The sequence below is a fragment of the Streptosporangium sp. NPDC000396 genome, from assembly GCF_042898655.1.
Lineage (GTDB): Bacteria > Actinomycetota > Actinomycetes > Streptosporangiales > Streptosporangiaceae > Streptosporangium.
In genome coordinates, this window is the sequence record NZ_JBIAZA010000001.1 from 514,711 (window position 1) to 557,115 (window position 42,405).

The window sequence follows — 42,405 nt, forward strand, 5'->3', positions numbered from 1 at the left end:
ATCAATTTCCTCAAGCACATTTCCCCGGAGCCCCCCAATGTCTGACATGAACGACATCGACGAGCGTTTCGAAGCGCTCACGGCGCAGATCAGCCACGTCGAGCGCCGGGAGATGGTCAGGGCCGCCACACGGCAGTCGGCGCGCCTGCCGCGTTCCAGGCGCCGCCGGAGGCTGTGGATCGCCGCGCTCGTCGCCGCGGTCATGGTGGCGGGCGCCGGGGTGCTCGTGACCTACCGCCCCGAGCTCGTCGACCAGATCCGCGTCGCCTTTTCCGGATGACCCCGCGGCCCGGGCTGCGGGGCGGGCCTCCGGGACGGTCTCCGGGGAGGTCACGGCGGTGAAGATCGCCCCGGCGGAGGCCTCCGCCGGGGGCGGGCACCCGGCGTCCGGGACGTGAAACTCCGGTAAAGGACCGGCTTTCCTGTATGGCTCCGCCGTGCAAGGGGACTAGCGTGAGGGCCAACTTCCCCTTAACACGAGTGAAACAAACGAGACACGGGGCGGTAACGGCACAGTCCTACGTTCGGATCTGATAGCCCGTGCCCCTTGGGAGGTTCGCGTGTTCAACTCCGCCGACGACGTCCTTAAGTTCATCAAGGACGAAGGCGTGCAGTTCGTTGACGTCAGGTTCACCGACCTGCCGGGGACGACTCACCACTTCACGTTTCCCACGGAGAATTTCGGTGCCGGAGTCTTCACCGAAGGCCTGATGTTCGACGGCTCGTCGATCCGGGGCTTCCAGGCCATCCACGAGTCGGACATGCTTCTGCTGCCCGACCCGACCACCGCCGTGCTGGACCCCTTCCGGCACCACAAGACGCTCAACATCAACTTCTTCGTCCACGACCCGCTGACGGGTGAGGCCTACAGCCGCGACCCGCGCAACGTCGCCCGCAAGGCCGAGGAATACCTCAAGGGCACCGGCATCGCCGACACGGTCTACTTCGGCCCCGAGGCCGAGTTCTACATCTTCGACGACGTGCGGTTCGAGACCAGCGCGCATTCCAGCTACTACCACATCGACTCGATCGAGGGCGCCTGGAATACCGGCAAGGCTCAGGAGGGCGGCAACCTCGGTTACAAGCCGCGCTACAAGGGCGGCTACTTCCCGGTCCCGCCGATGGACCACTTCACCGACCTGCGTTCGGAGATGGTGCGCAAGCTCATCGACGCGGGCATCGACGTGGAGATGCAGCACCACGAGGTGGGCACGGCCGGTCAGGCCGAGATCGACTTCCGGTTCAACACGCTGCTCAAGGCCGCCGACACCCTGATGCTGTACAAGTACATCGTCAAGAGCACGGCCCTGGAGTACGGCCACACCGTCACCTTCATGCCCAAGCCGATCTTCGGTGACAACGGTTCCGGCATGCACTGCCACCAGTCGCTCTGGAAGGACGGCGCGCCGCTCTTCTACGACGAGGTCGGCTACGCCGGTCTGTCCGACACCGCCCGCTACTACATCGGCGGCCTGCTCAAGCACGCCCCGTCGCTGCTGGCCTTCACCAACCCGACGGTGAACTCCTACCACCGCCTGGTCCCCGGCTACGAGGCGCCGGTCAACCTGGTCTACTCCCAGCGCAACCGCTCGGCGTGCATCCGCATCCCGATCACGGGCTCCAACCCGAAGGCCAAGCGCATCGAGTTCCGCGTGCCGGACCCGTCCTGCAACCCGTACTTCGCCTTCGCCGCCCAGCTCATGGCCGGCATCGACGGCATCCGCAACAAGATCGAGCCGGTCGAGCCGGTCGACAAGGACCTCTACGAGCTTCCCCCGGAGGAGGCCCGTAACATCCCGCAGGTCCCGGGCTCGCTCTCCGAGGTGCTCGCCGCCCTTGAGGCCGACCACGAATACCTGCTGGAGGGCGGCGTGTTCACGCCGGACCTGATCGAGACCTGGATCGCCTACAAGCGCGAGAACGAGATCGACCCGATCCGCCTGCGCCCGCACCCGCACGAGTTCGAGCTCTACTACGACGTATGACGGCACGGTTTTCCGGCCTTGGCGATCTTCCTCGAAAAGGGCGCTGAGCTGGAAAACCTTGCGGCTAGTTGTGGTTGTTTGTCGTTGCTGAGCAATCTCAGGCGGAACAAAACCGGAACAGAACGGCCCGGCATCGATCACGATGCCGGGCCGTTTCCGTGCCGGGGGACCGCTGATCATGCGCCCCACATCGTCAGCTCGCTGTGGAGGGGCGGGGCGCTCTTTTGCGTTGTCGGCTCAGCCCAGCCAGAAGGCGGCGAGTGACCCCGTCTGGGCGCCGCTTGTGGAGCCGTCGTGCGGTGCGAGCTCAGTTGGCGCGATGTATCCCTGGCCGGGTTCCAGGCGGATGCGCAGGCACCGCAGGGGGTGCCCGTCGGCGACGTATTGACGCACGTCGTCGGTGTGTGGGCAGTGCTGCTCCTGGTCACGGCCCAGGGCGCGGCAGATTTCCATGATGTCCCGGTCGCCGACCAGGAGGTAGCGGGTTCCCGGGCCGAAGTTGATGCACAGCCGCCGGCGGCTGTCCTGCCGGACCGGGTACGGCAGCCGATCCCAGTTGTCCACGTGCAGTCCGATCCTGCGGCTGATCGTCGTGTCCTCGGTGGAGGTGAGCAGCCCGGCCGGGCTGCATGTGGAGGCGTGCCGTCTGCGTGGCCAGCGGCCACCCAGCGGGTCGAGAGCGGCTGCGGCGTCCACACGGCCTTGGAGATCGCCGGAAGCGAAGACCGGCAAATCCTGGCTGACCAGTTCGAGCGTCATGCTGGGCGGTGTGTCGGCGTCGGGCCGGAGTCGTTCGGCCTCTTCCTCGCTGAGGGCTGCCCAGTTCCCCTGGGGGACGACGGCCACGCCGTCGTCGTAGCCCGGCGTGTCGCCCGCCTGCCTGACGTCCCCGATGTCGATATGTTCCTGGATGTCGCTGAACTGGTCGAACAACAGTCGTAAGCCCATGTCTTCACCTCCCGTGCAGCTAGCTGAGGAGCTAATCGAAGGTGATCTCCAGTTCGGCCGCGAGTGCCTGGGCGAGGCCTTGGAGCTGTGACCGCTCGACGATGATCTTCTTGAGCGCGCTCACTCCGCGAAGGCCGGATAGGTCGTTGCCGCGCAGATCGCAGCCACGATAGGTGCCGCCGTCGAACTCCGTCAGGGGCAGGTCGCACTCCTCGAACGCCACGTCGCTCAGGTCAGACCCGCTGAAACGCGCTTCTCGCAGCGAGCAGCCGGTGAAAATCACCGAGCCTACGGCGCGGAGGCGGGTGAAGGCCGCGTAGTCCAGCTTGCACCGCTCGAAGATCACATCATCGAGCGTGACCTCCTCCCACACAGCGCCGAGCAGCTTGCAATCGGTGAAGGTGACCCGGGAGAGCTTGCTGTCCGCCCAGCGGAGGCCGGACAAGTCGCAGCCGGAGAACTCCACCGAATACAGGCTCAGGTCGTCCAAGCGGGCACGCTGGGTGGTGAGGCCGGTGACACGCCCGTCCATGAGCTGGGTCCCCGTCAGGGGCAGCTCGGGCAGATGAGCGTCGGCATATCGGAAGTCGCGCAGCTTGCCGTGCTCGCCTTCGAGCGAATCGACCTCGTCCAGGTCCGCATCGTCCAAGTCGGGCAGCGTAACGCTCGTCTGGCGTACGGTGCGTGTGTCCATCGTCCTGCCTCCAGGGTGGAGATGAGTGGTCACGTGTGGGCGCGATGACCCCGCGCCCACGACGGTCATCTGCTACTTCTTCTTGCTCCAGTTGTCCCAGCTCGGCCTGTTGTCGAATCCGCCCTTCTTGCCGTTGTCCCAGCTCGGTTTGTTGTCGAACTTGGCGGCTTGAATCGGATCGGGATTCTCAAGGGTGCTGATCAGCTCGTCGACCACCTTCGCATCCGTGGTGGCCAGGTACTCCAGCATGGTCATGCCGCGATCTCCTTTTGGGTTGAGGTGTACAGAGCGGCGATGAGGGCTTGACGGGTGAGTCGGCAGTAGTCGGTCTCCGTGGTCGCGAAGCTGCCGTTCTCGAAGGATCGGTTGCACGCCTGCGCGCCGCGACAGAATGGGCGGGCCCTTTTCGTGTTCCCAGGTTTCTCCCAGTGCTGAGAGTTCCACGGGCGCCTCGTCTTCGGCCTGCCGAAGCACGATCGCGAGCGGACGGTACCCTACCCCGAGTCGGTGGCCGAAGCTCTCGCCGAGCATCTGCGCAGATTTCCGACCCGTGAGGTCACCTTGCCGCGGGAGGAACTGGACGGGGAGTCCAAGACCGTCCGCCTGTTCCTCACCAGCCGCGAGTCCAAGGCGCTGAACCGCAGCTACATCAACGAGTTCGTCTGGAAGCCAACCTTTGAGCGGGTGGGCGTGATCTCCAAGGATCGGCCCACCAAGCGGACGATGGGGCGCGCTAACCAGGCGACGCGCGAGTATGGCATGCATGCCTTGCGGCACTACTTCGCGAGCGTGCTGCTCGACGCCGGCGCGTCCATCAAGGCGCTGGTCGAGTACCTCGGGCATCAGGACCCTGGGTTCACGCTCCGGACGTACACGCACCTGATGCCCGCCAGTGATGCAGGAGCTACGCGAGAATCCGAAGTGGTTTCCCAGCCGCGCGGGGAGGGCCAGACATGGTGCCGCTTGCTCGTGACCGAGAAAGTCAACGCACGGCGCCGATGCCGGTGGCCGTACAGCACGAAGACGCCCCCGCCGGGATGGCGGGGGCGTCGCGGCGACGGTGTGGGTGACGACGGCCTCACGCCGCCCTACCCACCCGTCTCAGCCCGCTACCCGAGGATGTTGAGCCCGATGCCGCCGATGCCGATGAGGCCACCGATCCCGACGCCGTGACCGATCCCGCTGCCATCGCTAATGATGTCGCCGTAGTAGTCGTCGTAGCCGCCGCCCAGCAGCCCGCCGAGGGGGTCGGCGTGGGCCGTGCCTGCGGCTACAGGCGCGGCCAGGACGGCGCCGAAGGCAATCAGCGCGGCGGCAATCATGGTGCGGTTCATCAGTTTTCTCCTTTGAGCAAGGGTGTCCCGCCTGCTGCGGACCACCCTCCGTCACTGCACGCTCCATATGACTACTCAAAGTGATCGAGTCCAAGCTTGGCAGCATCCGGGCGTGTCCCTCCGAGTCGGACAGTTGGCGGACTATCCGGCCCCCGGCGAGGGGAATCAGGGCCGCGATGGCCTCGTTTCCTCCATCGGCTCCCGGGGATCCCATCCAGCCACGTCGCCGACCTGCCGAGACAGCACCCCTGGATCCGAGTCGCCAGACCCTGTCTGACGATGGGTGATGAAGCGGTTGTCAGAGGATGCGAATCACCAAGATTTTCCCCATAATCACGATTTACGGTGATGAATCAGAGAAAGTAGGTGCGGTGGGGATTTCCCGGAACGACCGGAGTGAACGGCGACGGAGAACCCTCGGGCACCATCGGCAGGTGACCGCCGTAGCCGTACTCACGGGAGTCCTGATGGTCGCCAGCGGCTCGGTGCCGATTCTTCCGGCCACCCTGAACCGGGTGACCACCATCGCGCACGCGATCGCGGCCGGGCAGTACCAGGCGGGCTGGCGGGGCGGAGGAATCCCCTATTCCTGGGGCGGCGGCCACGACGACGACCCCGGCCCCTCCTACGGCACCTGCGAAGGCTACAGCGGCGCGATCCTGCCCTGTCCGGCCACCCGGACGCGCGGCCTCGACTGCTCCGGGCTGGCCAGGTGGGTCTACCGCCTCGCCTACGGCCGTGACGTCCTCGGACCGGGCAACACCGACGAGCACATCAGACGGCTCACCCAGGTGCCCGCCGCCAAGGCCCAGCCCGGCGACCTGGTGTTCTACGGCAGGGTCGACGAGAGCAAAGTGAAAACCCACCACGTGGGCGTCTACATCGGCCAGGGGAAAATGATTAACGCATTGCGGACCGGCACCGACGTCCGGATCGACCCTCTCACGGCCGTCAAAGGTTTCGCCGGTTATTTCCGTTACCTGTAAAAAAAGACCGGCTACTGCCGTTATTCGTAGGAGAGACAAGAGATATGCGTCTCGGCGTGATGTTCGACCGTGACCTTCCTCCGGAATCGCTCATCCCCTTCTGCCGTCACCTGGACGCGACGGAGGTGGACGATCTCTGGGTGGTGGAGGATCTGGGCTGGACCGGGTCGATCTCGTCGGCGGCCACCGCGCTCGCCACCACCGGGCGGCTCCGCGTGGGCATCGGGATCACCCCGGCCCCGCTGCGCAATCCGGCCCTGCTGGCCATGGAACTCGGCAATCTGGCCCGCATGCACCCCCACCGGCTCGCGGCGGGCATAGGCCACGGCGTCCAAGACTGGATGCGCCAGGTGGGTGCCGCCGCGCCCTCCCCGCTGGCGTTGCTGGAGGAGACCATCCTGGCGGTGCGGGCGCTACTGCGCGGCGAGACCGTCACCTCTCAGGGGCGAGCCGTACGGCTCGACGGGGTGAGGCTGGTGCACCCGCCGGCCGTACCACCGCCGGTGCTCGCCGGAGTGGTACGGCCGCGCTCGCTGGAGCTGTCCGGCCGGGTGGCCCAGGGGACGATCCTGCCCGAGGGGTTCGGCCCCGAACGGGTCCGGGAGGCGCGGAAGCTGACCGGGCAGGACGATCACGAGCTGGTGGTCTTCACCTACCTCTACGTCCACGACGATCCCGGGCACGTCCGCGCGGCCGTCCTGCCCGCCGCGACGGAACAGGCGGGCTTCCTGGGCGTCGATCCGGATGACGTGCCGATGGCGGCGGGCTCCCCCGACACGGTGGCCGCGCACATCAGGTCACTGTGGGAGGCCGGGGTGGACACCGTGGTGCTCCGCCCGATCGGCGACGAACCCCTCACCCACGTCGACCGGGCCTTGGCCGCGCTGCGCAACGGCTGATCTCAAGCGCGGGCCGGAGACAGGCCTCGCCGTCAACCCCGAACGCGGGCCGAAGGCAGGCCTCGCCGCTGACCTCGAACACGGGTCAGGGGCAGGCCTCGCCGTACTTGACGACGAGGTCGGGCAGGGTCTGCGACGCGACGGAGGGAGGGGGGTCGACCGGCACGGCCGTCTCCGCCCCCTCGGCCCAGCCGCCGACCAGCAGCATCGAACCCACCGCAAAAGCGCAGAAAACACGCATGGCACCCCCCAAGATCGGCTGGGGGGATGCGGACACGATGCCCCGGACGAAGCCCGGGGAAACAGAGGTCAGGAGCGGTGGCCTCGGATGCCGGTCAGCCGTCGCAGGATGTCCCACCAGAAGGTGGACCCGAACATCAGCGCGACCACGCTGATCAGGTAGCCCGGCCAGTGACCGGGAGTGATCAGGCGGTCCCACCAGACGCCGCCGTTCCAGTTGAACGACGGATCCTCCGTCCCGTCGGGAGGGATGGTCACGCTCACCACGGCATGGTCGAAGATCTTCACCAGGGCGGGCGAGCTGAAGGACTCGGTCACGCAGGCGTACGGATCGATGGCCCCGCCCGCGCCGTCCCCGGCGCACCTGTCCTTCAGCGCGGCCGAGGCGCCGTCGCCGTCGCTCGCGATGGCCGCGACCGCGGCCCGGTAGGCGTTGTCCCGCAGCAGGGTCTTGCCGTACTCCAGCGCGTCCATGCTGAACAGCAGTGTCAGCACCAGGCCGAGGGCGAACACCACCCACTTGACGTAGCGGCGATACAGCATGGACAGCCGCTGCATCTCCCCGTCGAACCAGGCCTCCACCCCCTGGCGGAACCTCACCATGTCCCGCTGCGCGCCCTCCCACACGCCCCGCAGGTGCCCGGCCAGCGGGCTGCCGATGGCCTCCAGCTTGGCGATCAGGCCTTCGACCCCGCCTTCCTCGGCGGAGACCAGCTCCAGCATCGCCCCGGAGAACCGCTCGGGCGGGATGTTGGCGATGCTGGTCCGCGCGGCCTTGGGACGGTCGATCTCCTGGAGCCGTTCGTACAGCCGCCCGGTCATGTCGACCGGCCGCGCGGGGGTGTCGGAGGCGAGCGCCGCGGCGGCGTCCACCGGCACCGGCTCGATCACCGGCGGCGCGGGCTCCGAGTCGTGCCTGGGACGCGGATCGTTCTTGGAGAAGGGCAGCTTGGCGAAGACGTCGGCGATCTTCTCCGGAATCCACGACCCGCCCTCTCGCGGGCCGCCGTCCATGGTGTCGCGGAGGTAGGCCCACAGGAACTTGCTGCGGATCCCGAACAGGCGGACGAAGGCCTCGTTGATCCCGCTCACCAGGAGCGACAGGAGCAGGAAGGCCAGCACCAGCCCGATGGCCAGATCAATGTAAACGGATATCAAAATGGATCACCCGCACCGTTGATACACGTCCCGCCGGTGCGGCGCAACGCCTTTCGGAGATCCGGTGGCTCCGGTACGGCGTGCGCTCCCGGGCGAACCGTACCGGAGTTCGGGACATCAGGGGTCGGCGTACTTCGTGAACTCACCGGAGTCGACCTTCACCCTGCCGCCCTCGACCTGAAGGGTCGCCTTCAGGTATTGACGTGCTCTCTGGCATGAATGCCAGAGATTCAGTCCGTGCCACACGGATGCGACACCTCTGTGGCTTCCTGCTTCACCGACCTGCGCCACCGAGGTGGTCTTACCGGGTCTCCACAGGCTTGTGAGCCTTCCGGCTCCGTTCCCGCCCCGCCCGGCGGTACCTGACGCGAGCAACCTACCAGGCGCCATTCCTCCCTGGCGGCGAAATGACTGTTCCTGCCCCGCCACACGGGAGAGCCCGCTTCACCTCCGACCTGAAGGCCAGAGCACTACGAACGAATCAAGTAGACGGTTGCGAGCGTCAGGCCGATGCTGCCCTTCAAAGGGCCCTTTCCCTAAGCTTGGATCGACTTCCAATGAGCCGAAAAGATCCTTTAGGGCTTGATCAAACTGAAGATGACCTCAAGGTTAACCACAGGGAAATCTCACTCCCCGTAGAAGACACGCTCCATGACCCTTCGGGCACGCCGGGTGACGCGGCGATAGTCGTCCAGGAAGCTCCCGCTGCCGTCCGGCGGGTAGCCGAGAGCCCGGGAGACGAGCGCGCGCTCGCGGAGGTCGACCGGGATGGAGTCGGAGGCGCGGCCCCGGACCAGGACGATGGCGTCGCGGATGCGCGAGGCGAACCGCCAGGCCTCGGCGAGCGAGGCCTCGTCGGCGGCGGACAGCAGATCCTCGGCGACCGCCGCGCGCAGCGTCTCCAGGGTCCGGGTGGTCCGCAGCGACGGCAGGCGCCCGGCGTGCCGGAGCTGGATGAACTGGGCGACCCACTCCACGTCGGACAGCCCGCCCCGGCCGAGCTTGGTGTGCAGGGCGGGGTCGGCTCCGCGCGGCAGCCGTTCGGCCTCCATCCGCGCCTTCAGCTTGCGGATCTGCAGCACGGCCGCGTCGGAGATGCCGTCCTCCGGATAGCGCAGCGGGTCTGCCAGGCCGAGCAGGGCGGTGCCGAGCGAGGCGTCCCCCGCCGAGAACCGGGCCCGCAGCAGCGCCTGGGACTCCCACGGCGACGACCAGCGCTCGTAGTAGGCGGCGTAGGAGGCCAGCGTGCGGACCAGCGGCCCCTGGCGGCCCTCCGGGCGCAGGTCGGGGTCGATGAGCAGCGGCGGGTCGGGAGCGGGCAGGGACAGCAGGCGGCGCAGTTCGTTGGCCACCGCGAAGGCCGTCTCCGTGGCCTCCCGCTCCGGGGCCTCCGGGAGCGGCGAGTGCACGAACATCACGTCGGCGTCGCTGCCGTAGGAGCTTTCGAACCCGCCCAGACGGCCCATCGCGATCACCGCGAACCGCGTGCCCAGCGGGGTGCGCCGCTCCATCTCGACCTTGCTGATCGCCGCGTCCAGCGCGGCCTGGATCGTCACGTCGTTGAGCGCGGACAGCGTCTGGCCGACCTGCTCGATGCCGATGTGCCCGGTCAGGTCGGCGACCGCCGTACGGAACAGCTCCCTGCGCCGCAGCCCGCGCACCGCGGCCACCGCGCTCTCGACGTCCTCGGGATAGCGGCCGACCACGGCCCGCGCCTCCGACAGCAGCGCCTCGGCGGGCCGGGGATCCAGCTCGGCGTCCGAGCCGAGCATCGCCACCGCGTCGGGGGCGTGCAGCAGCAGCCCGGTCGCGTAGCGGCTGGTTCCCAGCAGCCGGGCCAGCCGCGCGGCCACCGCGGTCTCGTCGCGCAACAACCGCAGATACCACGGGGTGGCGCCGAGCTTGTCGGAAACCTGACGGAATCCAAGCAGGCCGGCGTCAGGGTCGGGGGCGTCGGCGAACCAGCCGAGCATGACCGGCAGCAGGGTTCGCTGGATCGCCGCGCGCCGCGAGACGCCGCTGGTCAGCGCGCCGATATGGCGCAACGCCCCGGCCGGATCGGTGTAGCCGAGCGCCTCCAGGCGAGCCTGTGCGGCGGCGGTGGAGAGCCGGGACTCGGACTCGGGCAGGCGGGCCACGGCCTGCAGCAGCGGCCGGTAGAACAGCTTCTCGTGCAGGCGCCGGGCCTCCAGCGCGTGCCGCCTCCACCGGGTGGTGAACTCCCCCACCGGGTCACTGATCATGCCCAGGCTCCGGCCGAGCCGCCGCAGGTCGGCGGCGTCTTTGGGCACCACATGGGTGCGGCGGAGCCGGTACAGCTGGATGAGGTGCTCGACCTGGCGCAGGAACGTGTAAGCCTCGGCGAGGGCCTTGGCGTCCTCCCTGCCGACGTAACCGCCCCGGGACAGGGCGGCGAGCGCGGAGAGCGTGGCGCGGCGGCGCAGCAGCGGGTCCAGGCGGCCGTGGACGAGCTGGAGCAGCTGGACCGCGAACTCGATGTCGCGAAGACCCCCCGGTCCCAGCTTGAGCTGGCGTTCGGCCTCGTCCCCCCGGACGTGGGCCTCCACCCGGCGGCGCATGGCCTGCACGTCCTCGACGAACCTGTCACGTGTGGCGGCCTGCCAGACCAGCTCGTTCATCGCGTCGACGTACTGCCCGCCGAGTTCGAGATCGCCCGCGACCGGCCGGGCCTTCAGCAGCGCCTGGAACTCCCACGTCTTGGCCCAGCGCCGGTAGTAGGCCTGGTGGCTGGCGAGGGTGCGGACCAGCGGCCCTGCCTTGCCCTCGGGACGCAGCCCCGCGTCCACCTCCCACAGCGAGCCTTCCGGGGTGCTGGCCGAGCAGGCGCGCATCATGCCCTGGGCCAGGCGGGTGGCGATCTGGATGGCCGCGTGCTCGTCGACCGATCCGCCGGCGCCTTCGCGCGGCTCGGCCACGAAGATGACGTCGACATCGCTGATGTAGTTCAGCTCGCGCGCCCCGCACTTGCCCATCCCGATGACGGCCAGCCGTACCGAATCGGACTCGGGGTGCGCGGCCCGCGCGATGGCGAGCCCCGCCTCCAGCGCGGCTCCGGCCAGGTCGGACAGCTCCGCGGTGACCTCCGCGAGCGAGGCGGCACCGGTGACGTCCCGCGCGGCCAGGTGGAGCAGGCGGCCCCGGTAGGCCACCCGCAGTGCGGCCAGGGTGCCGGTGCCGGCGTCCGTGGCGCGCGGCTCGGGGGCGCCGGGCTCGGCACCGACCGCCAGCAGCAGCTCGGACCGGAGCTCCTCCCCGGCCGGACGCCGTACGGCCTGCTCGCCGCGGAGAAGGCGCCAGTGCTCGGGATGCCTGACCACGTGGTCGCCGAGCGCGGCGCTGACGCCGAAGACACCGAGCAGCCTGGCCCGCAGGCCGGGATCGGAGCGGAGCGCTCCAAGAACGCTCTGGTCCCGTTCGGCCAGCCGGTTGAGCGCGACGAGCGCCAGGTCGGGGTCGGCCGCGCCGACCAGGGAGTCCAGCAGGTCGAAGTCGCCGACCGCCTCGGGCCCGAGCTCGTCGAGCAGCCGCTCGGCTCTGGCCCCGTCGGCGAACCCGAGCCGGGCCAGCCGCCCGGCGGTCGTCTGCATCCGGGGTGCGGCGTTCACCGGCCCTCCCTCGTCTCCGATCGCAACCACGGGCGGCCTTCCCAGCCCCTACCCGACATCCTTACTTACCCGGCTGCCCCAAGGAGCTCACGCGGCGTGGCCTCGCACACGTTAGTCCCGAAACCGTGCGGCGTCGTTAGCGGATTCGGACCGTGATCGACCGGTCACGCGGATTGGACAACGGCGGCGAAGCGCTCGGCGAAGGGTCGCCAGGTCCGGGCAAGGTCCTCCTCCGCCTCCTTGACCTGCGTGTTGAGTTCCTCGACCGAGTAGCCCCGGCTGGTCAGGTGGTCGGCCGAGTCACCGGTCCAGCCGGTGAAGATCTCGACGGTGGCCTCGGGGTGGAACTGCACCGCCCATGCCTTCTCCCCCAGCCGGTAGGCCTGGTTGGGGTAGAGGTCCCCGGTGGCCAGCCGTACCGCGCCGTCGGGCAGCCGGGTCATGGCGTCGCCGTGATACTGGACGGCCGGAACGGGGCCGAGCCCGCCGAACAGCGCGTCGGCGCCGGCTTCCGGGAGCGGGACGATCCTCCCCACGCCCACCTCCAGCCCGTGCTCGCCGCGTTCGACGGTGCCGCCGCAGGCGAGCGTCATGAGCTGGGCTCCCAGGCAGATTCCCAGGGTCGGAACGCCGCCCTCGACCGAGCTCCGGATCAGGTCGCGGGTGGCGGGCAGCCAGGGGTTCCGCTCGTCCTCCCACGCCGCCGCCTCGCCGCCGAGCACGATCAGACCGTCCTCGGCCCGTTCGGGCACCGCCTCACCCAGATAGGGGCGGACGACCTCGCAATCGATCCCGGCTTCGGCCAGCCAGCCGGCGAAGAATCCCAACCCAGCGGTGGCCTCATGTTCAACGACAGTAACTCTCATGCGGCAATTATCAGCCGATAGACGCATATACCCCATACCGGTTCCATTGCGCCCGATCGGCACGCGAGCCCTCCCCGCAAACCCGACCGGATCATCCATACTTACGCGGACTTCGCCCTGCGAATCCGGAGGAGAATTCCGTGAACCCTGTCTTCAGCGACGTCGAGGTCCCCGGCGGCAAGCTGCGCGTGGCCCGGTTCGGCACCGGGCCACGCCTGATCGTGGCCGTGCACGGCATCACCGCCTCGCTCATGGCCTGGGCCGCGGTCGCCCGGCGGCTGCCCGCCGAGTGGTCGATGGTCGCGATGGACCTGCGGGGTCGCGGCCACAGCGCCGGGCTGCCCGGCCCGTACGGCCTGCCGCGGCACGCCGAGGACGTGAACCTGGTCGCCCGGTCCGTGGGTGCGGAGTCCGACATCGTCCTCACCGGCCATTCGATGGGCGCCTACGTCGCCGCCCTCGCCGCGGCCGACCACGACTACGCCAGAGTCGTGCTGGTCGACGGGGGACTCCCGCTGCCCCTGCCCGCGGATCAGGACCCCGACGCGGTCCTCGCGGCCACGCTCGGCCCGGCCATCGCCCGGCTCAGCCAGACCTTCCCGAGCGTCGACGCCTACGTGGACTTCTTCAAGGCCCACCCGGCCTTCGCCGGCAACTGGACCGGCGCGGTGGAGGAGTACGTCCGCTACGACGCGACCGGCCCCGAGGACGCGGTGCGATCGCGGGCACAGGGGGAGCCGGTCCGCCAGGACGGCCGGTGGCTGCTGACCGAGAGCGAGGCGATCGGCGCCGCGCTGCACGCGGTGAAGTCGCCGCTGTCACTGCTGCGAGCCCCGCGCGGGCTGTTCGACCAGCCGGTCGGCATGATTCCCGGCGAGCTCGCCGCCACCTGGACCGGGCGGCTGCCCGCCCTGGAAGACAGGCTGATCGAGGACTGCAACCACTACACGATCCTGATGGAGGACCGCTGCGCCTCGCTGGTGGCCGGTCACCTCGCCCGGTGACCGGCGCCGTCACCTGAGTCAGCAGGTCGCCTGGTAGGGCACCTCCGGGGAGACGTATCTGCGCCAGCCGTCCGGGGAAAGGCCGCCGCCCGCGCGGCGGCAGACGGCCTCCGACAGCTTCCCGGGGTCCAGAGGCCGTTCCACGATCCCTCCGTCCCACCCGATGGCGCGCAGCGACCGGCCGCCCGGGGTGAAGGCCACGTCCAGCACCCCGGGAACACCGGAATCGGCCAGGCCGAAGTCCTGCCCCGTGCCGGTGTCCCACAGACGGACGGACTCGCCCGCGGTGGCGAGCAGGCCTCCGTCGGGGGAGAACGCGACCTTTCCGACCTCGGACGTGTGGGCGTCGGCGGCCGGCGTCCTCGGCACCCCGAGCGCCGCGTCCCACAGCCGGACCCGCCCCTGGCCGTCTCCCACGGCGACCAGGCCGCCGCGAGGGGCGAAGGCGAGCGCGACGGCCGACTCCATCCCGGGAACGTCTCGTGGCTCCATGCCCTGGCCGAGACTCAGCAGCCCGTTGCGCGTGCCGCCGTACAGCAGGCGGTCGCCGTCCGGCCCGAATGCGACGAGCTGGGCCTCGACTCCCAGCCGGCGGACGGGGCGCCCCGAGGTGACGTCCCAGACCCGCACCGTGTCCCGGTCTCCCTCCGAACCCGCGACCGCGAGGCGACGGCCGTCCGGGGTGAACGCGAGGTCGTGGTTCCCCCCGGCGTCCCACCGCAGCACCCCCGTCCGCCTCATGTTCTTCAGGTCCCACAGTTCGACGGCCGGAACGTCGTAGGGCCCGATGGCGAGAGTCCGCCCGTCGGGGCTGAAGGCCATGGCGTTCTGCCGGAAACCTCCCACCCGGGGGCCGGACACCTCGATGCGGTGCAGCCGCCGCCGTCCCGCGACGTCCCACAGCTCGACGGTCCGGCTCCCCTCGACCCTGCGCTGCAGGGCGACAAGCGCGCCGCCGGGGCTGAAGACGGCGTCGAACAGCAGGCCGCCGCCCACGGGGCGCGGCCCGGCGAAGGATCCGACGTCGAGGGAGAGCACCCGGCCCGAGGCGTCGATGAAGCGCAGGGTCCGCCCGTCCGCGGTGAACCGCAGGCTCTCGGGGTCGGGCACGGCCGACCCGCGGCGGAGCACGGAGACGGCGCCGGCCACCTGCATGACCTCCAGCCCGTACGGGCCGAGCACGGCGGCGAGCCGGCCGTCCGGGCTGAGCACCAGATTCCCGTCGACCGTGCTATCCGGGCTCTTCGCGATCAGCCGGCCGGTCCGCCGGTCCCAGAACGAGGTGCTGCCGCCGCCGTTCAGAGCGAGGATCTTTCCGTCCCGGCTGACGGCCACGTCCGTGACGGCGTGACCGGCCGCGGGGACCCGTGTCTCCCTGCCCGTACGGAGGTCCCGGAGGCGGGCCGCGCCGCCGTCCCGCATGGTGATCGCCGCGTAGCGGTCGTCCCCCACGATCTCAAGCTGATACTGGCCGGGGGCCTTGGGCACCCTGAGCACGACCCGGCCGGTCGCCACGTCACGGATCACGTCTTCCGTCTCTGACGAGGAGACCAGTGTCTTGCCCTCCGGACCGAACCGAGCCGAGTCACCGGGGGCCCCGAACGTGCCCGGCAGCCGCGTCCCCGTGGCCAGATCCCACAGGGCCACCCCCGTCGGCGTCCCCACGGCGACGTGGTGCGACGTGACGGATACGGCCTGGGCGGAGAGGCCGGGCGTCTCGATCGTCCGCAGCGGTTTCCCGGTGGCCGCGTCCCACATCCGGACGGCGTTCGCGCCCGCGCCGGCCAGGGTCTCACCGCCCGCGCCCAGGGCGTACCGCGCTCCCGGCTCGGGGGGATCCAGCACCCCCACCTCTTGTTGCACCAGCGAGCTGAACAGCGCCGCGCGAGTCTCGCGGACGTCGGAGAGCCGCCACGCGGCCAGGCTGAGCCGCATGGCCGTGACAGGGTCGCTCTGCCTGACGTCGTCGGCGAGGGCCGCCAGGCGGCGCGCCTCCGCCTGGTCGAGCGAGTGGGCCAGCTCCACCCGCCGGTTCTCCGCGACCGCGACGGCGACCAGGGTCACGGCGAGCAGCACCGCGAGGGCCCCGGTCACCACGCGGCGGGTACGGACCCGCCGGCGGGTCAGGGAGGAGGCCTCGGTGAGGAACTCCGTCTCGACGTCGTTGAGCTTCAGGTGGCGGCGCCCGGTGGCGGCCCACTGCATGGCCTGTTCCAGGGGCGGCCCCTGGAACAGGTCGGTGTCCCTGCGGCCGCGCCGGTCCCAGCGCCGGGCGGCCTCACGCAGCTCGGCGTGGACGCCCAGGCCCGGGCGTTCGGCCTCGACCCACTCCCGTAGCCGGGGCCAGGCGGGCAGCAGCCCCGGCCGGGTGATCTGCACGCCCTTCGGGGACACCCCGAGCAGGCCCGCCTCGGACAGCGCGGCGAGCACGCCCTCGGCACCGGGGCCGAACTCGCCGCGCTCGGCGGGGCGGACGCCGTTCCCCTCGTCGCTGATCAGGCGCAGCAGGATCTCGGGGACCCGCAGTTGATCCTGCGGGCTCAACCGGGTGAACGCCTCCTCGGCGACCTGTCCCAGCGCCGGGGTGCCCTCGCGCCCGCCCCGGCGCAGATCGGCGGCGACCCTCACGCCCTCGTCGAGGGTGTCGTGACCGAGCAGCCCGAGCAGCAGGTGCCTGGCCGTAGGCCGCTCGCCCGGATCCTTGGCGAGGGCGGCGAACACCAGGCCGCGCAGCGGTTCGGGCAGCACGGACACATCGGGCTCGCTGGTGAGCACCCGGTACATCGCGGCGCCGGCCGACTGCGCGTGGAAGGGATCGCGCCCGGTGGCGGCGTAGAGCACGACGGCACCCCAGGCGAAGACGTCCGCGGGCGGGCCTGCCCTGTGTCCGCTGAGCACCTCGGGCGCCATGTATGTCGGCGTGCCCATCATGCCGCCGGTCGCGCTCAGCGTCATCTCCTCGGTCCGGGCGATGCCGAAGTCGATCACCCTGGGACCGTCCGGGCCGAGCAGCACGTTGTCCGGCTTGAGGTCCCGGTGCACCACCCCCGCGGCGTGCACGGCCGCCAGCGCGGTGGCCATGGCGACGGCGAGCCGGTGCACCGCGTCCCGGTCCAGCGGGCCGGAATCCTGTACGGCCCGGCGCAGGCTCGGGCCGTCGATGAACTCGCTGACGACATACGGACGCTCGGCCTCCAGGTCGGCGTCGAGAATCCGGGCGGTGCAGAAGGACGCCACCCGGGTCGCCGCCCTCACCTCCTTAGCGAGGCGGAGCCTGGCCTTACCGTCGCCCGCGGCGGCCGGGTGCAGAACCTTGATCGCAAGCCTGTTCCCCTCGGCGTCGTAGGCGTCGTACACCACCCCCTGCCCGCCCTCGCCGAGACGTCCCGCGAGCAGGTGATCTCCGATCCGCTCCGGATCACCGGATACCAACGGCTGTGATCGCATATGAGGTCAGACGCTCGGAAGATCGCTCCGGTTCGCCCCGTACAGGCCGGTGCCGGACGTCCCCGCCGCCTCCGGCAGCGCGGTCATGGGCAGGTGGGACGGTGGCCGAGCTCAGGAACGTATCGGGCCCACTCCTGCGGGGACAGCCCGCCTCCGGCCCGGGAGCACACCTCGCCCGCGGCCCGGCCCGGATCGATGGGCCGGTCGGCGGCGACGCCGTCCGCGGTGATCGTCCGCAGCGTCCTGCCGCCGTCCGGGAACGCCAGGCCCGTCACGGCCTGCTCCACGCCCGCCGCGGGCCGCCCGGCCTGCCCGCCGCTCGCCACGTCCCACAGCGCCGTCCGGCCGCCGCCCGAGGTGACCAGCAGCGTGCCGTCCGGCGAGAACGCCGCGAGGTCGGTCCCTCCGGTGTGCGCGGTGATCGCCGGGCCGCGCGGCCGCCGGGTCGCGACGTCCCACAGCTGGACCCGTCCGGCAGTGTCGCCGACGGCGAGCAGGTTCCCCTCCGGGTTGAAGGCCACCGCGCGTGCGTCGCCCGTCCCGTCGAGCGTGACGGCGGCGCCGCCTGTCAGCGGCGTCAGGACGACCCCGGCCGCGCCTCCCTGGGCCAGCCGCGTGCCGTCCGGGTGGAGATCCAGGGCCCGCGACCCAAGCGCGCCCGGCAGCCGCGTGCCCGGCTTCCGGGAGGCGACGTCCCACATCTGGACGAACGGCTGATCGAGTTTGCTGGAGGCGGCGACGGCGAGGCTGTGCCCACCGCCGCCGAACACGACCCGCGTCGCGGACTTCCCGTCCCAGCGCAGCTCGCCCACCCGCTTCCCCGAGATCGTGTCGAACAGATGCACCACGGGTTCGGAGTCGGGGCTGACGGCCAGAGTCCTGCCGTCGGGGCTGAAGACGAGCTCCAGTGCCCCCGCACCCGACTCGGGGGCCGGAGGGGTCGGCGGCACCGCGAGCGTGGCCACGCGCTTGCCCGTGCGCACCTCTCGCACCTCGACCGTCCGGTCGGTGCCGAACGTGGTCTGCGTGGCGCTGCGGGCGCCGTCGGGGCTGAGCGCGCCGCCCCGGGCCACCCCCGCGCCGGACCACGCGGGCACGCTGAGCGTGACCACCGAGTCGGCCGCGTCGACGAAGCGCAGCGCGCGCCCGTCCCCGGAGAAACGCACGCCCTCGGGCTTGGGCTGCTCATCGGTGGAGTAGCTCAGCAGCGTCACGCCGCCGGGCACGCCCACCACCTCGACCCCGCCCAGGTGGAGCACCGCCAGCGTCCTGCCGTCCGGGGCGAACAGCATGTGCCCGTCCCGCTGGACTGTGGCCTCGCCGAGTTTCCTGCCGGAGTCCACGTCCCAGAAGACCAGCGTGGTGCCCCGCCCCAGCGCCAGCGTCCTGCCGTCGGCGCTCAGCGCTCCGTCGACCGAGCCTGTTCCCTGGGGCGGTGCCGGGGCTCGCAGCTCCCGGCCGGTCCGCAGCTCCCACAGCCGGACGGCGCCGCCTCCCGAGATCGCCATGAAACGACCGCCTCCCGCCGACCGGCCCCAGACCTGCCCGCTCGGAAGCCGCAGCAGCCGCTTCCCGCGCTCGATGTCCCACACCACCAGGTCGGGGTCGTCGAACGAGATCAGGTTCGCACCGTCGGGGCTGATCGCCGCCCAGCTTCCCGCGTCGCCGTACACGCCGGGAAGCTGCCTGCCGGCCTTGAGGTCCCATAGCCGCAGCCCCCCGGCGGTGTTGATCGCCGCACGGCTCCGCGTCGCTCCCTGCGCCGTGCCGGTGGCGGCCAGGCCGGGTGCCCGGATCGAGCGCAGCTCGCGGCCGGTGACGGCGTCCCAGAGGGTGATCGCGCCGGTGCCCGCACCGAGCAGCGTCGTTCCGTCCGCGCTCAGCGTGTAGTGCGTTCCCGAGCGGGGCACCGGCACGATCGAGGTCTCCCGCTGCGCCAGGGAGCTCTGCAGGGCGGCGCGGGACTCGGCGACCGGCGCGATCCCGTAGGCCGCCGCGCTGAGCTTCATCGCGGTCAGCGGGTCGGCCCGCCGCAGGGCGTCCGCCTGGCCGGCCAGGCGGCGGGCGACGGCCTCGTTCAGCTGGGTCGCGATTCGCTCGCTCTGCGCGGCGACCGTGATCCGGCGCTGCTCGGCGACGACCACCGCCACCAGCGCCACCGCCAGCAGCCCGGCCAGGGCCGCGGTGAACAGGCGACGGCTCCGGGCCCTGCGGCGGCGCAGGGACGAGGCCGCGCTGAGGAAGGCGGTCTCCAGGTGGTTGAGCTTGATGTGCCTGCGGCCGGTGGCGGCCCACTCCATCGCCTCGTCGAGCAGGCTGCCCTGCAGCAGGTCGCCGTCCTTGCGCCCGCCGGACTCCCAGAGCCGGGCGGCGTCGCTGACCCGCTCCCGGATCGGCAGGCCGGGCAGCTCGGCGTCGGACCACTCGCGCAGTCGCGGCCACGCCCGCAGCAGGCCCGGCCGTTCCAGCGTCACGGCCTCCCCGGACACCCGGATCAGCCCGGCGCCGGCGAACGCGGCGAGCGCCCGCTCGGACTCCGGTGAGCCGTTGACCTCGGCCCGCCCGGCCTCCCGGGCCTCACGGCCGTCCGAGCTGATCAGGCGCAGGAAGATCTGCGGGACGATTTCCTGCTCGGCGGGCGAGAGCCGTGCGAACACCTCCTCGGCGAGCTGCCCGAGCGAGGGCGAGGCGTCCGCCCGTAGGGCGGCGGCGGCCAGGGCCCCGATCTCGGGGCTGTCCTGACCGAGCAGAGCGAGCAGCAGCTCACGGGCGGTCGGGCGATCCGCGGGGGCCTTGGCCAGGGCGGCGGCGACCAGAGGACGCACATCCGGCGGAAGGGGCGAGACGTCGGGCTGGGCGGAGAGCACGCGGTGCATGACGGCGCCGAGATTCTCGGCGTGAAAAGGGTCCCGGCCGGTCGCCGCGTAAAGCACGACGGCGCCGAAGGCGAAGACGTCGGCGGGGGCGCCCGCCCGCTCACCGGCCAGGACCTCCGGCGCCATGTAGGTCGGGGTGCCGACGACGAGCCCCGTCGAGGTGAGGGACATCTCGGCGGTGCGGGCGATGCCGAAGTCGATCACCCGAGGACCGTCGGGGCCGAGCAGCACGTTGTCCGGCTTGAGATCGCGATGGACCACCCCCGCGCCGTGGATGGCGATCATCGCGGTGGCGACGGCGATGGCCAGGCGGCGCAACCGGTCGTCGTCCAGCGGTCCCGAGTTCTGTACGGCACGGCGCAGGCTGGGCCCGTCGATGAACTCGCTGACGATGTAGGGGCGGGGCGCGTCGAGGTCGACGTGGAGCACCCGGGCGGTGCAGAAGGAGGAGACCCTGGTCGCGGCGGTGATCTCCCTGGCGATCCGCTCCCGGTCGGCGTCGGCGTGCAACACCTTGATCGCGACCCGGTTTCCGGCGGGATCATAGGCGTCGTAGACCACCCCCTGGCCGCCTTCGCCCAGACGGCCGGCCAGGAGATGGTCTCCGATGCGCTGCGGATCTCCGGGGCCGAGTCGTTGCGACGTCACCATGGGATGGTAGACGCGCGGACCGGCCCGATGGTTCAGGCCGGAGCGATCCAGACGGCCTTAGCGACGGCGACCAGCGTGCCGTCGACCTCGTAGACGGCGCTCTCACCGAAGAGCTTGCGGCCCTCGCGGCCGGTGGCGCGGGCGACCACGGAGTAGGTGCCGCCGGGGTAGACACGCCGGTGGACCTGCGCGGTCATCCGGCCGAGCAGGGCGAACTCACCGGGCTCGAAGTGGGCCCAGCCGGTGACGCAGTCGAGCGCGGCCCAGATGATCGCGTCGGGAACGACACCGTCCTCGTTGGTGACGGTCATCGGCACCCGCCAGCCGGCGGCGACCAGGTCGGTGCCGGGCACCCGGCCGGGGAAGATCCGCAGGCCGTCGCCGGGGGCGCGCAGGCCGCAGACGAAGCACTCCGGGAAGGCGTGACCGGTGAGCCCGGCGAAGCCGCCCTCGGCGCGGGCCGCCTCGTTGAAGGGCACGAACGCCGGAGCCTCAAGCTGCTCGGCGACCGGGATCGCCTCCAGGAGGAGGGTGTCACCGTGGGTGAGGGTGCCGGTGCCGGCGAGGTCGCGCAGCGCCAGCTCGGTCTCCAGCGGGGTGGGGGCGTGCAGAGTGACCTCGACGGCCGAGTCGTGCCGGGCGCCGTGCAACGCCTCGGAGACCGTACCCGCGATCCATCCGCCGTTCGCGGTACCCTCGGGCCCGCAGAAACGCGCCGGAACGGTCACCACGGTCTGCAGCTCGGCAGCCGTCGTCATGCGACACCTCCTTATCGCCCTTATGGCGATTAATCATCAAAAATCACTCTTAAACAGGCCGACCGATTTTACCGGAGCCGTTGCACCCGCAGCGAACCAGGGGGCGGTGATCCATGGGCGGCGGAACCGGACGGCGTGGCGTCCGGCCTGAGGCCAGGGGGGCCGCGTCCATCTCGTGGATGGCGGTCAGCGTGATCACGACCATACCGGGACGGCGTACCGGCTGTCGCCCGAATGGGCCACTCGAAAGGGTTTAAAGGACCGGCATGTAGCGTCATCAGCCCGTCACGGTCTCGTCGGATGCCGGTCCGCGACAGCCGTGATGCTCGTGTGCGGTGGGTATGGTGGGAGGGAACGGGGGTGTCTCGGCCGGGGCGGACCCTGCCGGGTCTGCAGAGGCCAGGCCCGGGGCTGAGGGCCATGCGGTGTCCTGACTCGGCCGCGTCACGCGCACCTGCTGGTGTCCGCGGTCCGCAGGCCGAAAGGGAGCCTGACATGGACGAAACCCTCTCCACCGATGTACTCGTCGTCGGTGCGGGACCGTACGGACTCTCAGCGGCCGCCCTCGCCCGCGATTACGGCATTGACGCGCAGGTGGTCGGGCGGTCGATGGGTTTTTGGCATGAGCACATGCCCGACGGGATGCTGCTGCGCTCGGGGATCGACTGGCATCTGGACGCCGCGGGAGTGCACACATTTCAGGCCTACCTGGAAGAGCAGGGGCTGACCGGTGACGAGGTCCTCCCGGTCCCCGTGGGACTGTTTCGTGAGTACGGCGAGTGGTTCCGCCGTGTCAAGCAGGTGCCGGTCCGGCCCGGACTGGTGCGAGACATCGCGCGGCGGGAGACGGGGTTCGAAGCGGAACTCGCCGATGGCGGACGAGTGCGTGCCGAGGTCGTGGTCGCCGCTCCTGGCGTCTGCTATTTCCGGCAGTTGCCTCCGTGGGCGGCCGGTGTGCCGGCCCGTCGGGCAGCCCATAGCTGTGACCTGGTCCGTTTCGACGACCTGGCGGGCCGACGTGTGCTGATCGTGGGAGGTCGGCAGAGCGCGTACGAGTGGGCGGCCTTGCTGGCCGAGCACGACGCCGAACACGTCGACATCGTCCACCGCCATCCCGTTCCGCGTTTTGAGCCGGTCAGCTGGGCCTTCTTCGACGACTACATCAGCAGTACCCTGCAGGTCACCAGGTGGTGGCGTCGGCTGACGGCCACGCAGCGAGAAGCGATCGTCATGCGGTGCTGGCGGGCTGGACGGGCGACTCTGGAACCGTGGCTGCCTGCCCGGTTGGACCCAGCGGTGGTGCACCTGTGGCCGAACACCGATGTCGTCCACGCCGACGGCGGCGCGACCGGTGACACCGTGCAGGTCACGCTGTCCAATTCGGAAACCCTGACAGCTGATCAGGTGGTGTTCGCCACCGGGTACGCACCCGATCTGGCACGTGTCCCCTACCTGGCCGGTCTCCTGGAGCAGATCGACACCCACAACGGGTTCCCGGTATTGGACGAGAACTTCCAGACCACCGTTCCCGGCCTCTATCTCACCGGCTTCGCAGCCACCCAGGACTTCGGCCCGTTTCTGGGTTTCGTCAAAGCCGCGCCGGCCGCGGCGACCATCCTCCTGCGGCACTTGCAGGCCCGCTGGGCCTGACGAGAAGACCCGACCCGCTCAAGAGCATCGGGTGGATTTTCGTGCCGGGCTCCCACCGCGCTATCGAGCCATGGTCGACCTCGGTGGTGGCTGTGGACTCCGACAAGGCGAAATCTTTGGTTTGCCGCTCACCGCCTCTGAGCTGCGCTTACAGAACTGGCAGGTAGCGGCCGAGCTCGAACTCGGTGACCTGGCGGCGGTATTCGCGCCACTCGGAGCGCTTGTTGCGCAGGAAGTAGTCGAAGACGTGCTCGCCGAGGGTCTCGGCGACCAGCTCGCTGCGCTCCATGACCGCGATGGCCTCATCCAGCGACTGGGGCAGCGGCTGGATGCCCAGGGCGCGGCGCTCGGCGGAGGTCAGCGCCCAGACGTCGTCCTCGGCGCCGGGGGGCATCTCGTAGCCCTCCTCGATGCCCCTCAGGCCGGCGGCCAGGATCACCGCGAAGGCCAGGTAGGGGTTGCAGGCCGAGTCGAGCGAGCGGAACTCGATGCGGGTGGAGCCGCTCTTGTGCGGCTTGTACATCGGCACGCGGACCAGGGCCGAGCGGTTGTTGTGGCCCCAGGAGATGTAGCTCGGGGCCTCGCCGCCCGCTCCGGCGATCGCCTCGGAGCCGCCCCACAGACGCTTGTAGGAGTTCACCCACTGGTTGCAGACCGCGGTGATCTCGGCGGCGTGCGCGAGCAGACCGGCGATGAAGGAGCGGCCGATCTTGGAGAGCTGGTATTCGGCGCCGGGCTCGTAGAAGGCGTTGCGGTCACCCTCGAACAGCGACATGTGGGTGTGCATGCCTGAGCCGGGGTATTCGGTGAAGGGCTTGGGCATGAAGCTCGCCCAGATGCCCTGCTCCAGCGCGACCTCCTTCATGACCAGGCGGAAAGTCATGATGTTGTCGGCGGTGGTGAGCGCGTCGGCGTAACGCAGGTCGATCTCCTGCTGGCCGGGGGCGCCCTCGTGATGGCTGTATTCGACCGAGATGCCCATCGACTCCAGCATCATGATCGCGTTACGCCGGAAGTCGTGGCCCGAGCTGTGCGGGGTGTGGTCGAAGTAGCCGCCGTCGTCGATCGGCTCGGGACGCACGCTCCGCTCGGGCCGGTTCTTCAGCAGGAAGAACTCGACCTCGGGATGGGTGTAGAAGCTGAACCCCATGTCGGAGGCCTTGGCCAGGGTGCGCTTGAGCACCCAGCGCGGGTCCGCGTGCGACGGCGAGCCGTCCGGCATCAGGATGTCGCAGAACATCCTGGCCGCACCCGGCGTCTCACTCCGCCAGGGCAGGATCTGAAACGTCGACGGATCTGGTTTGGCCAGCATGTCCGACTCGTGGACCCGGGCGAAACCCTCGATCGCCGAGCCGTCGAACCCGATGCCCTCGGCGAAGGCTCCCTCAAGCTCCGCCGGGGCGATTGCCACCGACTTGAGGAACCCGAGCACGTCAGTGAACCACAGCCGGATGAACCGGATGTCGCGCTCCTCGAGAGTGCGGAGAACGAACTCCTGCTGGCGGTCCAAGGCCTCTCCTTCGTTGCCGACGTGGTGCGACACGCCTGGTCGTCTACCAGTCTGCCCGCTCCGTGTTTCGCACACGTTACGAGGAAGAACGGTGAGATGCCGCATCGGCCCCCATCGTGCCTCCGCACGACCCGAGCCACCATCGTGCCTCCGCACGACCCGGGCCGTTCCCTCCTCTCCCTCCTCACAGTGTGCGGCCGGAGCGGTCGAAGTTCCATCGGGGACCCGGGGAGCTGCCCGTGTGTGGCCCGCGAATGGCGAGTCTCAGTGATCCACTGAGCCCGTAGTGCAACACTCCCCCAGAGCCGGGATCAAGTTTGCGCAGGTCAGGGCAGGCATAAGCCTTCCGACCAGGCGGAGGCGACCAGCTCGTGACCGGTCCGATCAAACCGACGTTTTTCGGGGGAAGACGACGATGGGCATCGAACTGCACAGACCACCGAGCGGCGCCGCGCTGCTGACCCCGCTCACCGAGCGGCTCGCGGCGCTGGCGATGCCGTGCCCCATGCACCCGTCGGTGCACCAGATCGAGGCGGCGGTCATCGGCTGGTCCCGCGGGATCGGCCTGGAGGCCGACCCCGGCGCGGGCGTCCACCTGCTGGCCGGACGGGCGTTCGCCCGGTACGGCATGGGCACGGCCACGCTGTTCGCCCGCTGGCTGACCTGGATGTCCCGCTTCCGCGGGGAGCCTTCGGCATTCGCCGGGCTGCTCGCGGTGTCCGAGGGTGACGAGCCGGGCCCGTCGCCCGTTGAGCGGGCCTTCGCCGACCTGTGGCAGGCCTGCGCGCCGGGAATGAGCGGCGGGTGGCGCGAGCGCTTTCTCGCCGGGCTGGCCGCCCAGCACATGGCGCTGCTCACCCCTGGAACGCCGCCGATCGAGGACTATCCGGCGCTGGGCAGGGCGGGTTTCGGCCGGTACCTGCTCGATCTGGTGGAGCCTTGCATCGGGGTGGAGGTGCCCGCGGCGGTGCAGCGAAGCCCGCAGTGGCAGGCGGCCGCCGACGCGAGCGCCGACGTGATCGCCTGGTGCGACGACCTGGCCGCCGGACGCGGCTACGTGACGGCCGCCTCGGCCCACCTGGGCCACGGCGGCGAGGCGGCCGTGGAATGGGTGATCGACCGCATCGTGGCGCGGATGGAGGAGCTGTGGGTCGCCGCCCGCGCGCTTCCCGTGGTCGTGGAACGGTGCGATCTCGGCTTCGCCGCCTCCCGTGAGGTGATCCAGGTGGCCTGCGCCCTGCTGACCGTTCCCAGGGCCTACCTGGAGTGGCTGCTGGAATCGCCCCGCTACCGCCACATGAGGTAATCGATTGAACGCGTTCGGCGATATGGAGGTTGACATGAGCACGGATCCGGAAACGATCCCCGGCCTGCCGTCCGGCCCGCCGTAGTGCTCCCCACCCGGGCGATCACCGGAACGGGCGGCGAGGCGGGCGTGCCGCCCTCGCGGGAGCGGCCTCCCGCGGCGGCCACGGCGGCCACGGCCCTGCTGGCTCTCGCCGGCCGGGTCCCGGCGATGGCCGTGCCATGCCGCATGCACTCCTCGATCGACCGGATCGGGGCGTCGCTCGCCGGATGGACTCGCGAGGTCGGCCTGGAGACACCCGCCGGAGCGGGATTCGACCGGATGGCCGGCCGGGCCCTCGCCGGGTTCGGCGCGGACTCGGTGCTCCTGTTCGCCAAGTGGCTCACCTGGCTGTTCCATTTCGACGACGAGTGGGACGAGAAACCCGCCGGACGCGCGGCCGGGATCGTGGAGGCCGCCTTCGCCCGCCTCGGGCGCGTGGCGCGTGCCACCGGCCCGGGATCTCCTGGGGCACCGGCGGTCCGGGCGGAGAGCGCACCCGCGGCCGGGGCGGCTCGTGCCGCCCCGGCCCGCGCGAAGGGAGCCCCGAGGTTCCGGGCGCAGGGCGCCGCGCCGATCGAGGCGGCCTTCCAGGAACTCTGGCGGGACACGGCCGGGCGGATGAGCGCGGCATGGCGCGAGCGGTTCGCCGCGGGACTGGCGGCGCAGGGGGCGGCCTGCCGGAAGGAGGCGGAGAACCGGTGCGCCGGACGGGTGCCCTCGGCCGGGGAGTATCCCGCGCTCCGGCGGGGGACCGCCGGGCCCTACCTGTTCGACCTGGTGGAGCCGTGTCTCGGGGTGGAGGTGCCCGCGAAGTTGCGGGAGAGCACGACGTGGCGGACGCTGGTGGACGCCTGCAGCGACGTGACCGCCTGGTGCAACGACATCGCGTCCCATCCCAAGGAACGCGCGAGCGGAGACGTGCACAACTACGTGACGGTCGCCGCGTGCGCGTTCGGGCTCTCGGACGCCGGCGCCGTCGCGTGGGTGAACGACCGGATCGCCGAGCGCGCAGAGGACCTGCGGGCCGCCGCCGGGCGGCTTCCGGACCTGTTCGACCGGTTCGGGGTCTCGCCGGGTCAGGCCGACGACGCCGGCAAGGTGGCCCGCGCGTTTCTGGTGGCCCCCAGGGCCCAGCTGGAGTGGCTTCTGGAGTCCAGCAGATACGACGTGACGTGATGATCTCCCCTCGGCCGTCACCATGCCGCCCTCGCCACGGCCGCCCTCGCCACGGCCGTTCCTCCGTCGAGGCCCGTCGCGGCCGGGGCCCGTCACGACGCCTGCGGTCAGGACCCGCACACGAGGGAGTCGCCCATCGGGCTGCGGCGGTAGACGACCTCGCGGCCCAGCCGGCGGCGGGTCACCAGGCCTCCGTCGGCCAGGACGGTCAGGTGCTGGCTGATCGCGCCGGGGGTGAGGCTCATCCGCCGGGCGAGCGCCGAGGTGGTCGCGGGTTCGGCCAGGACGGTCAGGATCTGCGCCCGGGTACGGCCGAGCAGCGCGGCCAGAGCTTTCGGGGCGGGCGGCGTGCCCGAGGTCCACAGCGTGCCGACACCGGTCGCCGGGTAGAAGAGCAACGGCCGGTACGGTCTGACCATCACGGCCACGTCCAGCCAGGAGAAGGCCATCGGCACGAGCACCAGGCCGTCCCCGCCGATCGGCTCGGAATGCTCCCAGTGCCGGGTGACCATGAGCCGGTCTCCGCACCAGCGGACCTTCGGGTGCAGGTCGGCGAAGAGCTCGCGGGCCCCGCCCGCGGCGAGCTGCCGCGAGCGCCGCAGCACATCCGCCTCCAGCAGGCCGTAGACCCGGGGCCAGAACTCGGCGAAGGCCGTCTCCCAGTAGCGCTCCAGGGTGTCGGCGACCCTCGCCACGCCCGCCTCCGGGTCGGCCGTGAACCGCGCGATGACGCGGGGATCGGACCCGGTCACCCAGCTCGCCTCCTCTGCCGCCCGTTCCGGGGGCGTCCGCCGTACTCGGTCGAGATCGGCGGCGAAGTCGGGCACCGGGGTCTCCGGTGTGGGGGTGACGAAGTCGACGAGATAGCCCTGAAGCGGGACCAGCGCGAACAGCTCCGACAGGTCGAGCTCGGCCGCGCGGGCCCGGACGGCGCGCACCCAGGGCAGGTGGAGGGAGTACCTGGCCGGGTCACGGAGCGCGCGCAGGCTGGCGACCAGTTCCCCGATCGGCGAGAACGCGAAGCGGATCCGTGCCACATCACCTGGAGTGAAGATCCACTCAACGTGGTACGACTTTTTAGGCACGGCTAAAAGATTCGCGGGCGACCGGACGCATGTCCAACGCTGCGTCCATGACGAGTACCACTCTTGCCAAGCCCGGTTTCCTGCAGTCGAAGATCGGAGGCCTGCCCCGGGCGTTCTGGGCCCTGTGGACCGGCACGCTGGTGAACCGGGTGGGCATGATGGTCGAGCCGTTCATCGGCGTCTACCTCACCCAGGCGCGCGGCATGTCCCTGGCCGCGGCGGGCACCGTGATGGCGGTGTTCGGTGGAGGCTCGCTGATCTCGCAGGTCGTGGCGGGCTGGCTGGCCGACCGGTTCGGCCGGCGGATCACGCTGACCGGCGGCATGGTCGCGACCGCCGTCACCATGGTGGCCCTGGGAGCCAGCACCTCGCTCCCGGTGATCGTGGCGGAGATGTTCGTGCTCGGCCTGGCGATCGACGCCTATCGGCCCGCGTCCAGCGCGCTGGTGGCGGACCTGATCTCGCCGCAGGACCGGCCGCGCGCCTACGGACTGATCTTCTGGGCGATGAACCTGGGCTTCGCGGTGGCGATGGTCGCCGGCGGCTGGCTCGCCCAGGCGGGATACGGCTGGATGTTCGGGATCAACGCCGTCACCTCGCTGGTCTTCGGCCTGCTGGTGTGGCGGGCGGTGCCGGAGACGACGCCCGAGCGCGGCGAGCCGGGCGGGCCGGAGCATGGCGGCTTCACCGGCCTGTTGCGGGACCGGCTGATGATCGCCTTCAGCGTGATCACCCTCATCTCCAGCGTGGTCTACATCCAGGCCTTCACCACCCTGCCGGTGGCGATGACCCACGCGGGGTTCTCCACCGTCGACTACGGCCTGGTGATAGCCGTCAACGGCGTCCTGATCGTGCTCGTCCAGCCGCTGACCGGCGACTGGTTCGGCAGGCGCGACCACAGCACCGTGCTCGCCGCCGGGGTGGCGATCGTCGGCGCGGGCTTCGCGCTGACGGCCTTCGTCTCAAGCGTCGCCGGATACGCGGTCACCGTGGTCCTCTGGACGCTGGGCGAGATCGTCACCGCGGGTATCCCGGGTGCGATCGTGGCCGCGCTCGCCCCGCCCCACCTGCGCGGCCGCTACGCCGGCCTGTACGGTTTCGCCGTGTCGGGCGGGGCCATGCTCGCCCCGCTGCTCGGCACCCGGCTGCTCGACGTGAGCCCCGCCGCGCTCTGGCTGACCATCGGCGGCGTCAACCTGGTGGCCACCGCCGGCCTGCTCGCGATCGGCCCGGCACTGCGCCGACGCACGGCGTAGAGGCCGCGTTGAGCGCTTGTTGATTGGATTGTTGTTCGCGCCCGTTAAGGTCCCTCTAATCACGAAATAGAAGGGCCGGGACGATGCGCGGGCTGAGCCGGGTGTTCCCGATGATGACGCCCGTTCGGGCGCAGGTCGCGGCGGTGTTCGTCGCCGCCGTGTCCATCGCCATGGAATGCGTCAACATCTGGGTCACGGCGCAGTTGCCACAGCCCTCCTACACGCCGCTGCCGTTCGCGCCCGAGGACGTGGCCGGCACGGCGTTCCCGGTCTTCGGGGCACTGCTGATCTTCAACCGGCCACGCCTGATCATCGGCTGGCTGCTGACGCTCGGCGGGCTGGCCTGCGCCGTCAACATCCTGACGGCCAACATCGCCCGGTTGCACGCCCCCTCCCCCTACGCGCCGGGCGCGCCCAAGGCCCTGTGGGTGATCGTCGGCCAGAGCTGGGTCGTCGCGGCACTCCTGCTGGGGGTGTTGCTGCCCCTGCTGTATCCGACCGGCCGCCTGCCCTCGCCCCGGTGGCGCCCGCTGGTGGTCTTCGCCGTACTGGCGCTCGTCCTGGACGGCCTGCGGTCGCTGCTCACCGTTCTCGAAGTATGGCCACCCGTGGCGGCCTCCACGGAGATCCTGCACCAGCTGTCCGCCGGGGCGATGGGGCTGGCCTTCCTCTCGCTGGCGGTGCGTTTCCACCGCGCGGGCCCGGCCGAGCGCCGCCAGATCCTCTGGCCGCTCCTCGCGTTCGCCGGGCTGATCGTCCCGTGGGCGGTGGGAGACCCGATCTGGTGGCTGGCCTCCTTCACGATCCCGCTGATCCCCGCGGCGATCGCGGTCGCGGTGCTGCGCTACCGGCTCTACGGCATCGACACGCTCATCACGCGGACGCTGGTCGGCGCGGGCCTGGTGGGCGTGATCGGCGGCATGTACATGGTGGTGGGCGCCGCCTCCAGCCTGTTCCTGTCCGACGTCGACCGGATCGGCGGCCTGTCCGCCGCGCTCTGTGCCGGGGCGTTCTTCCACCCGCTCCGCCGGGTGCTCCAGCGCGGCGCCGACCGCCTGCTCTACGGCAGCAAGGGCGACCCGGTGACGCTCGCCGAGGAGCTCAAGCAGCGGCTGCAGCGGACCGACCCGGCGGGCGGGCTGATCGCCGCCCTGGAGGTGCTGCGCGAGGGCCTGGCGGTGAGCGGGGTGGCCGTGCGGTTCCAGGACGAGGGGCCCGCCGAGGCGACGGCGGGCGAGCTGGACGAGGTGGTCCGCGACATCGAGCTCGTCTGGCACGGCGAGCCGGTCGGCCGCCTGCTCATCGGCCCGCCGGGGGCCAGGCGCCTGCCGGCCGCGCACAACGAGCGGGTCATCGCCACGCTCACGCCGTACGTGGCGGACGCCGCCCACGCGGTCCGGCTGGTCGGCGCGCTGCGGCGGTCCCGCGAGCGGATCATCACCACCCGCGAGGAGGAACGCCGCCGCCTGCGCCGCGACCTTCACGACGGCCTCGGCCAGTCACTCAGCGGCATGGCCATGTCCATCAACATGGCCCGGTACTCCCTGCGCGTCTCCCCCGAGACCGCCGAGCGCATGCTGACCGAGCTGCGTTCCGGCATGGACAGCGTGACCAGCGACATCAGGCACCTGGTGTACGGCCTGCGCCCACCTGCCCTGGACGACCTCGGCCTGGCCGGAGCCCTGGCGGAGATGGCCGGGCCCGACGTCACGGTGGAGGTGAGCGGCGACCTGACCGGGCTGCCGGCCGCCGCGGAGGTGGCCGCCTACCGCATCGCGCAGGAGGCGCTGACCAACGTCCGCAAGCACGCCAGGGCCGAGGTCGTGCGGATCTCCCTGGAGCGAGGCGAGCACCTGGGCATCCGGGTGAGCGACGACGGGGCGGGCATCCCGTCCGACCGGCGTTCCGGGATCGGGCTGGCCTCGATGCGCGAGCGGGCGGCCGAACTCGGCGGCACCTGCGTGATCACCTCACCCCCGGAGGGAGGGACCGTGGTCGAAGCGGTACTGCCGTTGAACTTGAATGTAGGGACCTGACTACCAATGATTACTTACAGCATGCAAACGATGGTGGGAATTGCCATATGACGTTGGACCAGGTCGTTCTACGCTTGCGCCTGCAATGCTGACATTTCGCGCCCTAGGACCGTTCCAGGCACGCCACGGCGACGTGGTGCTCGACCTCGGCGGGCAACGTCAGATGGCAGTGCTGGCCCGGCTCCTCGTGGCGGGCGGCCGTGCCGTCCCCGTGAGCATGCTCATCGACGAGCTGTGGCCGGGCGAGCCCCCTGCCCAGGCTCTGTCCACCATCCAGGGATACGTCTCCCGGCTGCGGCGCGCCCTGGAACCCGGACGTGCGCCCCGGGAGGAGGCGGAGGTGCTGGTCTCCGCCCCGCCGGGATACGCGCTGCGCGCGGCCTCCGACCAGGTGGACTCCTGGGAGTTCGAGAGCGCCGTGAAGATGGAGGGCGAGCCCGCGGCGGTGTGGGAGCGCATGGATCGCGCCCTCGCACTGTGGCGGGGGCCCGCCCTGGCCGAGTTCTCCGACCTGTCGTGGGCGGTGACCGAGGCGGGCCGGCTGGAGGAGCTGCGGCTGATCGCGCTTGAGCGCCGCGCCGGCGCCGGCCTCGCGCTCGGGCAGTCCGGTGCCCTTGTCGCCGACCTGGAGGCGCACGCCTCGGCCCACCCGCTGCGGGAGGAGGCCTGGCGGCTGCTCGCGCTGGCGCTCTACCGGAGCGGGCGGCAGGGTGACGCGCTGGGAGCGCTCCGCCGTGCCAGGACGATGCTCCGCGACGAGCTGGGCCTCGACCTCGGCGCCGCCCTCCAGCGTCTGGAGTCCGACATGCTGGTCCAGGCGCCCCACCTGGACGCGCCCGCGAAAAGGGGCCCCAAGGAGAGGGAGACCGTCTCCGTGCGGGTGGCCGAGCCGGCGGCCCTGCGCGTCGTCGTGGCCGACGACCAGGCGCTGGTCCGCACCGGCCTGCGGGTCGTGCTGGACAGCGAGCCGGGCTTCCACCTCGTCGCCGAGGCGGAGGACGGCGAGCAGGCGATCGCGGCCGTCCGCGAGACCGCTCCCGACCTGGTGCTGATGGACATCCAGATGCCCCGGCTGGACGGCCTGACCGCCGCCCGGCGGATCCTGGCCGACGAGTCCCCGCCGAAGGTCGTCATGATGACCACGTTCGGCACGGACGACAACCTCTACGCGGCACTGAGGGCCGGGGTGAGCGGTTTCGTGCTCAAGACCTCGGCTCCCGAGCAGCTCATCACCGCGATGCGCGCCGCGCAGGCCGGTGACGCGCTGATCGACCCGGCCGTCACCACCCGGCTGATCGCGGCCTTCGCCGGGCGCACCGACCCTTCGGCCCCGCCCGCGCTCGCCGGCCTCGGCGACACCGAGCTGGACCTGATGAAGCTGATCGCCAGAGGGCTCACCAACCAGCAGATCTCGGCGACCCTGGCGGTCCCCGAGCGGTCGGTGGCGCAGTCGGTGACCAAGCTCCTGGACCACCTCGGGTTGTTCGACCGGGCCCAGCTCGTTGTCGCGGCGTACGAGTCGGGGCTGGTCAATCCGGGTGACATGGGCAGGTGACGTTGTTCATGCGGGCGCGGTCCCATGGCGGTGCGGTCACCGAGACCGAGACGACGGAGGCGCCCGGGAAAACCCCGAACGCTCCCGGACCGGTCCCGAATGCGGCCGAAGCGACCTCCGGGGCATCCGGACCGGTGCCGAACGCGGCCGAAGCGACCTCCAGGGCGTCCGGACCGGTACCGAATGCGCTCGGGGGGACCTCCGGGGCGTCCAAGCCGGACGCGGACACGGCTGACGAGGCCCTGGGTCTGGTCGCCGTGGCCGCGCCCCGGCCGGTCGGGGCCGTCCTGCGTGACCTGCTGGCCTCGCCGCGCAGGCTCACCGCCGTCGCGGTGGCCGCCGTCTCGGTCACGCTCACGCTCGTCGGGTTCGTGATCACCAGGAGCCTGCCGCCCGAGTGGGGCCCGGACCTGCCCGCCACCCCCGATCTCACCGCGGGCGTGATCTTCCCGCTGGTCGGCGCGTTCCTGCTGGCCCACCGCTCGCGCCCGCCCACCGCGTGGCTGATGTGCGTCGGCGGGCTCGGCTGCGCGACCAACATCTTCGCCACCGGCATGATGCTCCGCTCCGGCGCCGAAGGCGCGATGGAGGCGGCCGGCTACTACCGCTATGTCGCGGGGATCGGCTGGATCATGGGCGGCGTCCTGCTGGCCACCCTGCTCCCGCTGTACTCCCCCGACGGGCGGCTGCCCTCCCGGCGCTGGCGCCCGGCGGTGGTCGCGGCGGGCACGCTGATGGTAGTGGAGATCGTCCGCATAATCGTGCGCCCGACGCCGCCCCTCGACGGCTACCTGTTCCCCCGGATCATCCCGAACCCGCTGGCGATCGAGGCGCTCGCACCCTACGGCAGGCAGTCCCAGCAGCTCATGATGGCGCTGATCATGGGTCTCGCGGTCGTGTCGCTGCTCTCCCTGGCGTTGCGCTTCCGCCGGGCCGATCCGGTGCTGCGCCGCCAGATCGCCTGGCCGCTGACCGCGTTCGCCGTCTATATCGCCTGCATGCTCGCCGGGAAGGACTGGGCGCTGGCGGCCACGATCTGGACCGGGCTTATCCCGGTCGCCATCGCCTTCTCCGTGCTGCGCTACCGGCTGTACGGCATCGACACCCTGGTCAGCCGTGCCTTCGTGGCCGCCGGCATGATCGCCGTGGTCAGCGTCGTCTACTTCGGGGCAGGCGCGATCGCCAGCCTGGTCCTGTCCGGCTACGACCGGATCGGCGGCCTGGTCGCGGCGCTGTTCGCCGGGGTGATCTTCCACCCGCTCCGCCGTGTGCTGCGCCTGTGGGTCGACCGGCTCATGTACGGCACGCACGGCGATCCACGCGCCCTGGCCGCCCGGCTGGCCCGGGAGGTCCGCGAGGCCGAGCCCGCCAATGCGCTCGCCGCCGTGGCCGCCGTGATCCGCGACTGCCTGAGCGTCACCGGCGTGGCGGTCGAGGTGAACGGCCCTGGGACCAGGCGGGTGGAGGTCGGCTCGCCGGGCCCGGAGCCGCGCCCGGTGCCGCTGGTCTGGCACGGGGAACCGGTCGGGCGGCTGCTCCTGGGCTGCCCCGGCCCCCGCAGGTTCGCCGCCGCCCACAACGACCGGCTGATCTCCGTGGTCATGCCGTACATGGCGGATGTGGTGCACGCCGTACGCATGACCGCCGACCTGCAACACTCGCGCGAACGCATCCTCACCGCCCGCGAGGAGGAGCGCCGCAGGCTCCGCCGGGACCTCCACGACGGGCTCGGCCACGCGCTGACCGACATGGCGATGTCGATCAACATGGCCAGGTTCAGCCTGCGCGCCGCCCCCGACTCCGCCGACCGGCTCCTGGCCGAGCTGCGCGACGGCATGGATTCGGTCAGCCAGGAGATCAGGGAGCTGGTGTACGGCCTGCGCCCGCCCACCCTGGACGAGCTCGGCCTGGCGGGAGCCGTACGGGCCCTGGCGGCCGAGGGTGAGCCGCGGGTGGCCGTGGAGACCGAGGGAGACCTGTCCGACCTGCCCGCGGCGGCCGAGGTGGCCGCCTACCGGATCGTGCAGGAGGGGCTCACCAACATCCGCAAGCACGCGGGGGCCCGCTCCGCGGTGGTCTCGCTGCGGCGTGGCGATTCGCTGGTGGTCCGCGTCCAGGACGACGGGCGCGGCCTGCCCTCCGGACCGCGTTCCGGCGTCGGCCTGCTGTCGATGCGCGAGCGCGCCGCCGAACTCGGCGGGACATGCGTGATCGGCGCGGCGCCGGGCGGCGGCACGGTGGTGGAGGCCGTCCTGCCGGTTCCGGCCGGCCTGGCGTGACCCTCGCCACGAGGCGGTCGGCGAGGCGGCACCGCCCGGTGCGGTACCGGGTCGTGTTCCCGGGATCCCGGAGGCGGCCGGCAATCATCCGGCAATAAGGTGGAGGACGTGGCTCAACTCCGTATCGCCCTGGCTCAGACCAACGCCGTGGTCGGCGATCTGGCGGCCAACGCCGACAAGCTCGTCGAGTGGACCCGGCGCGCCGCCGGCCGCGGCGCGCACCTGGTGGTCTTCACCGAGATGTTCCTGACCGGTTACCCGGTCGAGGACCTGGTGCTGCGCGCCTCGTTCGTGGAGGCCTCGATCGCCTCGGTCGAAACCCTCGCCCGGCGGCTGGCCGACGAGGGGCTGGGCGAGATTCCCGTGGTCGTGGGCTACGTGGACCGGGCGAACCTGGCGCCGCGCGTCGGGCAGCCCAAGGGCGCCCCGCTCGACGCGGCCGCGCTGCTCCACCGGGGCGAGGTGGTCACCAAGACCGCCAAGCACCACCTGCCCAACTACGGCGTCTTCGACGAATACCGCTATTTCGTGCGCGGAGACCGGCTGCCGATCTTCCGGTTGCACGGGGTCGACGTGGCGATCGCGGTCTGCGAGGACCTGTGGCAGGAGGGCGGGCCGGTCGCGGTGGTGGCCGAGGCCGGAGCCGGGCTGCTGGTGGTCCCGAACGCCTCGCCGTACGAGAAGGAGAAGGACGACGTGCGGCTCGCGCTCGTCTCCCGCCGGGCGCGGGAGGCGGGCTGCGCCCTCGCCTACGCCAACCAGGTGGGCGGGCAGGACGAGCTGGTCTTCGACGGTGACTCGATCATCGTCTCCGCCTCCGGCGAGCTGGTCGCGCGCGCCTCGCAGTTCGCCGAGGAGCTGCTGGTCACGGATCTCGAACTGCCCGAGGCGAGGTATGGCGGTCTCGGGACGTTCCAGGTGGACGCCGGGGACGGGACCGTGATCACGGTGGAGCGGCTGGAGCTGTCGGCCTTCCCCGTCGAGCCCTACGCGCCGGAGCCCCCCTCGATCGCCCCGCACCTCGACGACACCGCCGAGGTCTACTCGGCACTGGTGCTCGCGGTCCGCGACTATGTCACCAAGAACGGCTTCCAGTCGGTCATCCTGGGCCTGTCCGGCGGGATCGACTCGGCGCTGACCGCCACGATCGCCTCCGACGCTATCGGTCCCGACCGGGTCCACGTGGTGATGATGCCCTCGCGCTACTCCTCCGAGCACTCCCTGGAGGACGCACGGGAGCTGGTGCAGCGGCAGGGAGTCAACGCCCAGGTCGTGCCGATCGCCGACATCGTCGACAGCTTCGAGAAGGAGATCGAGCTATCCGGCCTGGCCGCGGAGAACCTCCAGGCCCGGGTGCGCGGCATGATCCTGATGGGCCTGTCCAACCAGCACGGCCACCTGGTGCTGACGACCGGCAACAAGAGTGAGCTGGCCACCGGCTACTCCACCCTCTACGGCGACTCCGCGGGCGGTTTCGCGCCCATCAAGGACGTGCTCAAGACCCAGGTCTGGAAGCTGTCGCGCTGGCGCAACGCCCAGGCGGGCACGTCGAGCGAGTTCCTGTACGGCTTCGCGACGCCGCCGATCCCGGAGAACTCCATCGAGAAGGAGCCCAGCGCGGAGCTCCGGCCCGACCAGCGCGACACCGACTCCCTGCCGGAGTACGACGTGCTGGACCGCCTTCTGGAGGACTACATCGAGGGGGACATGGGCTCGGCCGAGCTGATCGCCGCCGGCCACGACCCGGCCCTGGTCGCCCGCATCATCCGCCTGGTCGACCTGGCCGAATACAAGCGCCGGCAGTATCCTCCCGGCCCCAAGATCACTCCCAAGAACTTCGGCCGCGACCGCCGCCTGCCCATCACCAACCACTGGCGCGAGAAGACCACGTGAGAACCGGCGCACGTCTCTGAGGAGCCACCACCGGCGGGGTGCCGCCGGCAGCCGAGATCACGGGCGGAACAGCGGCTCGGAGCACCCCGTCCCACGGTGAGAGCCGACTCCCAGTGGGTATCACCGGAGAAGGTGCCGACGGCGGCCATCGGGGTCGGTCGCCGGCGACCGGACGGGCGGTTGGTGGCCACGTCCTCTCCGGCATGGTTGCTCGCCGCCCTGACCGCGCAGGGCGATCCCCCCGGCGGCCCGCAGCCCATCGCTATCGAAACGAGGGGGACTCAGAATGAAGGCAGCGGTAGGAGACAGGCTGATCGTCGAGGGCACCCGGCACGGTGAGACCCGGCGGGTCGGCGTGATCGTGGAACTGCTCCACGAGGATGGCTCCCCGCCGTACATGGTGCATTGGGAGAACGCCGAGCACGAAACAATGGTGTTTCCGGGCCCCGATGCGCATGTGGTGCCCGAGGGGCAGGGGCAGCCTCCGCTCAGGACACCGTGACCGGTTGAGCCGGGCCGCCGCCTGTCCCACGTGAGGGCGGCGGCCCTTTACGGCCGCGCCGGGCACAGTGGACTCCCAGATCTCAGCGCGGGGTGAGTCCGGCCAGGAGCTGGTCGACCACGCGCTCGGCGAGATCGTCGGGAAGCTCGCCCTCCTGGTAGCCCGCCGTCGTCCGGGTGTACCACATCATGGTGCCGACCAGCGACGCCATGGTGATCGAAAGGTCGAGATCCGCCCTGAGCTCCCCCGCCGCGACGCCTCGCTGCAGCAGGGCGGTCAGCGCGGCCCTGCGCGGCTCGATCGCCGCCTGGTGGATCCGTTCCACCAGGCGCGGATGCCGCTCGGCGTCGTTCATCGCGATGTTCATCACGCACCGGCTGCGCGCGTCGCACGCGTCGCGCCGGACGACTTCGAGGTAGGCGGTGAGATCCTCGCGGACCGATCGGCCCCGCAGCTCGGGGAGAGGGGTCTTGAGCTGCGCCATCGCGTCGACGACCAGGTCCTCTTTGTTGGACCAGCGCCGGTAGATCGTGGTCTTGCCGACCCCCGCCCGGGCGGCGATCGCCTCGATCGACAGCTCGGCCAGGCTCATGCCCTCGCCTATCAGGTCGAGGGTCGCGTCAATGATCGCTTTCTCTGCCCTGGCACTGCGGGGGCGGCCCGCCGGGCGGGCCGCCTGCGTCTCTTCAGTCGTCGTGGTCATCGTTTATCTACACTACTGCCGGTTCCTTGTCGTTACTCGTGTGTTGGACGGAGGGGGCCGGGACGCCCTTCCCCGGCAGCCACCTGAGGACCATCAGGGCGCCGAGCAGTGCGATCGCGGCCGAGACCAGGGCCGTGACGTGCATGCCGTCCAGGAAGGCCTGCTTCGCGGGCGCGATCAGCGCCGCGCCGCGCTGGCCGAGGCCCTGGGCCACGCCGAGCGTGCCGGTCAGGGATTCGCCCGCCACGTGCCTGAGATTCTCCGGCAGACCGGTCAGGGCGGAGGCGATCTCGTCGCGGTAGGTCGCGGAGAGCAGCGAGCCGAGCAGGGCCACGCCGAGCGCGCCCGCGACCTGGCGGACGGTGTTGCTCATGGCCGAGCCGACTCCGGCCTTCTCCCGGGGCAGCGAATCCATGATCGTGGTGGTCGCCGGCGTCATGATGTTGGCCATCGCCCCGCCCTGGACGAAGAAGACGATCTCGATCAACACGACCGAGGTGTTCTGGTCCATCAGCGCGTAGGAGGCCAGTGCGCCGGCCACGATGACCATGCTGAGGGTGGCGGTCAGCTTGCCGCCGAAGCGCTTGGCCAGCTGCTGGCTGAGCGGCGCGAAGATCATCTGTGCGGCGGCGAACGGGATCATCAGCGCGCCCGCCTGCAACGGGCTGAAGCCCAGCACGATCTGCAGGTAGAAGACCAGGAAGAACATTCCGCCCATCATCGCGAAGAACGCGATGCCGACCATGCCGACCGCGGTGGCGAAGCGGACGTCGGTGAAGTAGCGGACGTCGAAGGCCGGGTGGTCGATGCGGCGCTCGTACCAGACGAAGGTCGCCAGCACGGCCACGCCGAGGATCGACGGGATCAGGACCTCGGCGCTGGCGATCGTGGCCAGCTCGCCGCCCCGGATGATGCCGTAGGTGATGGCGACGAGACCGACGATGGACAGGATCACACCGACCGGGTCCAGCCTGGACGGCTTGGGGTCACACGACTCGGGCACGACCAGCGTGATGAGCACCATGCTGATCAGCACGATCGGCAGGTTGACCAGGAAGACCGAACCCCACCAGTAGTTCTCGATGAGCAGGCCGCCGGTGATCGGGCCGATCGCCACCGCGAGGCCGACGCCGCCGGCCCAGATGCCGATCGCCTTGCCGCGCTCCTGCGGGGGGAAGACGTTGGAGATGATCGCCAGCGTGGCCGGCATGATCGCGGCACCGCCGATTCCCATGAAGGCACGGGCGACGATCAGCTGCGTGGGGTCCTGGGCATAGGCGCTGGCCAGGGAGGCCAGGCCGAAGACCACCATGCCGATGGTGAGCATGCGCTTGCGGCCGGTGCGGTCGCCGATCACCCCGAAGGTGAACAGCAGACCGGCGAAGACGAGCGTGTAGGAGTTGATCGCCCACTCCATCTCGCTCTGGCTGGCGCCCAGTCCCTCCACCGGGTCGGCGATCGTCTTCAGCGCCACGTTGAGGATCGTGTTGTCGAGCACGACCACCAGGAGGCTGAACACCAGCACTCCCAGGATCTTCCACCGCCGGGGGTGGCCAAGCTGGTGATCAAGTTGTTGCTGCATGGGGGATCCGTTTTCGATACGGCAAAGTTTCGAAACATAACCGTATCGCCTACCGTTTCGATACGCAACCGTCGCGTTTCGTATTTTTTCGAACACATGCGAACACCCTCCCCCGAACGCGGCTTCGGACCCATGCCGGTGACCGCCGACGCGCCCGCGCCGGTCCGCCTCCGGGCGCGGGGGATCGATTCGACGAGCCACCGGCTCACGAATCAGGAAGCGAGAGGACCCACCGTCGTCGATCTATCTACCCGGCCCTGGAAGTCGTTTTCACAACGAACCACGACGCTGACCGCCGGGAGGGGATGTCCTGCCGGAACTTTAAAGTCCGAGGCCGTTGAAGTCAGTCATGCTGGGCGTAGAGACGAAGCCAGGGATGCCGCTGAAAAGGGTTGATGGCAGTGACCGCGCTGACGCAGAAGACCGTGGGAACCCTTCCTGAGGACGTGGCGACCCCCTCCTATGACCGATCGAAGCTCACGGTCGGCATCGTCCATTTCGGGGTGGGCGGATTCCACCGCGCGCACGAGGCGATGTATCTCGATCGGCTGATGGACGAGGGAAAGGCGCACGACTGGGCGATCTGCGGTGCCGGGGTCCTTCCGGGTGACGCGCGAATGCGCGACGCGCTGATCGCGCAGAACGGCCTCTACACACTCGTGGTGAAACATCCCGACGGAACACGCGAGGCCCGCGTCATCGGGTCGATCACCGAATATCTCTTCGCGCCCGACGCCCCGGAGGCGGTCATCGAGAAGATGGCCGACCCCGCGATACGGATCGTGTCGCTCACGGTCACCGAGGGCGGCTACAACATCCATCCCGTCACCGGGGAGTTCGACGCGGAGGCTCCCGCGATCCGCGCGGACCTGGAGCCCGGCGCGACCCCGGCCACGGCGTTCGGGCTCGTCACCGAGGCCCTGCGCCGCCGGCGCGACCGGGGGGTCACCCCGTTCACCGTCATGTCGTGCGACAACATCCAGGGGAACGGGGACGTCGCACACCGCACCTTCACGGCGTTCGCCCGGCTCGCCGACCCCGATCTCGCCGCCTGGATCGAAGACACCGTCGCCTTCCCCAACTCCATGGTCGATCGCATCACCCCCGTCACCACGGACCAGGACCGCCAGGCGGTGGCTCAGCAGTTCGGCGTCGACGACGCCTGGCCCGTCGTCTGCGAGCCGTTCACGCAATGGGTTCTTGAGGAGCACTTCTCCAGCGGACGTCCCCCCTTCGAGGAGGCCGGGGTTCAGATCGTCGCGGACGTGGAGCCGTACGAGTTGATGAAGCTGCGCCTGCTGAACGCCAGCCACCAGGCGCTCTGCTACTTCGGCTACCTCAGCGGGTACCGGTACGCCCACGAGGCGACCACCGACGCCGCGATCGCGACGTTCCTTCTCGACTACATGAATCTTGAGGCCACACCGACGCTCCGGCCGGTGCCCGGCATCGACCTGGACGTCTACAAGCGAACCCTCATCGAGCGGTTCTCCAACCCCGAGGTGCGGGACACGCTCGCGAGACTGTGCGCCGAGTCCTCGGACCGGATCCCGAAATGGCTGCTTCCCGTCGTGCGCGAGCAACTGGCCCGTGGCGGCGAGGTCACCCGCGCGGCCTCCGTGGTGGCCAGCTGGGCGCGCTACGCCGAAGGGGTCGACGAATCCGGTGAACCGATCGAGGTCGTCGACCGGCTGAAGGACCGGTTGACGGCGGCCGCGAGAAAACAGCGCGAGCACCCCACGGCCTTCATCGAGGACCGGGAGCTCTTCGGCGACCTCGCCGACGACAAGCGGTTCGTCGAGCCGTATCTGCACGCGCTCGAATCGCTGCACACCGAGGGCGCCCGTGCGACGGTACGAGAGCTCACCGGGCACGGAACGCACGCGTGAGCGTGCGGCGCGGGCCGTTTCACGGATCTGTTCGCGGGCCTGTTCGCGGGCCTGTTCGGGACCGTCTCGACCGTCGTCAGTTCACGGCCGCGTACCGGGCGTACTGCTCCCGGATGACGGGCCGGTAGTCGGGCACCGGCTCGGCCGCGACGGACAGCGGCCAACACGGCCGCGCCCCCGTCAGCGCCCATGCCGCCTGGGCCGCCGCCCCGTCCGCGACATACTCGCCGGGCAGCGGAATGATCACCGGCGGCTCGAACGTCTGGGCGGCGATCTTCTGCACCGCGGCGTTCTGCGCCGCCCCGCCGATCAACAACACCCGGTCGGTCTCGACACCCTGCCCGCGCACCGCTTCAAGACCGTCGGCCAGACCGCACAACATGCCCTCGATCGCCGCGCGCGCCAGGGCCGGCCGGGTCGTCGACCCCAGCGTCATCCCGAACAGCGTGGCCGTGGCATCGGGCAGGTT

The 42,405-nt window shown here is 70.7% G+C and carries 32 protein-coding genes; 16 read left to right on the top strand and 16 right to left on the bottom strand.

The window, feature by feature from the left end; genetic code table 11:
- Positions 1–46: 46 nt before the first annotated feature.
- Complete coding sequence (locus ACFY2X_RS02300; protein WP_389931181.1) at positions 47–280, top strand: hypothetical protein; 234 nt, start codon at positions 47–49, stop codon at positions 278–280.
- A gap of 280 nt (positions 281–560) precedes the next feature.
- The gene (gene glnA / locus ACFY2X_RS02305; protein ID WP_389931183.1) at positions 561–1,985 is read left to right on the top strand and encodes a type I glutamate--ammonia ligase; all 1,425 of its coding nucleotides are present in this window, start codon (positions 561–563) and stop codon (positions 1,983–1,985) included.
- Between the two features lie 237 nt (positions 1,986–2,222).
- Here the strand turns inward: glnA and ACFY2X_RS02310 are convergent, their stop codons facing one another.
- From ACFY2X_RS02310 to amcA, 3 genes are all read right to left on the bottom strand, one after another.
- Positions 2,223–2,933, bottom strand: a complete 711-nt coding sequence (locus ACFY2X_RS02310) for a hypothetical protein (RefSeq protein WP_389931185.1) — start codon at positions 2,931–2,933, stop codon at positions 2,223–2,225.
- Positions 2,934–2,964: 31 nt separating this feature from the next.
- Positions 2,965–3,582, bottom strand: a complete 618-nt coding sequence (locus ACFY2X_RS02315; protein ID WP_389931187.1) for a pentapeptide repeat-containing protein — start codon at positions 3,580–3,582, stop codon at positions 2,965–2,967.
- 117 nt (positions 3,583–3,699) lie between these two features.
- Positions 3,700–3,882 (bottom strand): multiple cyclophane-containing RiPP AmcA, encoded by a 183-nt coding sequence (gene amcA / locus ACFY2X_RS02320; RefSeq protein WP_389931189.1) that lies wholly within the window; start codon positions 3,880–3,882, stop codon positions 3,700–3,702.
- Between the two features lie 252 nt (positions 3,883–4,134).
- Here amcA and ACFY2X_RS02325 point away from each other — a divergent pair, with 252 nt between their 5' ends.
- Positions 4,135–4,800 (top strand): tyrosine-type recombinase/integrase, encoded by a 666-nt coding sequence (locus ACFY2X_RS02325; RefSeq protein WP_389931191.1) that lies wholly within the window; start codon positions 4,135–4,137, stop codon positions 4,798–4,800.
- Here ACFY2X_RS02325 and ACFY2X_RS02330 read toward each other — a convergent pair.
- Positions 4,737–4,961, bottom strand: a complete 225-nt coding sequence (locus ACFY2X_RS02330) for a hypothetical protein (RefSeq protein WP_389931193.1) — start codon at positions 4,959–4,961, stop codon at positions 4,737–4,739. The genes ACFY2X_RS02325 and ACFY2X_RS02330 overlap by 64 nt on opposite strands.
- Positions 4,962–5,395: 434 nt before the next feature.
- Here ACFY2X_RS02330 and ACFY2X_RS02335 point away from each other — a divergent pair, with 434 nt between their 5' ends.
- The gene (locus ACFY2X_RS02335) at positions 5,396–5,947 is read left to right on the top strand and encodes a C40 family peptidase (RefSeq protein ID WP_389931194.1); all 552 of its coding nucleotides are present in this window, start codon (positions 5,396–5,398) and stop codon (positions 5,945–5,947) included.
- Between the two features lie 44 nt (positions 5,948–5,991).
- Positions 5,992–6,846: an LLM class flavin-dependent oxidoreductase gene (locus ACFY2X_RS02340; protein WP_389931196.1), complete on the top strand. Its 855-nt coding sequence runs from the start codon at positions 5,992–5,994 to the stop codon at positions 6,844–6,846.
- 85 nt (positions 6,847–6,931) lie between these two features.
- Here ACFY2X_RS02340 and ACFY2X_RS02345 read toward each other — a convergent pair whose 3' ends face one another.
- The 4 genes from ACFY2X_RS02345 to ACFY2X_RS02360 form a co-directional block, all read right to left on the bottom strand.
- Positions 6,932–7,063 carry a hypothetical protein gene (locus ACFY2X_RS02345; RefSeq protein WP_389931197.1) on the bottom strand — a complete coding sequence of 44 codons (132 nt, stop codon included), beginning with the start codon at positions 7,061–7,063 and terminating at the stop codon, positions 6,932–6,934.
- A 92-nt stretch (positions 7,064–7,155) separates the two neighbouring features.
- A complete protein-coding gene (locus tag ACFY2X_RS02350; RefSeq protein WP_389931199.1) occupies positions 7,156–8,244 on the bottom strand; it encodes a hypothetical protein in 1,089 nt (362 codons plus the stop codon).
- Positions 8,245–8,870: 626 nt separating this feature from the next.
- Positions 8,871–11,870 carry a bifunctional [glutamine synthetase] adenylyltransferase/[glutamine synthetase]-adenylyl-L-tyrosine phosphorylase gene (locus tag ACFY2X_RS02355; protein ID WP_389931201.1) on the bottom strand — a complete coding sequence of 1,000 codons (3,000 nt, stop codon included), beginning with the start codon at positions 11,868–11,870 and terminating at the stop codon, positions 8,871–8,873.
- A 164-nt stretch (positions 11,871–12,034) separates the two neighbouring features.
- Positions 12,035–12,736 (bottom strand): type 1 glutamine amidotransferase, encoded by a 702-nt coding sequence (locus ACFY2X_RS02360; protein WP_389931203.1) that lies wholly within the window; start codon positions 12,734–12,736, stop codon positions 12,035–12,037.
- Positions 12,737–12,876: 140 nt separating this feature from the next.
- Here ACFY2X_RS02360 and ACFY2X_RS02365 point away from each other — a divergent pair, with 140 nt between their 5' ends.
- Positions 12,877–13,740: an alpha/beta hydrolase gene (locus ACFY2X_RS02365; protein WP_389931205.1), complete on the top strand. Its 864-nt coding sequence runs from the start codon at positions 12,877–12,879 to the stop codon at positions 13,738–13,740.
- An 18-nt stretch (positions 13,741–13,758) separates the two neighbouring features.
- On the opposite strand, the gene ACFY2X_RS02370 is transcribed toward ACFY2X_RS02365, so the two are convergent.
- The 3 genes from ACFY2X_RS02370 to ACFY2X_RS02380 form a co-directional block, all read right to left on the bottom strand.
- The gene (locus tag ACFY2X_RS02370) at positions 13,759–17,172 is read right to left on the bottom strand and encodes a protein kinase (protein ID WP_389931206.1); all 3,414 of its coding nucleotides are present in this window, start codon (positions 17,170–17,172) and stop codon (positions 13,759–13,761) included.
- Between the two features lie 98 nt (positions 17,173–17,270).
- On the bottom strand, positions 17,271–20,711 hold the full coding sequence (locus ACFY2X_RS02375; RefSeq protein WP_389931208.1) for a WD40 repeat domain-containing serine/threonine protein kinase: 3,441 nt from the start codon (positions 20,709–20,711) through the stop codon (positions 17,271–17,273).
- Between the two features lie 35 nt (positions 20,712–20,746).
- The gene (locus ACFY2X_RS02380; RefSeq protein WP_389931210.1) at positions 20,747–21,472 is read right to left on the bottom strand and encodes a hypothetical protein; all 726 of its coding nucleotides are present in this window, start codon (positions 21,470–21,472) and stop codon (positions 20,747–20,749) included.
- 495 nt (positions 21,473–21,967) lie between these two features.
- On the opposite strand from ACFY2X_RS02380, the gene ACFY2X_RS02385 reads away from it, so the two are divergent.
- Positions 21,968–23,122, top strand: coding sequence for an FAD-dependent oxidoreductase (locus tag ACFY2X_RS02385; protein ID WP_389931212.1), 1,155 nt, complete (start codon positions 21,968–21,970; stop codon positions 23,120–23,122).
- Positions 23,123–23,270: 148 nt separating this feature from the next.
- Here the strand turns inward: ACFY2X_RS02385 and ACFY2X_RS02390 are convergent, their stop codons facing one another.
- The gene (locus ACFY2X_RS02390; protein ID WP_389931213.1) at positions 23,271–24,632 is read right to left on the bottom strand and encodes a glutamine synthetase family protein; all 1,362 of its coding nucleotides are present in this window, start codon (positions 24,630–24,632) and stop codon (positions 23,271–23,273) included.
- Positions 24,633–25,047: 415 nt separating this feature from the next.
- Here ACFY2X_RS02390 and ACFY2X_RS02395 point away from each other — a divergent pair, with 415 nt between their 5' ends.
- Positions 25,048–25,938 carry a terpene synthase family protein gene (locus tag ACFY2X_RS02395; protein ID WP_389931215.1) on the top strand — a complete coding sequence of 297 codons (891 nt, stop codon included), beginning with the start codon at positions 25,048–25,050 and terminating at the stop codon, positions 25,936–25,938.
- An 84-nt stretch (positions 25,939–26,022) separates the two neighbouring features.
- A complete protein-coding gene (locus ACFY2X_RS02400) occupies positions 26,023–27,156 on the top strand; it encodes a terpene synthase family protein (protein ID WP_389931217.1) in 1,134 nt (377 codons plus the stop codon).
- A 107-nt stretch (positions 27,157–27,263) separates the two neighbouring features.
- On the opposite strand, the gene ACFY2X_RS02405 is transcribed toward ACFY2X_RS02400, so the two are convergent.
- Positions 27,264–28,193: a DUF5937 family protein gene (locus ACFY2X_RS02405; RefSeq protein WP_389931220.1), complete on the bottom strand. Its 930-nt coding sequence runs from the start codon at positions 28,191–28,193 to the stop codon at positions 27,264–27,266.
- Between the two features lie 95 nt (positions 28,194–28,288).
- Here ACFY2X_RS02405 and ACFY2X_RS02410 point away from each other — a divergent pair, with 95 nt between their 5' ends.
- The 6 genes from ACFY2X_RS02410 (at position 28,289) to ACFY2X_RS02435 (ending at position 37,762) form a co-directional block, all read left to right on the top strand.
- Complete coding sequence (locus ACFY2X_RS02410; protein ID WP_389931222.1) at positions 28,289–29,497, top strand: MDR family MFS transporter; 1,209 nt, start codon at positions 28,289–28,291, stop codon at positions 29,495–29,497.
- Between the two features lie 110 nt (positions 29,498–29,607).
- On the top strand, positions 29,608–31,533 hold the full coding sequence (locus tag ACFY2X_RS02415) for a histidine kinase (RefSeq protein WP_389931224.1): 1,926 nt from the start codon (positions 29,608–29,610) through the stop codon (positions 31,531–31,533).
- 85 nt (positions 31,534–31,618) lie between these two features.
- The gene (locus ACFY2X_RS02420) at positions 31,619–33,088 is read left to right on the top strand and encodes a BTAD domain-containing putative transcriptional regulator (RefSeq protein WP_389931227.1); all 1,470 of its coding nucleotides are present in this window, start codon (positions 31,619–31,621) and stop codon (positions 33,086–33,088) included.
- Positions 33,085–35,367 (top strand): histidine kinase, encoded by a 2,283-nt coding sequence (locus ACFY2X_RS02425; protein ID WP_389931229.1) that lies wholly within the window; start codon positions 33,085–33,087, stop codon positions 35,365–35,367. The genes ACFY2X_RS02420 and ACFY2X_RS02425 overlap by 4 nt, the downstream gene beginning before the upstream one ends.
- Positions 35,368–35,475: 108 nt before the next feature.
- Positions 35,476–37,260 carry an NAD+ synthase gene (locus ACFY2X_RS02430; RefSeq protein ID WP_389931232.1) on the top strand — a complete coding sequence of 595 codons (1,785 nt, stop codon included), beginning with the start codon at positions 35,476–35,478 and terminating at the stop codon, positions 37,258–37,260.
- Between the two features lie 286 nt (positions 37,261–37,546).
- Positions 37,547–37,762, top strand: coding sequence for a DUF1918 domain-containing protein (locus ACFY2X_RS02435; protein WP_389931235.1), 216 nt, complete (start codon positions 37,547–37,549; stop codon positions 37,760–37,762).
- 82 nt (positions 37,763–37,844) lie between these two features.
- On the opposite strand, the gene ACFY2X_RS02440 is transcribed toward ACFY2X_RS02435, so the two are convergent.
- Positions 37,845–38,465, bottom strand: a complete 621-nt coding sequence (locus ACFY2X_RS02440) for a TetR/AcrR family transcriptional regulator (protein WP_389931238.1) — start codon at positions 38,463–38,465, stop codon at positions 37,845–37,847.
- Positions 38,466–38,472: 7 nt separating this feature from the next.
- The gene (locus ACFY2X_RS02445; RefSeq protein WP_389931240.1) at positions 38,473–40,047 is read right to left on the bottom strand and encodes an MFS transporter; all 1,575 of its coding nucleotides are present in this window, start codon (positions 40,045–40,047) and stop codon (positions 38,473–38,475) included.
- Positions 40,048–40,442: 395 nt separating this feature from the next.
- Here ACFY2X_RS02445 and ACFY2X_RS02450 point away from each other — a divergent pair, with 395 nt between their 5' ends.
- On the top strand, positions 40,443–41,936 hold the full coding sequence (locus ACFY2X_RS02450) for a mannitol dehydrogenase family protein (RefSeq protein ID WP_389931242.1): 1,494 nt from the start codon (positions 40,443–40,445) through the stop codon (positions 41,934–41,936).
- 76 nt (positions 41,937–42,012) lie between these two features.
- On the opposite strand, the gene ACFY2X_RS02455 is transcribed toward ACFY2X_RS02450, so the two are convergent.
- Positions 42,013–42,405 (bottom strand): FGGY-family carbohydrate kinase (locus tag ACFY2X_RS02455; protein ID WP_389931244.1); only part of this gene is annotated, 393 nt, incomplete at its 5' end.

Bases quoted from the DNA above. Each gene is read 5' to 3' on its own strand.
- ACFY2X_RS02445 (WP_389931240.1), bottom strand. From the start codon at position 40,047: ATGCAGCAACAACTTGATCACCAGCTTGGCCACCCCCGGCGGTGGAAG.
- ACFY2X_RS02360 (WP_389931203.1), bottom strand. From the start codon at position 12,736: ATGAGAGTTACTGTCGTTGAACATGAGGCCACCGCTGGGTTGGGATTC.
- ACFY2X_RS02435 (WP_389931235.1), top strand. From the start codon at position 37,547: ATGAAGGCAGCGGTAGGAGACAGGCTGATCGTCGAGGGCACCCGGCAC.
- ACFY2X_RS02380 (WP_389931210.1), bottom strand. From the start codon at position 21,472: ATGACGACGGCTGCCGAGCTGCAGACCGTGGTGACCGTTCCGGCGCGT.
- ACFY2X_RS02395 (WP_389931215.1), top strand. From the start codon at position 25,048: ATGGGCATCGAACTGCACAGACCACCGAGCGGCGCCGCGCTGCTGACC.
- ACFY2X_RS02310 (WP_389931185.1), bottom strand. From the start codon at position 2,933: ATGGGCTTACGACTGTTGTTCGACCAGTTCAGCGACATCCAGGAACAT.
- ACFY2X_RS02330 (WP_389931193.1), bottom strand. From the start codon at position 4,961: ATGAACCGCACCATGATTGCCGCCGCGCTGATTGCCTTCGGCGCCGTC.
- ACFY2X_RS02340 (WP_389931196.1), top strand. From the start codon at position 5,992: ATGCGTCTCGGCGTGATGTTCGACCGTGACCTTCCTCCGGAATCGCTC.
- ACFY2X_RS02410 (WP_389931222.1), top strand. From the start codon at position 28,289: ATGACGAGTACCACTCTTGCCAAGCCCGGTTTCCTGCAGTCGAAGATC.
- amcA (WP_389931189.1), bottom strand. From the start codon at position 3,882: ATGACCATGCTGGAGTACCTGGCCACCACGGATGCGAAGGTGGTCGAC.
- ACFY2X_RS02385 (WP_389931212.1), top strand. From the start codon at position 21,968: ATGGACGAAACCCTCTCCACCGATGTACTCGTCGTCGGTGCGGGACCG.
- ACFY2X_RS02300 (WP_389931181.1), top strand. From the start codon at position 47: ATGAACGACATCGACGAGCGTTTCGAAGCGCTCACGGCGCAGATCAGC.
- ACFY2X_RS02415 (WP_389931224.1), top strand. From the start codon at position 29,608: ATGATGACGCCCGTTCGGGCGCAGGTCGCGGCGGTGTTCGTCGCCGCC.
- ACFY2X_RS02420 (WP_389931227.1), top strand. From the start codon at position 31,619: ATGCTGACATTTCGCGCCCTAGGACCGTTCCAGGCACGCCACGGCGAC.
- ACFY2X_RS02450 (WP_389931242.1), top strand. From the start codon at position 40,443: ATGGCAGTGACCGCGCTGACGCAGAAGACCGTGGGAACCCTTCCTGAG.
- ACFY2X_RS02440 (WP_389931238.1), bottom strand. From the start codon at position 38,465: ATGACCACGACGACTGAAGAGACGCAGGCGGCCCGCCCGGCGGGCCGC.